The organism is Anabaena sp. FACHB-83 (genome assembly GCF_014697485.1).
Taxonomy (GTDB): domain Bacteria; phylum Cyanobacteriota; class Cyanobacteriia; order Cyanobacteriales; family Nostocaceae; genus Nostoc_B.
Map to the genome: position 1 here is coordinate 1 of NZ_JACJRY010000049.1, position 43837 is coordinate 43837.

At 41.6% G+C, this 43837-nt stretch carries 53 protein-coding genes; 46 read left to right on the forward strand and 7 right to left on the reverse strand.

What is annotated here, in order from left to right; genetic code table 11:
- Positions 1-211 precede the first annotated feature (211 nt).
- From H6G79_RS30550 to H6G79_RS37795, 19 genes are all read left to right on the forward strand, one after another.
- Complete coding sequence (locus H6G79_RS30550) at positions 212-1279, forward strand: hypothetical protein (RefSeq protein ID WP_190594344.1); 1068 nt, start codon at positions 212-214, stop codon at positions 1277-1279.
- Positions 1280-1459: 180 nt separating this feature from the next.
- On the forward strand, positions 1460-1753 hold the full coding sequence (locus H6G79_RS30555; RefSeq protein WP_190594343.1) for a hypothetical protein: 294 nt from the start codon (positions 1460-1462) through the stop codon (positions 1751-1753).
- 494 nt (positions 1754-2247) lie between these two features.
- The gene (locus H6G79_RS30560; protein ID WP_190594342.1) at positions 2248-2691 is read left to right on the forward strand and encodes a DUF1257 domain-containing protein; all 444 of its coding nucleotides are present in this window, start codon (positions 2248-2250) and stop codon (positions 2689-2691) included.
- A 3-nt stretch (positions 2692-2694) separates the two neighbouring features.
- Positions 2695-2901, forward strand: a complete 207-nt coding sequence (locus H6G79_RS30565) for a DUF2997 domain-containing protein (RefSeq protein WP_190594341.1) — start codon at positions 2695-2697, stop codon at positions 2899-2901.
- Between the two features lie 142 nt (positions 2902-3043).
- Complete coding sequence (locus H6G79_RS37040; protein WP_242048631.1) at positions 3044-3193, forward strand: hypothetical protein; 150 nt, start codon at positions 3044-3046, stop codon at positions 3191-3193.
- 5 nt (positions 3194-3198) lie between these two features.
- Entirely contained in the window at positions 3199-4821 is a 1623-nt protein-coding gene (locus H6G79_RS30575; protein WP_190594339.1) for an AAA family ATPase, read from the forward strand.
- 111 nt (positions 4822-4932) lie between these two features.
- Entirely contained in the window at positions 4933-5283 is a 351-nt protein-coding gene (locus H6G79_RS30580; protein ID WP_190594338.1) for a hypothetical protein, read from the forward strand.
- Between the two features lie 58 nt (positions 5284-5341).
- On the forward strand, positions 5342-5524 hold the full coding sequence (locus H6G79_RS30585; protein ID WP_190594337.1) for a hypothetical protein: 183 nt from the start codon (positions 5342-5344) through the stop codon (positions 5522-5524).
- A gap of 66 nt (positions 5525-5590) precedes the next feature.
- The gene (locus tag H6G79_RS30590; RefSeq protein WP_190594336.1) at positions 5591-6124 is read left to right on the forward strand and encodes a WGR domain-containing protein; all 534 of its coding nucleotides are present in this window, start codon (positions 5591-5593) and stop codon (positions 6122-6124) included.
- A 30-nt stretch (positions 6125-6154) separates the two neighbouring features.
- The gene (locus H6G79_RS30595; protein ID WP_190594335.1) at positions 6155-6436 is read left to right on the forward strand and encodes a hypothetical protein; all 282 of its coding nucleotides are present in this window, start codon (positions 6155-6157) and stop codon (positions 6434-6436) included.
- A 96-nt stretch (positions 6437-6532) separates the two neighbouring features.
- On the forward strand, positions 6533-6799 hold the full coding sequence (locus H6G79_RS30600) for a hypothetical protein (RefSeq protein WP_190594334.1): 267 nt from the start codon (positions 6533-6535) through the stop codon (positions 6797-6799).
- Between the two features lie 62 nt (positions 6800-6861).
- Entirely contained in the window at positions 6862-7854 is a 993-nt protein-coding gene (locus tag H6G79_RS30605) for a DUF5895 domain-containing protein (RefSeq protein WP_190594333.1), read from the forward strand.
- Positions 7855-7930: 76 nt separating this feature from the next.
- Positions 7931-8236: a hypothetical protein gene (locus tag H6G79_RS30610; protein WP_190594332.1), complete on the forward strand. Its 306-nt coding sequence runs from the start codon at positions 7931-7933 to the stop codon at positions 8234-8236.
- Positions 8237-8331: 95 nt separating this feature from the next.
- Positions 8332-9015, forward strand: coding sequence for a DUF1822 family protein (locus tag H6G79_RS30615; protein WP_190594331.1), 684 nt, complete (start codon positions 8332-8334; stop codon positions 9013-9015).
- 5 nt (positions 9016-9020) lie between these two features.
- Positions 9021-9242 carry a hypothetical protein gene (locus tag H6G79_RS30620; RefSeq protein WP_190594330.1) on the forward strand — a complete coding sequence of 74 codons (222 nt, stop codon included), beginning with the start codon at positions 9021-9023 and terminating at the stop codon, positions 9240-9242.
- A 49-nt stretch (positions 9243-9291) separates the two neighbouring features.
- Positions 9292-9984, forward strand: coding sequence for a 3'-5' exonuclease (locus H6G79_RS30625; RefSeq protein WP_190594329.1), 693 nt, complete (start codon positions 9292-9294; stop codon positions 9982-9984).
- A 38-nt stretch (positions 9985-10022) separates the two neighbouring features.
- On the forward strand, positions 10023-10220 hold the full coding sequence (locus tag H6G79_RS30630) for a hypothetical protein (RefSeq protein ID WP_190594328.1): 198 nt from the start codon (positions 10023-10025) through the stop codon (positions 10218-10220).
- Between the two features lie 72 nt (positions 10221-10292).
- Entirely contained in the window at positions 10293-10601 is a 309-nt protein-coding gene (locus H6G79_RS30635; RefSeq protein ID WP_190594327.1) for a hypothetical protein, read from the forward strand.
- A gap of 48 nt (positions 10602-10649) precedes the next feature.
- Positions 10650-10811 (forward strand): hypothetical protein, encoded by a 162-nt coding sequence (locus H6G79_RS37795; RefSeq protein WP_190594326.1) that lies wholly within the window; start codon positions 10650-10652, stop codon positions 10809-10811.
- On the opposite strand, the gene H6G79_RS37800 is transcribed toward H6G79_RS37795, so the two are convergent.
- Together H6G79_RS37800 and H6G79_RS30650 are read right to left on the reverse strand one after the other, a co-directional pair.
- Entirely contained in the window at positions 10782-11369 is a 588-nt protein-coding gene (locus H6G79_RS37800; protein WP_190594325.1) for a phosphatase PAP2 family protein, read from the reverse strand. The genes H6G79_RS37795 and H6G79_RS37800 overlap by 30 nt on opposite strands.
- Before the next feature lie 48 nt (positions 11370-11417).
- Positions 11418-12467 carry a hypothetical protein gene (locus tag H6G79_RS30650; protein WP_190594324.1) on the reverse strand — a complete coding sequence of 350 codons (1050 nt, stop codon included), beginning with the start codon at positions 12465-12467 and terminating at the stop codon, positions 11418-11420.
- Positions 12468-13227: 760 nt separating this feature from the next.
- Between H6G79_RS30650 and H6G79_RS30655 the strand changes: the two genes are divergently transcribed.
- The 13 genes from H6G79_RS30655 to H6G79_RS30715 all read left to right on the forward strand — a co-directional run bounded on the left by H6G79_RS30655 (position 13228) and on the right by H6G79_RS30715 (position 30732).
- Positions 13228-14148, forward strand: coding sequence for a ParB/RepB/Spo0J family partition protein (locus tag H6G79_RS30655; protein ID WP_190594323.1), 921 nt, complete (start codon positions 13228-13230; stop codon positions 14146-14148).
- Positions 14149-14599: 451 nt separating this feature from the next.
- Positions 14600-15898 carry a S8 family serine peptidase gene (locus tag H6G79_RS30660; RefSeq protein ID WP_190594322.1) on the forward strand — a complete coding sequence of 433 codons (1299 nt, stop codon included), beginning with the start codon at positions 14600-14602 and terminating at the stop codon, positions 15896-15898.
- 9 nt (positions 15899-15907) lie between these two features.
- Positions 15908-17023: a peptidoglycan-binding protein gene (locus tag H6G79_RS30665; RefSeq protein ID WP_190594321.1), complete on the forward strand. Its 1116-nt coding sequence runs from the start codon at positions 15908-15910 to the stop codon at positions 17021-17023.
- Positions 17024-17077: 54 nt separating this feature from the next.
- A complete protein-coding gene (locus H6G79_RS30670; RefSeq protein ID WP_190594320.1) occupies positions 17078-18925 on the forward strand; it encodes a hypothetical protein in 1848 nt (615 codons plus the stop codon).
- 42 nt (positions 18926-18967) lie between these two features.
- On the forward strand, positions 18968-20074 hold the full coding sequence (locus H6G79_RS30675; protein WP_190594319.1) for a hypothetical protein: 1107 nt from the start codon (positions 18968-18970) through the stop codon (positions 20072-20074).
- Between the two features lie 9 nt (positions 20075-20083).
- Complete coding sequence (locus H6G79_RS30680; protein ID WP_190594318.1) at positions 20084-22399, forward strand: hypothetical protein; 2316 nt, start codon at positions 20084-20086, stop codon at positions 22397-22399.
- Positions 22400-22462: 63 nt separating this feature from the next.
- On the forward strand, positions 22463-23719 hold the full coding sequence (locus H6G79_RS30685; RefSeq protein WP_190594317.1) for a hypothetical protein: 1257 nt from the start codon (positions 22463-22465) through the stop codon (positions 23717-23719).
- The gene (locus tag H6G79_RS30690; RefSeq protein ID WP_190594316.1) at positions 23709-24095 is read left to right on the forward strand and encodes a hypothetical protein; all 387 of its coding nucleotides are present in this window, start codon (positions 23709-23711) and stop codon (positions 24093-24095) included. The genes H6G79_RS30685 and H6G79_RS30690 overlap by 11 nt, the downstream gene beginning before the upstream one ends.
- Positions 24082-24870, forward strand: a complete 789-nt coding sequence (locus H6G79_RS30695) for a hypothetical protein (RefSeq protein ID WP_190594315.1) — start codon at positions 24082-24084, stop codon at positions 24868-24870. Before H6G79_RS30690 ends, H6G79_RS30695 begins: the two co-directional genes overlap by 14 nt.
- 19 nt (positions 24871-24889) lie before the next feature.
- Positions 24890-25129 (forward strand): four helix bundle protein, encoded by a 240-nt coding sequence (locus H6G79_RS30700; RefSeq protein ID WP_242048636.1) that lies wholly within the window; start codon positions 24890-24892, stop codon positions 25127-25129.
- Between the two features lie 189 nt (positions 25130-25318).
- Positions 25319-26293 (forward strand): hypothetical protein, encoded by a 975-nt coding sequence (locus H6G79_RS30705; protein WP_190594314.1) that lies wholly within the window; start codon positions 25319-25321, stop codon positions 26291-26293.
- Between the two features lie 58 nt (positions 26294-26351).
- On the forward strand, positions 26352-28616 hold the full coding sequence (locus tag H6G79_RS30710) for a hypothetical protein (protein WP_190594313.1): 2265 nt from the start codon (positions 26352-26354) through the stop codon (positions 28614-28616).
- Positions 28617-29220: 604 nt separating this feature from the next.
- Positions 29221-30732: an S-layer homology domain-containing protein gene (locus H6G79_RS30715; protein ID WP_190594312.1), complete on the forward strand. Its 1512-nt coding sequence runs from the start codon at positions 29221-29223 to the stop codon at positions 30730-30732.
- Positions 30733-30805: 73 nt separating this feature from the next.
- Here the strand turns inward: H6G79_RS30715 and H6G79_RS30720 are convergent, their stop codons facing one another.
- From H6G79_RS30720 to H6G79_RS30730, 3 genes are all read right to left on the reverse strand, one after another.
- Positions 30806-32044, reverse strand: coding sequence for a hypothetical protein (locus H6G79_RS30720; RefSeq protein WP_190594311.1), 1239 nt, complete (start codon positions 32042-32044; stop codon positions 30806-30808).
- Positions 32045-32145: 101 nt separating this feature from the next.
- Positions 32146-33876, reverse strand: a complete 1731-nt coding sequence (locus H6G79_RS37050; protein ID WP_242048638.1) for a hypothetical protein — start codon at positions 33874-33876, stop codon at positions 32146-32148.
- A gap of 211 nt (positions 33877-34087) precedes the next feature.
- Positions 34088-34351, reverse strand: coding sequence for a hypothetical protein (locus tag H6G79_RS30730; RefSeq protein ID WP_190594310.1), 264 nt, complete (start codon positions 34349-34351; stop codon positions 34088-34090).
- Positions 34352-34604: 253 nt separating this feature from the next.
- Between H6G79_RS30730 and H6G79_RS30735 the strand changes: the two genes are divergently transcribed.
- From H6G79_RS30735 to H6G79_RS30765, 7 genes are all read left to right on the forward strand, one after another.
- Positions 34605-35183: a hypothetical protein gene (locus tag H6G79_RS30735; protein WP_190594309.1), complete on the forward strand. Its 579-nt coding sequence runs from the start codon at positions 34605-34607 to the stop codon at positions 35181-35183.
- 78 nt (positions 35184-35261) lie between these two features.
- Entirely contained in the window at positions 35262-35573 is a 312-nt protein-coding gene (locus tag H6G79_RS30740; RefSeq protein WP_190594308.1) for a hypothetical protein, read from the forward strand.
- Positions 35574-35618: 45 nt separating this feature from the next.
- On the forward strand, positions 35619-36146 hold the full coding sequence (locus tag H6G79_RS30745) for a hypothetical protein (protein ID WP_191049387.1): 528 nt from the start codon (positions 35619-35621) through the stop codon (positions 36144-36146).
- Between the two features lie 79 nt (positions 36147-36225).
- A complete protein-coding gene (locus tag H6G79_RS30750) occupies positions 36226-36615 on the forward strand; it encodes a hypothetical protein (RefSeq protein WP_191049388.1) in 390 nt (129 codons plus the stop codon).
- 160 nt (positions 36616-36775) lie between these two features.
- A complete protein-coding gene (locus H6G79_RS30755; protein WP_190595267.1) occupies positions 36776-37627 on the forward strand; it encodes an Rpn family recombination-promoting nuclease/putative transposase in 852 nt (283 codons plus the stop codon).
- A gap of 90 nt (positions 37628-37717) precedes the next feature.
- Positions 37718-38200 (forward strand): putative Ig domain-containing protein, encoded by a 483-nt coding sequence (locus tag H6G79_RS30760; RefSeq protein WP_396019822.1) that lies wholly within the window; start codon positions 37718-37720, stop codon positions 38198-38200.
- The gene (locus H6G79_RS30765; RefSeq protein ID WP_242048640.1) at positions 38173-38679 is read left to right on the forward strand and encodes a DUF6714 family protein; all 507 of its coding nucleotides are present in this window, start codon (positions 38173-38175) and stop codon (positions 38677-38679) included. The genes H6G79_RS30760 and H6G79_RS30765 overlap by 28 nt, the downstream gene beginning before the upstream one ends.
- A gap of 739 nt (positions 38680-39418) precedes the next feature.
- Here H6G79_RS30765 and H6G79_RS36540 read toward each other — a convergent pair.
- A complete protein-coding gene (locus H6G79_RS36540; RefSeq protein ID WP_206758808.1) occupies positions 39419-39592 on the reverse strand; it encodes a hypothetical protein in 174 nt (57 codons plus the stop codon).
- A gap of 33 nt (positions 39593-39625) precedes the next feature.
- Between H6G79_RS36540 and H6G79_RS30770 the strand changes: the two genes are divergently transcribed.
- From H6G79_RS30770 to H6G79_RS30800, 7 genes are all read left to right on the forward strand, one after another.
- Positions 39626-39790, forward strand: a complete 165-nt coding sequence (locus tag H6G79_RS30770) for a hypothetical protein (protein WP_190595266.1) — start codon at positions 39626-39628, stop codon at positions 39788-39790.
- Positions 39791-39795: 5 nt separating this feature from the next.
- On the forward strand, positions 39796-40395 hold the full coding sequence (locus H6G79_RS30775) for a hypothetical protein (protein WP_242048642.1): 600 nt from the start codon (positions 39796-39798) through the stop codon (positions 40393-40395).
- 205 nt (positions 40396-40600) lie between these two features.
- A complete protein-coding gene (locus H6G79_RS30780; protein ID WP_190595265.1) occupies positions 40601-40939 on the forward strand; it encodes a hypothetical protein in 339 nt (112 codons plus the stop codon).
- Between the two features lie 64 nt (positions 40940-41003).
- A complete protein-coding gene (locus H6G79_RS30785) occupies positions 41004-41246 on the forward strand; it encodes a hypothetical protein (protein WP_190595264.1) in 243 nt (80 codons plus the stop codon).
- A 104-nt stretch (positions 41247-41350) separates the two neighbouring features.
- Positions 41351-42151: an RMD1 family protein gene (locus tag H6G79_RS30790; protein WP_190595263.1), complete on the forward strand. Its 801-nt coding sequence runs from the start codon at positions 41351-41353 to the stop codon at positions 42149-42151.
- 66 nt (positions 42152-42217) lie between these two features.
- Positions 42218-42895: a helix-turn-helix domain-containing protein gene (locus H6G79_RS30795; RefSeq protein ID WP_190595262.1), complete on the forward strand. Its 678-nt coding sequence runs from the start codon at positions 42218-42220 to the stop codon at positions 42893-42895.
- Positions 42896-42974: 79 nt separating this feature from the next.
- Entirely contained in the window at positions 42975-43532 is a 558-nt protein-coding gene (locus H6G79_RS30800; RefSeq protein ID WP_190595261.1) for a dihydrofolate reductase family protein, read from the forward strand.
- An 11-nt stretch (positions 43533-43543) separates the two neighbouring features.
- On the opposite strand, the gene H6G79_RS30805 is transcribed toward H6G79_RS30800, so the two are convergent.
- On the reverse strand, positions 43544-43837 hold a 294-nt coding region (locus H6G79_RS30805; protein WP_191049389.1), incomplete at its 5' end, for a zinc ribbon domain-containing protein.

Sequence of the window (43837 nt, forward strand, 5' to 3'; positions counted from 1 at the left end):
TCAAAATTCAAAATTAAAGAGATTAATGGGGGTTTGTACTTAAAATTAATAAAATTCAAAATCTTCCTGATTCTTCATTTTGAATTTTGAATTTTGCATTTTGAATTCAAAAAGATGATTTTTGTTTGGAAAAAATTATTCTACTCGCTTTATTCTTGCAGGGAAACGCTTCGCTAACGATTGAGAGAAAACTTAGTAATGGTACTGAAGAATGGTACAAGCAATCGCACCATCAGAAACATTTCTTGCTGATGCAACTGTTGAAAGAATCAATTTCTCAAAACTAAATAAAACCCGTATTCGCTTTAGCATCAGAATCAAAAACAGCACCATAAGTGCCGCACCAAAATGGGCAGATGTTTTGAAATCTGAAGATACTGGCACAGAATCAGACCTCATCAAAGTGACTAATTCTGAAGTAGGTTTGCGTGGCATCAAAGTATTCAAAGCTCTCAATGAAGCTGCAAGCCAACTCAGACAAGAAATCGCTTCTGTTCAGGAATGGATGACCAGCGATAACGGTGATTGGATTTGCCCGATTGATTTGGCTCCCCTGGTATGGAGTCAATTACTTAATATTAGAGATGCGATCGCGCCAGCACTTCGAGCCAAGTTAAAAGATGAGTACGAGCAAGGCTTGGAAGATTATCAGCAACGGATAGAAAACTTCATTTCGTTGAACACTTGGGAACTGCCACAAGATAGGCAAGCGGAAGTAAAAGCTAATTTGTTGAGAGCATTTCCAAGTTTGAGCGAGTTAGAGGATTGTTTGCAGGTGATTATTGGTCGTCCCGTGATCATTCCGGCTTTATCAGAACAGTTGAATGAACAACAAGCCGAGTGCTTGAACCAAATCACCCAGTTCATTCAACAGTACGACCAAAATCTAGAACAACGGCTCAAGGAAGCGGCAATTGCTGGTGGTGAACAACTCGCCGCGCAGTTACTTGAAGAGTTGGCAGATTGGGAACCAGGGCGAAAGCCAGTGCGCTTCAAACAGAAGATGCTGAAACATCTCCAGAAGGTACAGGTTTTGCTGGCGAATGCTAGTCCTGAAGCTGGCGGTAGTTTGCAATCGATGATGGAGCATCTCAATTCGATTGTGGATGATCCGGCAATTGTTGATAAGAATCTGGGTGGTGAAGGGCGATCGCAACTACAGCAAAAGATGGACGATATTCGTTCTAAATTGCTGGATGAGCAGCGCAATCTGCAACAGCTTGCGAGTTCTGACGTTGGGCTGACGGTGGCAACTGTTAGTGCGTTTAAGTTCCGTTAAATAAAAAGCGATGTTCTGAATTACCGGGACATCGCATTAAAATAAGGCATAGAAATGTAATTTCTCCTCCTGCCTCAAAAACTTGCTACCATACGCTCGTCTGATTGGTGGATAATAGTTCTGTAGGGCAATCTTTAACCACTGCATAATAAGTTAAAAGGCAAAAGTCGAAAGGTAAATATGGCGTTATTCACAGCAGAAGGTTTAAGTTATCCCCAGGCTTTAAAATTGATTGAAATCCTCAAAAAAGAAGGGATAGAATCGAACATTACAAGCGGTGGAGTTGCAGTTAAAATTTCACCTGAACAAGTCAATAAAGCTCAAAAAATTTGCGAAAAAATGGGAGCCAATTTTAACGCTGGCTATTCCACGACTGAAGAGAACACCTTGATAAAAGGTGGAGAAATTAAGAATATCGAGCGAGTAAAAAATGATAGTTCTGCGATTATCCAAGAATGGAGAGATGACGAATAATTTGTCAGCAAGAAGGAAACCATAGGCGGCAGTAACAAACTTGTCAATGCTAAGGTTTTTGAAACCTACAAATACATGCCAGTTTGTAGCCCCTTCGTATAACGTTAAACATCTGTAATGGGTTAAGGAAGTGCGTTGTACCCAACAAGTTCAATTGGCTGGACGAGAAAGAAAAATAATGGCTAAAACGGATACATGAGCGCAATGCTCATACGAAAAATTAGTCACTCCAGCCAGCAACAACTTGGGCTTTAACTGGACTGGAGAAGAATTCGAGTGTTTCAGCAGCGAACACGACCAAAACCTTTGACTGTCGAAAAAAAAATCTTGGGCGATGGTTACTGTTTCTCATTAAGCTCCAACAAGAGTACATCAATTTATACTTACCGAAACTTGCTACGCAAATGGGTGGTGAAGTGGTAGAAACGAAAACTCATGATTCTATCACTACTGTTCGCGTCGTTTTACCAACTCAAACTATACGGAGATAACAAATGTCTCATTTCTCAACTATCAAAACTCGTTTAGTCAACCGTGAGTGTCTGGTGCAAGCCTTAGAGGACTTGAAGCTCAAGCCACAAGTCTACGAAACACCACAGCCCTTGACTAGCTATTACGGTGATTCGCAAGGGCAGAGTGCAGAAATCATTGTTCCTGGCTACACCTTCCATGCCCGTGCAGACATGGGTTTTAGATGGACTGGGACTGAGTATGAAATGATCCAGGACGAGTACGAAATTATCAGGCAATTCGGAAGCAAATTCTACGCCACTCAGTTAATGCCAGCTTACGGTAAACGGATGGTACTGGCGAAAGCTGAAGAATTGCGTGAAAGATTTGGCGAATGCACAGTTGCTGAAACTACAAACGGGCAAGTGCAAACCCTACGCCTGACTTTTGCCGGACATCAGGAAATTCAACAGTTCGCACGGAGGTAATTCATGGAACGCTCAGTATTAATTCATTTCGACCTCTTGACTGGTGAAGTAAAGGTAGAAGCAGAAGGCTTTGAAGGTTTGAGTTGTCTGGAAGCGACACAGCCATTTGAAGAGGCTTTGGGGGTTGTGGGCGATCGCACCTTTAAGGATGAAGCCCAAACCCAACAACTGCGAACAACTTCAAATCACCAAACCAGATTAAGACAATAAGGAGAGAAGGGGAAAGCCACAATTACTATGCTTTCCCCCAGCGTTTATGGATTTGCCTAAAGAATACCCTTTCATCCACATCTACGCACAACAAAAAGCCCGACAGCCCGTAATTATCAAGGCGAACACGGAGGGCTTATGTGTGCTGCTTAATGCGATAGTGACGGCGATCGCCTACCCGGACAACAACGGTATAGCAGAGGTTTTCGACGGCGAAGCCGAAGGTTATCAGGTAATTGTCAAGGTGGTGAATAGCCATGACGAATTATCACCAGTACCATATAAAGATTAACAGCCATGAATCTGAATAACTTATTCAGCACACTAGATTCACAAATTCCCATCGTTGCGCTTGAGGTTTTGTCGCCTGAAGAAGCAACAATTGTGCAATGGCTCACATCTCAAGCACATGAGAAACTCGAATGCCCGACTTACTTCTGGAATTTGGGAGTGTCCACCCTGGAACAATGCCAGATTGCTAACGATGGTGGATTGGTCTTTAAACCAGTGCCGGAGTATAAACGTCCACCACAAGCAGATCCATTAATATATATCTTCCAGTTTATTGAAAGCTTCTCTGGTAGTGGCGTATTCATCCTGGGTGACGTGCATCCCTTTCTCGGCAAGAATTCTCCGCAATTGAGTTGGGAAATCCTGACACGGGTGAAGAACCTGTACCACCGACTCAAACCCACCGACAAACGCATCATCTTTCTGGGTCAAAACATCCAACTGCATGAGTCTTTGGTGCGGTTGATTCCGTTTGCAGAAGTGCCATTACCAACAGTTGAGCAAATCCAAGAACATCTTGATGCGTATTTGCAGTATTTAGGTGAGTCGGCGCAAGAGCAACAAGTCAAGTTCACCGTTGCCTTAACAACATCCGAGAAAGAATCCTTAGCTCGTGCTGCACTAGGCTTGACTCTCGAAGAAATCAGCGATTTCTTGAGACTGACGGTAAAAGAGCGTTTGAATCGCAATGGTATTACTATTGATGCCACTGTGACACCATTAGCTGTGCAGTATAAGACTCGGCTGCTCTCTCAAATGGGTATTGAGCTAGGAAAACCAGCGACAATTCCCTTTGGCGGCTTGGATTTATTGCGTGAGTGGTTGAATCGACGGCGGCGTTTGTTCACACAAGAGGCGCGGCTGCTGCATCTGCCTCAGCCTAAAGGTGTGTTGTTGGCAGGGCCTCCGGGTACAGGTAAATCTAACTGTGCGAAAAATATTGCTAACATCCTTAATCTACCACTACTACAGCTTGATATTGCGTCAATGCTGGGTTCTTTAGTTGGTGAGTCTGAGGGCAATGTTCGCCGCGCACTTAAAACGGCTCAAGCTATTGCTCCGTGCGTATTGTGGTTGGACGAGTTAGAAAAAGCTCTTTCTGGCAGTGGCGATACTTCTGGAGTTTCACAACGCATTCTCGGCAATATCCTCACTTTCATGTCGGAATCAACCAGTGGTGTATTCGTTGTGGCAACCTGCAATGACCCGTCAGCACTACCAAGTGAACTCAAACGAAAGGGCAGATTTGACGAAATTTTCTTTGTAGACCTACCAAACGTTCCTGAACGAGCGCAAATCTTAAGCATTCACTTGCAACGCTTTGGGATTGCGATTGAGGATGAATATCTAGAGGCTGTAGCTGCTAACACTGAAAAGTTTTCAGGCGCAGAACTTGAAACGCTTGCTGCTGAAGCTGCGCTGTTGGCGTTTGATGAAGGCAGACCTCAGCAGGTGACTTTGGGTGATCTGGAGGCTTGTCGGAAAACTATCACACCACTAGCGGTGCAGGATGCGGCTGCGGTCGAGCGAATGAGGGACTGGGCTAAGACTGCGCGGGCGGCTTCTAGTGCGATTGCGGATAAACCCACTCAATCGTTGAAGACTGCGAGATTTCGGAATTTGAACTAACAAAGAAGTCCCAAGTCGGAGGTCGGAAGTCGGAAGTTAAGCAATTAATACTTTCGATTTCCGGCTTCTTTTCGATGGTTTTTGAAATACTATTCATCAAGGAAATAGAAAATGTCTACTGAACTTGTAACCTACTACGGACAAACCGACCGTATTGACCAGTTTGTTGATAAGTATGGTTCATATCTAGAGCAATTGAATAGAGAAACCAAACTCTTACTTCGCATTACCTTGTCAACTTATGTTCTGATGCAACAAGAATACAGTTCTTCAGAATACCCGATGTCATCTGCATTAGAAGATGCGTTGTGCGAGTTAGTTCTTCCCGATAGTATTCCTCAAGACTTGTACGATATTTGTTCGCAACTTGAGGGACTAACTGTTGATGAAGCCGAGACAATTTTAGAGGCTCTACAACATCAAATTCGGTGGGGTAATGCGCGGTTGCTAGTAAATCAATAGTTTACCAAATGCTCCGCAGATAGCCATTGAAAACATTAAAAATCTCAAGGATTAACTCATGAGAAATCAAGGATTACATGATGCGACTGTTCAAGCTCTCACAGATAGGGGTTGTCCCACTGATTTGGCAAATTCAGCCGCAAAAATTGTTGCTAATGATGACGCAACAAAACCTGATTTGGGTAGAACACAACAAGACCAAGAGGTAATTAAGTCAGCTTTACCTTATTTGCAAAAGTAATAACTCATTTAGGTGAATATTCCCAGATAAAGTATTCACCTATTCATTAATCAGGTACTAAAAATCATGGAAACATATCTGGTCTACGTAGACGCTGATAACAACAGTAATAAATTCTGGTCAGCGAAAATTGAAGGAAACAAATTAATAGTTAAGTGGGGGAGAGTTGGCTATAATCCCCAAACTAAAACGCATAATTTCAATACTATTCAACAAGCTATCAACAAATACAATAATCTAGTTTACGAGAAAAAATCCAAAGGGTATCAAGAAAGCCAGCCGCAGATTGATTCTTGCAGCGTAGCAGATGTAAGGAGAGCGATACAAATCTTAAACACTCTCCGTCGTTATGTAGCCACCAAAAACTTTAATCCTGGTTACATTGAAGCACTCAATAATTATTTAAAACTCGTTCCCACACCTCTGGGAATGCAAATCAATCCTCACACTATTTACCGAACAGTTGAGGATGTTGATCATCAGATTCAACTGCTAAACTCTCTGCTACCTACCGAAAAGCCACAGCAAGCGAAAGAGGATTCTGGGGAGAAAGTTGTTAGTCTAAAGTCAATCAGCAAGAATTTCTGGCGGGTAAGTTAGCATAATTTGCAGTATAGAAGGAGTAAAACTATGGCAAAAATAATTGTTAGTTCTTGGGAATCAGAGGGGTATGGACATAATTCTCATAATGATGAACAAATAAATCCTCAATACCTAAAAATTCGAGAAATATGTGAACAATTAGGAATTGATATTCCAGAAATGGACACACAAATTACCTCTCTTAGCACAAGAACAGAGATTATTGCAGATGAAGTAGTATTAGATTATGTAGAACCAATTTATCGTAGTGATGCAGATGGATTTTCCCCATATCAATTAGATCCAACAGACTACATCAATCCTGAATAAATAATCATATTCCCCAGTTATGTATTTGGCTGGGGAGTATTGTTAAAAGTTTTCAAAAATAGCTACGCTAAATTTCTAAAATTCTAAAATATTGGTATGGAAATCAAAACAATTTCGGTAACATATCAAAGAAAATTCAATTTAGGCGATTATGAATCGGTAGAAATAGGCTGTTCACTCTGGGGACAAATAGACCCTGAAGAAGATGCCGAAGGCGCAATTCAGTTTTTATTTGAGCAAGCGAAGACTGCGGTTAAAGAAGCCGCAATGCCCTTGATTTCAAAATCAGTTCATCAGATGAATAAAGCAAAGATTTACAAAAAAACTGATGCTCTGAATGAGGATGATTTAGATAGTTTTTGATTCTGATTTGCTTCGCTAATAAGAAAGTGAATACATAACCGTAAACAAAAAAAGTAGCGACTATGGTAGCTTCAACACTCGAATTCGATTTTGACTCAGCACAGCACAAAGCCTACGACAAAACACCAGCAGCTAAGTCTATCCCATCACCTGCTGGTATTTGGATAGCTTACGACAACCAACAATTAGCCGGATGGTATGAAGGTAAAGAATTAGAGCATGGTAAACAATTCACAGTTCTCACCAATAAGTTAGATGAGAATGACGAAAAAATCGGCATTCCCGGAGTTATTTATCGCCAACCGCGAATGCTAGTCATCGGCAGATCACCATTGCTATTTGGCAACGACCGAAAAGTGATTGGTGTTTGGCGTAAGGATGAAGGTCTGGACAAGAACAACTACAAATTCGCCCGACGCTATATGGTAATTTTTGTAGATGCTCAAAATCAGCCTTTGCACATCGCGCCCATACAGATTACTGCCTGGGGTGTATTTCAAGTCTCATTTGACCAGCAGTTGTTAGCGTTTCGTGAGTTTTGCGAACAAACTTATGCGGAGGTGCAGCAAAAACCACACGAAGCCAAAACCTTACTCTGGCATAGTATGTGGGTGTTCTGTCCCACGTTGAAAACCGAAAAACGTGAACGAGGTGGACAAGCATCAAACGCCTGCGTCTGTAGCGGGTTTGAGAAACCAACAGCATTGGAGTGGGAAAAGCACTGTATCGGCAGACAGGCTCAAGCTCAAGAGGTTGCTGTTTTACACAATTCCATCACTGAATGGTGGAAGAAAGGGATTGCTGATAATTCCCCAAGCAATACTGCACCTGCGTCAAGCCGAAAATTAGACCGCAATTCCTTGATGATAGAGTCGCAGAAGCTAATCGAAGTTTTAGGATGGAATCAGGAACAAGGTAAAAAGTTCCTCTTAGAACATTACGGCAAGAAGGGACGGCAGTTGTTAACGGACGCAGAGTTTGTTGATTTTGTAGACAAACTACAGTCGATGATGCCTGATGACGAAGTTGGTTGTTGGGAAGATGTGCCTTATTAATCGATAACAAGTTAGCAGCCAACACTGGCTGCTGATTTTTTTTGATAGTAAACGTTTTATTTTGACTAAAGGTATTATGAACGTTGAAGAATTTGAAGAAGAATTTATCGGTTTCTACGTTGATTTTGGATATCGCGCAGACGGTATATTGCCAGAAAGTATAACCCCCAAAACTCACCTTGAATCAGAAACAGGGCTAGACAATCTGGCTGCAATTGCAAGAGAACATGCGACTTCCTGGCGCTATTTTGTTGTTCTAACATGGCGAACTTTAACTGTAGGTTCCTACCCATGTACAGAAGAACAATACCAAAATCAATTTGTCCCCGAAATGGTGATTGTAGCAGCTAAAAATTATCAACCACCCAGCAATATACGGTAAATTCTGGTGGTTAAATATTTTGAATAAACACTGTAATTCAAAAGTATTTTATTACGGCTCTGCCAAAGACTACTGAAGATTTCAAAAGATAATCGATGGACTTACTATTACAAATATCCGAAAACGAACAAGATTTAGCCTGGAAAGAAAGTCAGTGTTTCGCCACCCCAAGCACCCGCTTTCAAGCTTGCATAAATCGCCTTTCTGTGTTAGCTATTCTGCCTTGGCTAGAGGAAACTTGGAATACTACAGCCACCACACAAAACCACTGGGAACTAGTCAATGGCACAGCTATCAATATTGGTGAAGTTCGTATAGTATTGATTCCCAGCGAAGCAATTGATTTAAGCGAAATTCGAGTACCGCGAGAGTGGGTGGATATCCCCAGTTGGGTTGCTGATTACTATTTAGCTGTTCAGGTGAATAGTGATGATGGAGTGGTGAGAGTTTGGGGATATACAACTCATTTACAACTCAAGCAACGAGGTGATTACGATGAACGCGATCGCTCCTACTCCCTAGACGCAGAACAGCTAACACGAGATATTAACCTGATATCGTTGACACGCCAGTTTTGTCCAGATGCGCCAACCAAAACTGAAGTCAAAGCACTGCCAACGCTCTCCGCAGCGCAAGCGAATATTTTAGTTGAGCAGCTGTCAAAGCATCAATTCTTCCCCAGGCGTGTGCTTTCATTTGAGTCGTGGGGTGCGCTGTTGGAGAATGAGGAATGGCGTAATCAGTTAGTGCGATCGCGTAATCTTCAGGCTGTTGATTGAGGAATATGTCTATCTCAGATTTAGCTAACAAAATAGAACAGCGAGTTTATCAATTAGAAGAAAATCTAGAGTTAACATACTCGGAGATTTTCACTACTGTTTGTCAAGAAAATAATCTGAATTCTTCGACTCTTCAGGAGGCTTTGGGATGTGATTGTCCTCACGGATTGATAGGCTTTATCAAAGGGTTAAAAGAATCTGAAATTTCTGGTTATTTGAAAAAATAATTTGTCAAAGGCAGCACTTAAAGCTGCCTTATTTTTCATAGGAGGAAAAATGAAACTACTAATAATAGACACCGAAACCGCCGACGACGAAAACACCCCCTGCGAAATCGCCGCCACGCTCTATGAAGTCGGGGAAACCTCTGGAGCAGTTGCCAGCATTTCTACACTGTTGCCAGTGGAATTTAACAACGCCCAGACAATCAACAGAATTTCACCGACAATAACCCAAGCCGCACATCCTATATACAAAAGCGCACTGGCTTTTCTGCGAGAGATGGCGGCACTTGCTGACTATGCGGTTGCTTTTAATGCCGAGTTTGATTCTGATGTAGTCAATAAATTCTTCCCTAATTTGATTTCTGTTCCCTGGTTGTGTGCCATGAGGGACTTCAACTGGGGATATCACAGCATCAACTCGCACGGTGGTTACAAATTAACCGACCTTGCCCTGTGGATGGGCATCGGTATTAGCACCGTTCACCGTGCAGGTGATGATGTTCGGTTGCTGGTCGAGTGCTTGAATCGACATCAGAATCTACCAAAACTGGTGGAGGACGCGATTGCTTTGGCTCAATCCCCAATGGTGGAAATTAAAGCACTGGTTAGTTATGAAGATCGCCATCTAGCAAGTAAGGCCAAGTTTGTATGGGATGGTGAGCGCAAAATTTGGCATAAGTCAATTCGCCAGTGCTTGCTGGAGGATTTTGTGGGGACGCTTGATTTTGATGTGAGCATTGTCTAACGGCTTCGCGTAACAAACGAGAAGCATTTGAGAAACAGATGAACATCCTCAAATATCGTGATGGCTATATTGACAATCCCAGACTAGTTTACTGTGGTAGACCAAAAAAGGACGAATACTTATGCCAGCAATTACTAATTGGATTGGGCAATCCTTTTGCTTGGAAACCCACCAACAAAGCTAAATTCAAAGTCAAAAACTTAGCCGAATCTTTGTCAAAATATCGCCAAAAATAATTCAAAATTCAAAATGCAAAATTCAAAAAAAAGAATTTCTTAGTTTTTTAATTTTTAATTTTTAATTTTGAATTGGAGCGAAGCGATCGTCAGTGGCTTTGGAAGTTAATCTGTTGTTATAGAGACAGAAATTTAGACCAACTTCAGCCTTGGGAATTCCGTTATTGGCAACTGACGAAATGCTTGGCGATTGCGATCGCTTCGCATCAGGTAGATGGACTAGTTTGCTGGTGCGTAGAAATTCAAGATTATGTTCCAGTCAAAGGGACAGAACAATGCCACACACAAATACTTTATTCTGCTTGTCTGCATTTGATTGAGTCGGGTTTAGTTGATGCTAATTGGGATGCAGACGTTAATTTGAGCGGACTTTGGCAATAATCATCAGTTTAGACAGCTTCGGCTGTCTTATTTTTTTCAGGAGCAAATATGAACCATCGCCAATACCAAGCAGAATACTTCGTTGATCACAAATACCTAATCATTCGCTGCCGCCGCATTCGCCCACTCGCAAAATTCCTACACCAAACTGCGATCGCCTCCCTCGTGAGTGCCTGTTTTTTAGGGGAAAGCGATCGCGGGCTTTGCTAAAAACTTGCTGATCCAGAAACATAGAATTGCCAAAACCATCCCAGAAAGCACATCTGGTACATGGTGCTGTTTTGTAAATAACGTTGAGAAAAGAATTGACAGGACAAAAACCCCCAGTGGCAGCAGCATATTCGGAAACATTTGTATCCAAAATAACAGCGCCAGAACAGATAGGGATGTGTGTAAGCTGGGAAAGCAATTATATGGTTGGTCTACAGTGTAAATGAATGCTACAAGTTGCGAGAAAAAATCAGTAGAGATGATTGCAGGTCGAGGAACGGTCGTAGGATAGAAGATATAAAATCCATAGGCAATCAGCAAACATAAAGTAAAAGCGACGGTGATCGACTTATAGAACTGAGAAAATAAGATAAAATAAACCAATGTAATGACTATAAAAGGAATAAATAAAAGATAAGGAATTGCAAAGATAGGTAATAAAGGAATCCACCGATCAATTTCCAATTTCAGAATATGGATTTTTCCTGTTCGCTGATTGAGGAACTTATAAGGTAAAAAACTTAACCCAAGAAGCGTGATATATATTAGTTTATTCATTAGTAACCTGTTATTCTTTACTTTGATTTATAAATATTAAAATAAATTTTAAGCCGAAAGTCCCAGTAATCTCAATAATGGGGAAAGAAATGTAAACGTTGCTAGGATAATCCCTAATGTTACGTACAGACTTAAATGTCTAATAAGAATGCGATTAAGGATTCTGAGAACACCATTTTTACTTTCAAATTCGCTAACATCCTCTCCCATTTCTACTAATTGTCGAGAACCTTGTTGAAACGCATCTTCATAGTATGAAAATGCCAGAAAAATAGCAAGCAGGTCTGAAAAAGCTAGAGTATAGCCGAACCAAGTCCACAAGACACCATAAAGCGATTGGGTTTTATAGGCAATTCGATATTCAAAGGCCACCAGAACCGCTAATATTAAACACAAAACAGAATAGCTGCTAAAAATTTCAATAAAATTAATGCAAAATAGTTCAAACTGGCGATAAATTTCTTTGGTGTCAGGATTGAGGTTAGCATTTTGAAATGCTATGAGCAAATTTCCTTTAGCTTTATGAACTGCAACTAACTTTTTCACCGACGCATACAAACCAACTGTGAGCGCAGGCGCACCAAAGCAGATAATATTCACAAACGAATAGGGAAAGTACCATAGGTAAGGAAGCTGATACCTTTCAAAATACCCAACTTCCCCTCGATGCAAACGAGGTTCTGTCAGCTTATACCAATCTGGAGGCATCTGTGGTGGCGAAACCTTGGGAGGATTCGCTAGAAACTCTGGGCCATAATAAAAGTGATGCCATATCATGCAACAGATAATTGCTATGACAACGACGAGTGCAACCAATCGTATCCACTTCAGTGCTACTGACTTTCGCTGTCGTAGCTGGATAAATTCATGAGTTTCATTGGGGAATACTTGGAGCAAAGTTGTTGCAGTACCTAAAGCAATAATCAGGCTTCTTACTAACTCAAAAATTGCTCCATTTTCTCCAAATGCCCCTTTCCATACAGTGCTAGATGCTAAAGAGTAAGCTACTATTACCGCAGTGCTGCTAATCATCCACGATATCGATATGGTTATCAGAATGCGTCTGATTAAAACTGGATTTCTCTCTAAGCTATTCATTATATGATCACTCAAAAATAAGATGTTAAATAGATATTTTGTCAATACTTCAGTTGTAATAATTAAAATTACTAATTAAGTCAATTTAGGAAAGATGCGATCGCATTTATTTATGTGCCATTAGTAGCTCTTTCTCCATATTACAAATTTTAAATACTTGTCTTCACAAAATAAATCCCAATACTAAGCATTCCATATTGGTTTAATGAATTTGAAAAGGTGAATGATTGTTCCTATCCTGGTTTTAAAATCTGCATAAACGAGCAAATCAGCAAATAACTAAATTTATTAGTTACATTCTCAAATTAAAAAAGAAATGTGAGGAACTTGTGAGTAAATAAAGAATCATAATTTTTAGAAGATATTTCTTCAAGGGTTTCAATGGAGAACAATCAACATAAACCCTTGCCAAATTAAGCTTTAGAAAATACAGAGCCTTTAAAGAATTTGGGTAATCATCGGAAAATTTAATGCAGCTAGTTTCCGTCTAGTCAGCTTCCATTATAAAAGCTACCAAGGAATATTTTTGCATCTCTGCGAGAAGAAACGATTGAGTACACTAAAGCCCAAGCGATCTCACGAATTGAAAATTCGCTTTTTATTGGTAAAAAATATCAATATTGGTATCAAGTAATATTACTGTGCTACCTCACAAAATCCTCATATTTATCCATTAATTTAGCATTAGAAGCAGATTTAGCTAGTTTTTGTAATGAAAATATCTATTTTTTGTTTCCTTTAAGCTTAATGGGCAAAATTTATGCTTACACTATCAGAATCGTCCGATTGGACAGCATCATCAGATAGATTTGATATTAACTATATTGGCTTCCCTTCACAATGCCCGATTACAGTTGCAATTGATTTGATTGAATTATCTCTTAAACAACCACGGCGTTACTTTGATCCGAAGAAATTGGCTCAACTTGTAGAATCGGTAAAACAACACGGCATTTTAGAACCCGTCTTAGTTCGTCCACTTCCCCACGGTAAATATGAATTAATTGCTGGGGAAAGAAGAATTAGAGCCGCACGTACTGTAGGATTAGTGGAAGTTCCTATTATTTCCTTAGAGCTAGATGATCAGCAAGCCCTACAAATTGCTCTGATGGAGAATTTGCAACGGGAAGAACTCAATCCAGTTGAAGAAACAGAAGCCATACTAGAACTACTATCGTTATCTTTAAAAGTGAGTGCTAATGAAGTCATTTCTCTACTACACCGAGCTTTTAATGCTAAACAAAGGAATCAAAAACTGAATCAAAACGTTTTGATTCAACTTGAGCAGATTGAATTACTGTTGTCACAAATCGGAAAATTCAATACAGATAGTTTCCGTTCCAGTCGGCTTCCTTTATTGAGACTACCAGAAGAAATTCTGGTATCTCTGCGACAAGGTGAAATTGAGTACACTAAAGCTCAAGCGATCTCACGAGTTAAATCCGAACAACAGCGTGCTGACTTGCTCAAAATAGCGATCGCAGAAAATCTTTCCTTGAGCGAAATCAAGGCTAGAGTCAAAGCACTTAAATCTGAATCACAATCACACAATGTTGTCACTGAAAGGTTGAATGGAATTAATAAGCTTCTACGTCAAAAACGCAGCGCCATCAATTCTCAAAACCAACAGAAAATCAACCAGCTTTTAGATGAAGTGGAGAAATTAATTTCCGAAAATTAAGAACGCAGAGATAATGCCAGCAAATCTGCTTAACCTTACTTAATACAAGGAAATCTCAAAACCCTTGAAAAATCGACTTTTTGTGTTTTAAAGCTAGTTAACTATATATACTAATGTTTATATAGTTAACTAGCAGTAAAAAATGCTTGACTCAGATATCAAGCAAGTTAGAGACTAGAGTATGTAAGTGTTTGTACGGTTTTTTAGGTTAATCCAGATGCAGTAGCAGAAAAAAAGATTGAAATATTCTTAGCTGTTTATCACATTTTAAATGTATAGAAAAATTCTTCTTAAATTTTATAATTAGGAGGTTTATATTACTTTGATAAAATGATGAAAACAGTTCATGATTTTGTCATATCTTAATAATTGTTAATGTTTGGGTTTTGGCGAAAGTATTGACCGAAAAATAAAATTATTAGGTTAAAAACTAATCATAAAAATCAGTATAATGAAACAACATATTAGGCTAAAATTAAGGCAGAGTGTTGGGTTTAAAGAAGTAGCTTATTGGGAAAAATTTCTTGATGATAAAACTCATTCTATAACAAATATTCATCCTGATATTGATACACTATTTGCTAAATATAGCTTACCTATTTGGGTAACTAGAGAATATAAACCGGCAGGACAATTTTGGGATCAGGCAGAGTTTAATCATGGATTGAATCGAGTCTATAGATTGATTTTACAAAAAGATACTGATATTTCTCCACAATTAATCCAAGAAATCTCTGCACTACCAATAGTAGAAGAAGTGAAGCTTGGAGAAATAGTCTCAATCCCAATTCCTTCTCCAACAGCAGCAACAATGAGTGCTGAAACTGACTGGCGATCGCGCCAAGCAATTTATCTGGAAGCAGCACATCAATATACTCAAGGAGATCCAAACATTGTTGTGGCAGTTCTAGATACAGGGATAAATCTTGATCATCCAGAGTACCAAGATTCTTTATTACCAGGCTATGACTTTGTAGATATTATTGACGGCGCAGGTAAATTTGTCGGGGATTTCTTGGGTGCGGATGATGTTCCTGATGATGAAGTAGGTCACGGAACTCATGTGGCTGGAATCATTGGAGCCAAAGGCTTGGGAATGCCTGTAGGGGTTGTACCAAAATGCAAAATCTTACCTGTCCGAGTCCTCGGCGCTATGGAGAAGAACGGCAGACGGGTGGGAGCAGGCTTAGTAGACAACATTAATGCAGGGATTAAATGGGCAGTGGATCAAGGTGTCCAAGTGATTAACATGAGCTTGGGGATTCCTCATACTGGTGGTGGTTTACCTCATGAAGAAGTTGTCAATTATGCCAAAGAAAAGGGAGTGACGATTGTTGCTGCTTCCGGTAACGACGGGCAAGAACAGTTATATTATCCGGGTGCGCTACCTCATGTTATTGCGGTGGGAGCCATTGACGAAACAGGTGCGATCGCTAAATTTTCTACTTATGGCAAACAAGTGAGTTTAGTTGCACCAGGAACCAATATTTATAGTACCTATTTACATAACGAATATTCCTTCTCTACAGGTACTTCCCATGCCTCACCTTTCGTTGCGGGAGCAGTAGCATTATTGAAGTCTTACGCCTTGAAAAAGCGAGGAATAACTATATCAGACAATCAAGTAAAACACATTCTCAAGCACACATCTGACAAAATTAATACGAATTTTAAGCATCAAAAAGCCGGATTTGGCAAGCTTAATCTCATTGATGCTCTACAACTCCTCGATTACAAACTTAGTTCATAGAGGTTGATTATGACAATACTAGTCAAAGGTTCTCAAGGTTATTTAATAAAACTTTTGCAGAGTTATTTAAAAGTTCTTCGATATTATCCCGGAGAAATTGATGGTAATTATGGTAATCAGACTCAAAACGCAGTAGACTTATTTCAAACGGAGGTAAAAATAGGCCCCAAAGAAGGAGTTGATGACGATACATGGAATGCGTTGGTTAAATGCCTTGAACCAATTACAAATCAAAGTCTAGAATTTAAAGAATTTGTTAAACAAGTTGACACTGCTCAAGTAGCAATTAAAAATATTCAAGCCCAAGTTGCAGATGCCAAAAAGTTTGTGGAAGCTGCTAAAAATGAAGCTATTGCTACTCAAGAAGCAAAGAATGCTGCGGAAGCTGCTAAAAATGAAGCTGAGTTAGCTTCTGCAAGATTGCTTATTTCTGCTTCTGTGGTTAGGTTGAAAGAAACTGCAAGACAAACTCGTTTGATTTGCGATGAAGCAGTCGCAGCAAGCGAAAATATTCAAAAAATGCAAGGACAGATTGATGAAATTATTAAGACAGCTAAAGAAAATGTTACCCAAATTAGATTAAGTAGCCCTAAATCAGAAGCAGACAATGCTTATCAAGTTGTCGCTAATGCTGAAAAGAGAGTAGAAGCAGTCCAAGAAATAGTAAAAAATGCTGAAAGCTTAAAGTTAAAAATAGAAGAACAAGCAGACACAGCTTTAAAAGCCGCACAAGAGGCGGAAACTCAAGAAAAAAAAGCTGCTATCGTCAACCAAAATATTGCAGAGATACAGAATGCAGTGACAGTTCAAGAAAAAGCAGTTCAAGATGCGGAAACAACGACAAAGGAAGCTTTAAAAGCCATTCAATCTGATCAACAAACAATTTCCGATTTAAAAGCAAAAGTAGAAGAAGATGTCAAAAACTTAGGAAATAACAAAGCACCATCTCCTCTATTAGTTGAACCATCTAATTTTTCACCTCTTTGGGATTTATTTAATCATAAAGATAATCTCCCCCCAACTCCACCTCCAACAGAAACTTCTAATCAACAGCCGGATAGTTTAACAAATACTAATTCATCTACTTTGATGCGTTTGTTTGAGTTGGATAAACCCGCAAGGTAAAAAATACTTTTCACACTTGTAAAATAAACATTCATTATTGAAGCGAAGGAAAATATGCCACAAGAATCTAGTGTTGTAGCTACTGTTAATGGTGCAGGAACAAGTTCCAACATTATTCCACAAGGTTGGGCTGTAGATAATGCACTAAAGTTCAGGAGACCAATTAGCGTTGATAATTATGCAGAAACAGCTTTAAAAGCAACCGCAGAGTGGATCACGATTAAGAAGTGGGAAGAATATAAAAAAGATTTTCAGGAAAAAGCCAAAGATCCTTCAAATGAAATTGCGAAAATTGGTATTGGTACTAATGCCAGAGACACACTACCAAAAAGACTGCCAATTGAGAAAATCGATGAATTGACCAAAAAGCTTGACACAAGCGGACTCGAAGATATTCCACGATTGTTGCTATCTAATTCCGACATTTATGCCTTTACTTTACTACAAGCAGTAGATGGAGTTAGATCAGACGATACTACTGGATTAACCAATGCGGTTCTGCTACGAATCACAGATGAACCCAGAAGATACTTTCTGGCAATGTTACTTGCAGAGGTTACGAATGATTTAAAAATCAGGATCACCACCGAAGAGAAAGACCCTAACAAAAATTGGCCTCGACTTGTAGAATTGACCCTCCAGCGTGGGATTGATATCAGAGTTGAGCAGGTAAGACCAGCAGTCATGGGTCTTTTGAGTATTTTATACCGTGAGGGAAATATTCCTTATTATCTTGATCGGTACATTAGTACACGTAGTAGTGCCATTCCAGCTACTTCATTTACCCCCATAATCAAGCAGTCAATAATTGATTACCTCATCAAACTGGGGGTAGTATTTAATGCTGCAAATACAGAAGAGAATTTTCAAAAAGGAGCTTACGACGAGTATTTTCTTCTGGCTTATAATGAAGCGGTAAAAAAAAGTGCGATCGCAGATGATCCTATAGATACAGCACGCATTAAAGGCGGTGAAGTCACCTGGAACTTTACGGTCGATTCTTTTGACTCTTTTGAGAATCAGGGTGTCATTCCTGCCAATATTAAAGCAGCAGGTGTATTAGACTACATTTATAATATTGGTGAGCGGATGCGCGTCTTTGATGTAGCCAATGCGCTGGTGTTACGTTGGGCAAGTGGAATGCTTGACATCCCTGGAGGTAAGACTGCTGCTGCTCTCTATCGCTTTCATAAACTACGTAATGAACGCAATACACCCGCAGAACGTGCCATGCTTTACAAGCGGGTACTGAATAAAGGAAATGGAAAACTACTATCTAACATGGTAGTCAATGAAGCATTTCCCACGCTTTGGCATCAATTAATGGCAGAGGTAGCAGAATATATTCGTAAGTCAGAACGCAGCAAAGATGTTTGGGTATCGAAGTCGCCACTTTTTCAAGCTACCAAAAACTTGCAATATAACCTCACCGAGCATATGACTGGTATGTCTCATGTGCAGGTGACAGAAGACTATGCCCACTTACAAGAAGCTTTAGACATTTTGCGTTCTGAGGAAATCATTAATAGTTTTGGTGGACGACGTAAGAGCCTTTGGAGTGTAATTGAGCAGGTTGCAAAAGAAGACCTTAATACTATGGTCGCAACAGCTACACTGCGAACGATTGCTGTAGAGGGCAACAAAATTTTTCAATGGGTTGCTGGTTTTGAGACAGAAGGTGCTGTCAGGGAAGCTGATTTTGAGACTCTACTCAGTGCAGCAGAATCTTGGATTATTGCCCAAGCATCAATGGAAACAGGAACTAATGGCAAATTCCTACCGCAAGGATCTGCTAGTTACCACAAAACTAGTACTAAACATAGATCCCTTCCCAGGAGTCGAGATACAGTAAAACCGAAGGAAAAAGGTGGCAATAGTGATTTTGATGATTGGGATGTGTAATTTGATTCATTGTGTTCACAAAAATTGAGGAGTATTTTAATCATGTCCGATCATCAAGAACTGAAAGACCAAGCTCGTAGTAAAACCAGATCCTTACTCGCCTATTCTCAATCCTTCCGCAATCTAGAACGGGAGGAACAGATGGCGCTGTATAAAGATTTGGTGAATGCTCACTACAACGATTTAGCTGAACAAAGCGGGTTATCTACCGAAATGGCAGCCGGTGATTTAATTGACGCAGACAGACACCGCAATGAACGGATTGGGGGTGCAGGTAAAGATGCTGCCGATATCATGGGTAAACTGGTTAACAAAGTTAATTTCCCTGGATTTGTGCGGGATTTACTTGTGGGTGTTTTTGATGCTAATCAAGATGCCAATGAACGGCAAATGAGAGCATATCAACAGCTATTACGAGAAGCGACTAAATCTTTGTCTGAATTTGTTAATTCAATTGATGATAACGAGGCTTTATTTCGTTTGACTCAGATGAATAATGATTACAAATTGAGTATGGCTAAAACATCTGGTCGTGGACGACGAGGACGACGAGGAGATAACAACCAGTCAGCAGCTCAAACCCAACCTGCAACAGAGACTCCAAAACCCATTCTTGTAGATAAGGATGGTAAAGAAGTCAACATGAACGACAATGTTATTCAAGCCAAGATTCTAGATACCAAACTAGCTCTTGCTAAAGAACGTCGCACACTACTGCGGGAAACAATTTTAATGGGGGTATCTCGCTTAGTTGTAGAAAAAGGTGTAATTCGGGCGAATGTCAAATTCAGAATTGATGCCTATGAAGACACAACTAACGATGATAAAGCCAACGAAACATTAACTAATTCCGTTGGTTTCAATGCAGGTTTCAACTTTGGTTCGTTTGGTTTTGGTACGAGCTTCAATCGCACAAAAAGTCAGGTTAGCATTGCTACTTCTAATACTGAAATGGGTTCAGAATTATCGGCAGAAATGGAAGGCTTTGTAGAAATTCAATTTAAATCTGACTACTTTAAGCTGGATAACTTCAGGGAAACTTTTGATTTGGGTCAGGGACAGGTTGCTCAAGTTCCAGCAGGTGCAGCACCACAGCAACAACTACCACCTCAAGTTGCACCCCCCGCACCACCAGTAACCCCTCAATAAACAAAAGCTATGGCACTGGCAATTTTGCGATTTTTAGAAAGTGATGGGGCAAAGAGCCGATTTCAGGTCGATTTGGGGACAAATCGGTTTTACACCTATGAGATTGGCGGTGATGAGGTGCAGCAGGTTCATGGTTTAACAAAACTGCAAGACCCCATTTATACATCGCCTTTAATCGGCCCCCTACCAGAAGAAAGCCTGGGAAGAACCATCCTAGAAGTCCCCAACAATAAATTCGATCACCAGCATCGCGCTATCCAGATTACCAGCTTTCGGAATCAGCAACGGCAAGGCCCTGCTATCTCTGACATTGTTCAGGTGACGAGCATTAGCCCTGCACCTGTTACTTCGTTCAGCTTTGCAACGACTTTGGAAACAGCTATGGATAAACAATCTGTCGAAACAGTTCCCTTTCAGTATCGAGAAGTGCCACCTGTGAGTGAGGCTATGTTCTTGGGTGGAGTACTGAATGCTGTCAAGAGCGTGGCAGCACCATTATTAAATGCAGCAGCCCCAGTATTGGGTGCTGTTACCGATGCTGTCTCAGGCGCACCTGGTGCTGCCGGAGGGGGAGGAATAGCCAGTTTGCTGAGTGGGTTATTACCACAGTTGACAGGCATCATCGGCGGATTGCTGCCCCAACTTATGGGCGGAGGAGCCACTACCGCAGGAGGAACGGCAGGGGTCGATCCTGGGATGGGACAGCCAGGACAATCCCCAGACGGCGCTCAGATAGCAAATGTTCTCGCTGGGCTGCTTCACCAGGTGGGCAGTGCTGCCGCACCAGGACAAACAGGGGCTGCTCCTGCTGTGGCTCCCGTTGTTAATGCGGTCAATGCTCCCGTGGCACAACCCAGAACTCCAGTTGCGGCAAGAAGACCAGCAGCGACACCAGGGGTTCAGCCAGTGATGAGGCGTGCGCCTGTGGCAGCTCGACCAACAATGGCAAGGGCAAAGTCATTGGCAATGTCGGCTCAAAATTATTATTCTGCTCTAGGGTATGATGCAGATGCTTATGGCTTCTCCATGTCAGAAGAAGAGGAGCCAGAGGCTTATGGTTTCTCTATGTCATCAGAGTACGCCAATTCCCTGTCAGCCGAGTATGCGGAATCGATGTTTATTCCAGCAATAGCAGGAATATTATCTGCCGTTGGGCCACAATTACTGAAACTTGCTCCAAGTTTGCTTTCGATGTTCGGCCCCCAACTGGGCAACTTGTTTGGTTCATTACTCAATCCACAGAAGGCGACATCTGGGCAGATGAGTACGATGTTGGGTTTGGATGAGCATGAAGATGGGGAAGATCAGGCGGTATTGATGGCGTTGAGTCTGGCTTTGGCAGCTTCTGCTACCCCAGATTTGGTCTATCAGCGAGTCGGTGCAGTGACGCTGGGGTTTGCTGATGTTACTCTGGTGATGATGCGCGGGAAGTCGCGTTTCCTCTATCGCCATGACCAGGATATTTCTTTTCCGCTCAAGTTGGAAACACCCCAGCCTGTGAGAAAAGCCCGGTTGCAACTGCTGGTGAAACATCCCAAGACGTTAAAGATAGTAATTGAGCAAAACTATCGGATTGAAAGTGCTAGTTCTGGTGTGGTGAGTGTAGTTCCCAGAATCAGTAAAGAACAACTGAAAAAACTCGCTCCCAATCATGAGTATTTGGTTTGTGTCACTTTAGTTTGGCAGGGGAGATCGAAGAAAACCAAACAGGTCAAACGGTTGGGTACGAGTACCATGCAACTAATTACATTAGTGGGCGAATACTTGTTTGACCGGGTTGAAGGCACAGGTCAAACCGTACCGCTCAATGATGTAGAACGCTTCCGTCCTTACTGGCACAAGGTTTGGCAGGGTGATTTCACCGATGATGTGCGGCGGATGAATTTTGAATGCAAATACTATTACGTTCTGGAGACACATCGCACAGAAAATGCCCGTATGGAAACGGTGACTCAAGTCTTGGAAGAAGATTTAGCGGGTCGAAAGAGCAGGCTGAAATCGGGTTTAATTGTCAGTCCCTATGGGTTAAATGAACTGCTGGGGCAAGTGTTTAACCATCCCCAGTTAAGTGAAGCAGAGTTGGCAGCTTTAGTGTCTTCAGAGTTTAAGGGACGGTTTAGCCATGCTGCCCGCACCGAGGTGAAATTTAGCGGCAAACCTCGACAAACTGTGGCGTTGTGGGTTTACCCAGAGTTCAAGTTGCAACAGGTGTTTTTGAAGCAGGTAGATCAGAGTAATGGGAATGGTCATGTGCTGGCGTTGAAGGAACATCTGGTTTATTTTCCGATGCCTGCTGTGGCTCATTTTATTGGAGTGAATACTTAGATATTTAGGAACATTAAACGGAATTTGAAATATCTGTAAAATCAACAGAAGAGGATAATGTATATGACAAGTTCAACACCAGGGAAAAAACGTTCTCTTGATCGGACAACAGCAACTCCCGATTTTTACACAAAAGATGGAGCATTACCTCCGAAAAGAAGCAGAAAACAATCAGCCCCCATAGAAGAACAAACTCAACCAAACATTAGTATTAGTATTTGTACTTGGAATATAAATCATATAACTCCCGCTAGTGAATCTCTACGAGAAAAGTGCGCTAGCATTGATTATATTTTGACTAAATTCCTTCCCGATTTGCTTGTTTTACAAGAGGTAAATCAACCTTTTGGCTTTTCTGATTTTCCAAAAAAAATAGGAGATAAAGTTTATAAAGTAACCTGGGGACCACACTTAGAAACTACTGACACTGAGTACACAGGCAAAAAACTGGGGTTACAAAATGAATATTATGCTGCTTTTTATTCAAACGAAATTGAAATCTTAGAAACATTTGTGATTCAAAACTCGCTTAAAATAGGACGCGGCAAATCTCAACCCGATCGTCCTGAATATGGCATTTTTGAGAGAAAGCCAGAGGAAACGAGCTTAAAGGAAAAAGAAAAAATAACATGGGTATACCATAGACCTGTGGTAATGAGAAAGTTAAAAAAGACTGGAAAAACTTTTCTTCTAGGAATTGTACATACTTCACCAAGTTACAAAGTTGAAGAAAGTGCCCGTGATTATATATGGGGAGCAACACAAATTGCTGGTAATGACTTATGGATTTTGGCTGGTGATTGGTATGTCCAAGAGACGGGAGAGAAAGAGACACCGAATATACCTTTACCTTCGCCGCCTAACAAAAAGTGGAAAGATTTTTTAGCTGATAATCGCTGTATATTAGTGAAACCAAAGAGGACTACATATCAAGGAGTTCTTCCAAAAGTAACGAATTTTCCCCATAATGGAAATGGAATGATTGCAGACTACTTTGTTACTTCTAACCATTTAAAAAATATGGATTGTATATTGCTAGGCCATGAAAAAGATCAGAATAGCGAATATAGTAAAAGAGAAAAAAACACTGTTCCCGGAAGCGGTTGGCCTAGCGATCATGCACCTGTCTTAGCCACTTTTGAGATCCAACCAATTAGCGCATCTCAAAGCCTTTTTCCCCATCATGAGTACGGTTTCACGGTGGCAATGTCGGATGAACCCGTTCTCCTCAACGGTATGAAAGTCATCTTCGACCAGCCTGTTGGAGTTTACCCCGTAAATCTTGAATCGAAAGAGGAGGCGCGTCGCAATGGAACCTGAAAATAAGCTGACCTCACCCACTCCTGCTGCAACAAATCCAGTTAAGTCAACCTATCCAAACCCGCCAAAACTGGATTTATTCGATGCAGCAACAACACCCCCAAAACCACCCGATCGCACTTTATTAATGCCTTTTTCCCAACTCGTAGAGGAACTCACAAATTACGAAAAACAACAAGTCGATCGCAACACAGGATTTGCTATGACGATCGCGCAACTAACGGTCGATATGCCGATCGAACTCAAAGTAACTGTAAACCATGACGGCAAGGTAAACCTCAAAGGTTCACCCCCCACCCAATTGGTGAAAACCACCATCATGCCCGTATTCCATCAAATGAGGCTAACGGTAGTGAGAGAGGATGGCGACGAATAGCAACAACCGCTCCTGGAATCTGGAAACCTTCCTCGATTCATTAATCTATGAGCTTGATAAAGCTCAAGATACCCTGTCTGTCAAGGGTATGAATCGAAAATTAACCTATACCGTGAAAGATGTCTCTCTTGACTTACAAATCTTTCCCGAATTTGACGGTGAAACAGTCCGATTCATTACCGCTCAACCAGGGGAAACAGGAGCTTCTAAAGTCACCTTTCAACTCGGTTCAATCCGCGATCACCAAATCCAAGAAGTTGCTAGAAAACCCCTCACCCGCAATGATATTTCCTTAGAAGAAGTTCCCCTACCAGAACCCGAAAAAAAGGAACTCAAAAAACTAGGGATTCGCTCTGCTGAAGACTTGCGGCGCACGATTGAAGAGCAAAATGTCGATATTGAAAAGGTTACAGATAACAAAGTCGATTACCAAGGACTCGCCAATCTGATTAACCAATCCAGCCGCAAAAAATTAGCACCCACCGTTTCTAAAGCCAGCCTGTCCCAAGCTCAAGGCAAAACTATTATCACACTGGAAGGCGAGAATTTAGCGATCGCCCAATCCCTCGATCAATTCCCCGTCGCTGCTATTAATAACGAACAGGTAGAGGTGATTTCAGCTAATCCCAAGGAATTGAAAATACAGGTGAATAATACTCATTTACAAGACAAAGAAAGCCAGTTAAAAATCGCCCTTGATCCCTATGCCATTGTGACAATGAATTTACAAATGGGGGAACAGGGAACAGGGAACAGAAAAAAGGAAACCGTATGAATAAATAAAGGGTTTTTAGATGTCAGACATCAATGATTTTAAAGACTTGAGAATTTGGCAAAAAGGCATAGATATAGCCGAAAAGTGCTATTTTTTGACTCAAATTTTCCCTAAAAATGAATTGTACGGAATGGTACAACAAATTAGGAGGTCTGCGGCATCTATTCCAGCTAATATAGCAGAAGGATATGGGAGAAGATCAACAGCCGAGTATATCAGATTTCTTAATATTGCCCAAGGGTCAATTAACGAATTATAAACACATATTATTTTATCTGAAAGGGTAAGACTATGTGAAAAACAAGATATAGACTTGATAATTTCTTTGCTCCAAGAAGAGAGCAGAATGATTATTGCTCTTATTAAAAAGCTAGAACAATAACTTCTGTTCCCCATTCCCTATTCCCCATTCCCTATTCCCCATTCCCTATTCCCCATTCCAACTACCATGTTTACTCCCAACTCTCGCAGTAATAATCGCCTGTTAGCTCTAGAGCAAGAACTGATGGGATGGAAGACTTCGCCCCAACAGCAGCAGAATGATTTAGAATCTGAAGAACTAGAAGATGAAGAAGTTAAGGAATTTCCCGCCCCATACAGCCAGCAAATCAGGTTTTATGGCGAACAGCCGCAAGATGATTATGAACCAGAAGAAGTAGAGAGCGATCGCCTAATTTCATCTCCCAGGCTGAATGTATCGAGAAACCAGTCACAACCCTTTTCTTATGTAGCATTAGCTCATACCCTAAATAATCACGCCAATCAGCGTTGGCAAAAAAATCTTACCCATTTTCAAAGTCAGCAGCATGAGTTAGAGCCATTAACAGACAACAATATATTAGAACCGCCAAGATTTAGCACCTCTGCATCTGTCTCAATTTCCTATTCCCCTCAGCCCCCTGCAAAAAATATACCAAGTCAGGAGAAATTATCTTTACATATTCCAGACATTCATCTTCCAGAAGCCGACTCAGCAGAAGCTTTCGCTAGTTCAGAGCAGGCGTTCTCCAGTGATGAACCGTCGTATACATCACTACTGCAAATCATACAGTCCGCTAGACAAACTAGCCCAGATGAGTTAGAAGCGGAAAACCTCTCCAGTGTTCAGACAATTGAAGTCGCAGCCGAGGCGATGCCTTCGGCAACGTCTTCGACAAACGCACCAGAGAAAACAGACAGTACAGAACTTACCAATACTGACAATTCCCTATCTGTATTGGTTTTTACAGCCCCCAATGAAGCGATCGCACAACCAAACATAGACGCAAAAAAACAGACTAAAACCGATGATTCCGAGTCTGTATTGGTTGATGTATTTGAAGAAACAGAAATTGTGAAACCTACTAATCAAGATGAGCAGGTTTCTGTTGCAGATACAAACTACTTTTTTTCAGATGCGTATACTTCAGAAATCTATGAGTAAAATTTAGTTTTTTATTATACCACGTTTACTAATAAATTTATGAGATTTGGAGTCTTTTATGTCTAATTTCCTGCATTCTAACAACGGTTCACTGTTTGCACTTGAGTATAGTTTATTCAATAAAATAACTGACCAGCAGACATCTGAGCAATTCACCGATGAGCAAGAGGAAGAGATTCCGCAGACAACCACACAAGCCTTTGATGTCGGAGAAGCGATCGCTTTAGAATATCAGGAAAATACCGAGCCTGATTTCGAGTCGATGAGTAGCCAGTATGGCGAAGAAGATGATGATGATCCTGAAGCTTACACTAGTCGGGGTTTTGATCTGCAATCAGAAAACATCCCCACCTATGATGTAGAAGCCTTTACCATTGAAGATGAAGAAACACCCCAGTTAAACGAGAACCCACTGGCTGAATCTCATTCTCTATTTACCTTAGAGCAAAGTGTATTCACCTCTTCTAGAAACGGACAAGCACATCAATTTGCCGAAGAAGCAGAAAATACAGAATTAGATGAACCAGCTTTATCAGAATCCCATTCTCTATTTGCTTTAGAGCAGAAAGTTTTAAAGCCAACTCACAAAAACCTTGCAGCGCAACAATTTGCAGTGGCAGAATCCTTTAGTCAGGATGTAGAAGCACAGGCTTTTGACTGGGATGAGGCGATCGCCTTAGAATACGAACTATCCGCTTATCCTACCGCATCTACTTTTGACTGGTTGCCTACTGATGAAAGTAGCCATAGTTTCGAGGATGAATCATTACCTTTTGAAGTCGAAGCTTTTGAGGTAGAAGAAGAACCAGCATCAGCACCAGTAGATGAAGATTATAGTGCTAGTCGGGCTTATGGATTCGATGTCGATGATGAGCAGTTAGAACCCAAACCAGAAGAGTTAAACAATAGTCAGTCTTATGGATTTGATACTGACGATGATGAACCAGTAAAGCCTACACCTCAGAAGAGTCACGATGCTGTGGCAATTCCTGTTAATGCTACTGTGGTGACACCACTGAGTCCACCGCTTAAGTCGGCTCAACCCGTTGAAGCCTTGAGCGATAATGATTTTGATGAGCTAGAGCATGGTACTGTGAGCGATCGCACTGCCGATGCCGAAGCGTTTGCAGCCGATTTAGCAGCTATCATGCGGGGTGAAAAAGTTTACGAACCTCCAGCAAAAACACCCGCGCCACTACCGCCCTCACCTCAACTTCAACCAGTGCTTCCATCCCAAGCCCAATCTGTAGCACCCAAGAAATCAAGCCCTCACGATATTTTTGACCAAATGGGCAGAAATATGGCTCATGCGACAGCATTTGATTTGGGTACATTTTCGTTAGAACAGCGTTTTGATGAATTTGATCGCCTATTAGATGAACAGGAAAGTACATCATTAGCCTATACAGAAGAAGACTCTGAATCAGACCATGAAAATATATCTACAAAAGCCCAATCTTTCGATTTCGATGATGAAGAATTAGCAGCAGATGTAGCTGCGCTCAGTGTAGATCAACCTTGGCAAGCGGTACAATTTGGTCAAAAAGGTTCAAAGGGATCTGTTAAACAACCAAAATCATCGTCTCAAGCACCTAAAACTAAGGGTACGGCTGTTACTCCAACTTCTCCAGAAGTGTCACAAACGAAATTGATATCTGGAGATAATGGAACGTATCCAAAACAACAGTACGATTTAGACAAATTTCAACTGGAATTATATCCCTACGTAAAAGCACCAGATAATCGCTTTGAAGATGGCGTAGCTCTTCACTATGGAGCAGAATTCAAAGTGAATTTTTGCAGAGGAGGTAATCAACAGAACACAGTAGGACTTATTCAACTTATCTTCCCACAAACAAAGATATTTGACCATACGGTCGTCCAGCAATGGAATGTGGACAAAAGAGAACCAGACGATCATCCCATCACGATAGGCAAGTGTTTATATGGGAACGACCACGACAAAATTTCTTCCTCATATTATGAGGGTGAATTGAAACGATTTTTATCACCAACTGAGTGTTGGCTGATTGATACACCTAAAGAATTGAATAATAGCTTCGATAAGGGATCTTTCAAAGGAGTGACTAACACCAAATTCGCTCAATATGTTGTTGAGTTGAGTAGTAAAGACGGTATTATCTTTAACCAAGGCATTGTTTGGGGATACTCAGTCGTTCAAAATGCCCAAGATCCAACTAAGTTTGATGTGCTTATGCAGCCTCCTCGCAAGTCTTTCTTGAACAAAGCAAGCGAGCATCTGAAGGCAATCTCGACTTTTATAGAAAAGACAACAGACGAAATCAAAAGCTACATCCGGTAACTTTTCACGAGATATCGAAGTCAAAACTAGGGTATGAATTGTGTGATTGCAACGGAGATGGGATGAAAATGTGATCGCCAAGGTGGGGTGAAAGTGTAACATCGCGTGTACGCACATATCATCACAACTAGTGTGTAAATTGTGAAACACTGGATGAAAATGCGACCATACTCTTGATCAAGTCATTTTTTTAAAAAGGAATATAAAAAAGAATAAGTAGAGCGGCGTAAATATTTGTAGCTGAGAAAAGGCAGCAGGTAGGAGGCAGAAGGCAGGATGGGAAAGGGTTTTAGGTTAGTTAGCTTTTCTTAACATAGTTCGGTTTTTTCTCAATGAGTTACTTATAAGAAAAAGGAGCATACATTCCATGCCAGAACGAAAATCAACAGAAGTAGCAAAAAACACACAAGGTAATTTAGAAGTTCTACAATTTCTATTTCTAGGGCTACCAATAACTCCAGATACACAGCCCGAAGAAGATTCTAACGCTCTGCAAAACTATAAAGTTTTCAAATCTTTATTTGGACTTGAGGAAGACTTGCAAAACTCCTCTGTAGAGACAACTAACGATGAAATTACTTGTTCTACAGCCCACAATGAGAATATGCCCGATTATCAAAAGCCAACAACTTCATCAATATCTCTAAAACCTAATGGAAAAGTAGAACAGCCAACTCAAGCAGATAGCAAGTCAACTACTATTTCCTCCAATACACCAGCAATCGGGGATAATTCGCAAAATCCATTGAATATTCAAGACAAACAGATAAAAACCTCTTCTAAACTAGTTGAACATTCTGATGTCTTAAATGATGATGTTGCTTTGACTCAAAATCCGATTGAAAAAGCTCCAATTTCGGTTAATGTATCAACAGTTGTTGAAACTGCACAGCAGCAAGCAGAACTTGCTATTTCTCAAACTCAAGCCGCACAACAGAAAGCCGAAATTATCTTAAATCAAACTCAATCTGTACAACTACAAGCCGAACTTGTCCTCTCTCAAATTCAAGTCACACAGCAGAAGGTAGAAAGTAGCTTAATTGAAACTCAAACTATACAAGAGCAAGCTAAAACTACTCTCAATCTAGCACAATTCATACAACAAAAGATAGAAATCACTGATCCTGTTACAGAAAAACTACTTCAACAGGCTAAAGAATTACAACTGAATCCATCAGACAAATTACCTTTGCCATATTATCCACCAATAGAAATAAAGCAATCTTACTATTTTTTTAAAAATCATAAGTCAATCTTTATAGGCACTATTATAGCTGTAGTTTTGTTGTCGTTTTGGTTCACTCAAATCATAAAATCGCCTAAGCATTCTTTAAATATATCTACTCTTTATATTGATCCAGTAAATGGAAATGATATTAATCAAGGTAATGAATACGCACCGTTTAAAACGTTGTCGCGTGCGCTCAAGCAAGTGAAATCAGGAGATACATTAATGGTGAGTCCGGGAGTTATCCAAGAAAATTCACAGTTATCAATACCTCAAAATGTTACGGTTAAAATCCTGCCTATGACTGCACCTGTTCCCATCAGTGATATTGAAAACCATTGGGCTGCTAAATGGATTCGTCCATTAGTTACTAAAGGAATTATTTTAGGTTTTCCAGACGGAACTTTTAAGCCTGATGCCTATCTAACTCGTGCGGAATATGCCACACTACTGAGTAAGGCTTTTCAACTACCAGAAAGTAATCTTCCTATAAAGTTTAAAGATTTAAAACCTACTCATTGGGCAGAGAAGAATATTCAAAAAGCTAACGCAAGCCAATATCTCAAAGGTTTTCCAGACAAAAATTTTCATCCTGAAGATACTATTCAAAAGGTAGAGGTAATTGCTTCTTTAGTTAGTGGATTAAAGTTAAGCACCACGCAAGATAAAACAAAGCTCAATATATATGAAGATGCAAATAGTATCCCGGAGTGGTCTAAAGAAGCAGTGGTAAGTGCAAGTTTCAATCAATTAATTATCAACTATCCCAATCCCCAAAAATTAAATCCTACTAAAAATGCTACTCGTGCAGAGGTAACTGTTATGCTTTACCAAGCAATGGTGTTGAAGAAAGAAATGCCCGAAATAGAATCATCCTCTTTAAATTAACCATCATGAAAGCAGCACAGCGTAAAAGTAAACGCATCTGTTAAAGTATACTCCTTCTTTTTGAGAGCGATCGCTACCCCTCCCACTTCACCAGCATCCCATCCGCCGCAACCAAGCCCCACTGCGGACACTTCGCCACCAGTTTTTTGATCACAATCCTCAAAGCAGGGTCATCAGCCCAACACTCCATCAAGAAATCATCCCCTGGATTTTCGCGCCATTGTTCCGCTATCTTGAGCTTTTCCATCCGCCAGGGTCGTATTCTTGATCTCTCAACGACTGCCTCATAAGACCATTTTTCAGGATCTGAATCAGCCGCTACAGCACAAACGCCTTCAGAATGGGCTTTTGGTTCCTGTGCTGGCAAATTCGACTCGGCAGGGGCGGCGGTAATTGTGTCTTCATGGGTGACTCCCAACTCATCACCCAGTTCCTGGTTCTTTTCTACCAACGAAGCAGATAGGCTCTGTTGAGCTTGGTTTTGGGACTGATTGAGGTTTTCAAAATTTGAATCGGCAGGGGCGGTGGAAAAATTGTCCTCATGAATGATTTCCTGGTCAACACCCAATTCCTGATTCTTTTCTACCAACGAAGCAGATTGACTCGGCACAGCATCCACAAGCGTAAGCGTCGTGCAGTCCGTTACCGCAGGTAACTCTTCTTTCTCTTCCACGCCAAGGACAGTTTGAGGCGACGCGCCTTTTGGGGGCGCGTCAGCCGTCTCATCAACACACAAATTTTTGTTTTGCGTGGAAGAAACACACCTCACAAACTCTACTGAAGAGTTTGTGAGGTGTTTCTGAACAGTTCGTGAGGGTTCGTAGAACCCTTGCTCTGACTGCGTTTTATCTGAAATAGACGCTGTGTAATTACAACGCATTTCTTCAGAACTAGCATTCACCTCTGCATTCTCAGCATTTGATTCTTGTTTTGTGGAATTTGGTTTTTCAGTATTGACCTTCTCCCAAAACTCTTTCATGCGACTGCCATGCAAATTCTGCACCATCCAGCCAACTGTCTCGCGTCCGTCTTGTATTGATTTGTCCGGCTTAAAAATGAACAGACCACTTTCAGAGAGAATTTTCTTTGCACAGATGAAACTGCTGTAGCCCAGGTTTGTTGATAGGGGCATCCACCGCGAACCGAATGGGTCAGATGTCCAACATTCCTGCCATAATTGATTGACTGATGGTTTTTGTTGCGAAGCCCACAACATATCTTCAATGGGGATGATTACATGAAGCCGTTTGTATGGAGACTGTGGTTTCTCCTTAGTAGGCTTTTTGGTGGGTTTTGTAATGGTTGCTGTCATTTTACAATCTCCTAAGTATTGGCGCACAACAATTTCACCCAAGCGATAACGCTGGGTTATGAATAGTTGGAAACGTTGTCTAAAAAGTCACAATCTACGTGTTACAAAAGCCGCAATTCGTTCTTGAAATATCGGTCAGTCTTTTTCGGTTTGTCTTTCCAATGCTGCCAAGCCACCCAGACCTCATCCCCCATGTCTTCGATAACTTCACCCTTGGCGTTGTACAAAGCGCAGTAGATATCCGCGTGGGCAACAATCGACCCAAGCCCAATAATCAGTTCGCTATCAGAAGAACCAGACTTGTTAAGGGCTTCGTCAGGAACCAATGGTTCCGTAATGAGTGAGGATTCAGTTTTCTCAAGGACAGCAATTAACTCTGTCTCTTGTGGGGTCAACTCTGCCCAGTAGTCAGCTTTGATAACCTCGTATTCCTGCGCCACTTCCAGATAGTCCCACCAGCTACACCCAGGCTTGGATAATACAGCCCGAATATCACTAACTGCTTGGGGTATGAGTTGCAGTTGCTCGGCTCGATATGCGATCGCGCTTTGGGTTGGTTCACTCCCCAGAATTAACGCCGCAGCTTGCAGGGCTTGGGTATTGTTCATGGCACTGGCCAGATTACCCAACGCAATACCCATGAGCCGTAAGCATTCTTGGGCATTTTCCTTGGGTGGTTCTTCGGCAAGCGATCGCAGATCAATTGTTTCATCCAAAGCTTTCTTGACTTGTTTATTGAGAGCCTTGGTTGCCTGTTTGGTGAGAGTATTGCTCCATTCCTGAGCCGGACGTTCTTGTACGACATTTTCTAGTTCCTGAATACGTCGCTGTAACCGTTGGTTCTCAAGCTCCAACTGCCTCAAGCCTTCCAACTCGAAAAGTCGATGTTGTAATTGGATGTTTTCTTCCTTCTGCTGCTGAAACAGGTTTTGTAAAGCGGTCAATTGCTCTTGAACTTGTTGTTCTGCCAATTCAGCAGCTTCCGCCTGTAACCCAATCCTCAAATCCTGTTCTAACCGTTCCAATTCTTGCTGGTGTTGCTGCTTGAGTTGGGCGATCGCTTCGACGTATTCTTTGGGGTAGGTTCTTTCTTGGCTAAATGACTCAATTGCGCCATCATTACTCAAATCCACATTGTTCACCAGTTCTCTATCACCATCCGCAAAAGTCACAATCTGTTGCCAGTTGTTCGGTGCGTCTGCTTCGATGGTTCCTTCTTCACCGTAGCGGGGGTGAGTTGGTGAGGTGACTTTGACTGTGTTGGTTTTAGGAACCAATGGTTCCTGATTTTGGTGAAATATTGGTTCTTCAATTTTCGGAACCAATGGTTCCTGAGCTTTTTGGCGTGGCAGACGAGGAACCACCTTGTTAGCCGCAGATGCAAAGTCTGATTCGCTGGGTGAAGGGTTTTGCTGGAGTGCGATCGCAACAGCCTGTTTTAGTTTTTCTGGTTCCTTGACTAGCCGTAGTAATGAACGGGCTTGACGCTCATTTTTAATGTGTTCGCCCAATTCATCAGCCGTGTCCCTAACTTTTTTGGCTCCCAGCAGTTGATTGATTCTGCGGTAGCCACCCCAAGCAGATAACTCAGCTTGGCAGTATTCCTCAAAACTTTTATAGCCAGCTTCACGATAAAGCTGATTGTCACGCATCTGTAATATTTCCTCGACAGCTTGCCATTCAAAGCGGTCGATGGCGGTGAAGGTTTCTTTGATGCTGGTGTTGAGAATGCCAAAATTAGGCGTAGATGCTGTTTTAACAGTGTACTGGTCAATAACAGCATTCTCCTGGGTGCATAAAGCAGGGGTATTTGATATTGTTTGTGTAGTCATGAACTTAAAAACCGTTCGTGAAACTACCCTCCCTAGTGTCTGCCTGGAAAACATCACTAGGGAGGTTTTTATTTTGTCATGACATTTAGACTAACATAGTATGTACAAAGTGAACCACAAAAAACTAAACCCGCCTAATCATTGGCGGGCTTTTCTTTGATACTGTCTAGAATTCGATCTCGCATTTGCCTGAGAGACTCATTCTCTTCTCTCAGGCGGCTAATTCCCCCAACAGTTGCTGCTTGAGTAACGCAATTTCACCTCCTAGCTCCTGCCGAAGTTCTGCTTTAATTTCCTCGCGTAGCCCTTGTTTTAACTCCTCTAGTTCATTATTTCTAGACAAAACCCCCAGATAGCTATCAATCAAGTCTAAAAGTACCTCAGAGGCGTTTTTCCCTTCTTGCTTGACTTTGTTCATGAAAGCTTCTTTCTTTTCAGTGCTAATTCGCACCATTATTCGGTTGTCTGCATTCATATATGATTCCTGTCCATACGTTTTGCCATTCTCAAGCTACCAATCTACTTAAGTCATGACAAGTGTACTAACAATATAGCCTTGTTACTGCAACTTCCTCACTATTTTTGTCAGTACAAATGTGTTGACAATGTACATCAAATTGTTTATACTAAGTTTAGATTAAAAAACAAAAGGCAATCGCCCTGTCTGGAAAACTAGCGACTGCCCTTTGCGAAAACCTAACCCCATTAAGAGGTAGGAGATCCTCATTATGAATCATTTCACTTATCCAACGCAAGTATCCAAAGCCTTCAACTGCAACACAATAGACGAGCAAACCACAGCACAGTCCGAATTTTACAACCACCTCGAAACGCAAGCCAAACAAGCAACCCAAACTACCGACCCGCTTACATCTCGTGACCGCCGCATCATTGCCGAGATTATCGAAGTAGATCCCGAATCAATCCGCACAATTTGGCTCGAAGCCGGAATCACCGTATGGGTGCAACTAGTAGACGGTGGACGTTTGCCATTCGACCGAGACTGGTTTTCCAAAAGAGTTGCAGAAGTTAAAGCAACACTACCCGAAACCCCAAGAGAACGCAACGATCGCCTGAGCGACGAATTAGAAACAGCTTGTCACAGATACGGTTTAACTCACGGAGAGATTGACTGGCTCTCGTTTAGCACGACCCTTTATTTCAACAACCGAAGAGTGGGGTTTGTAGGATACAACCGCGCAGATCAATGGTACAGCAGACAAAGGCCATTGGGGGGCAGTCGCACAACTGACAGTATTGATGCAGCGATCGCACTATTGGGAATCAGACAACCAGTAGCCGCATAGTACCGCAAGTAGAAAAGGCGATCGCATCCTTCAACAGCGATCGCTCTCTCACCACGATGAATGCAAAATACAGCAAATATGTCTTTCCTTCAAGATCCTGACTGGGGCGAGTGCTGCAAACCAATACTTCTATCACCAACACACCCAAACGCAGAGTTAATTAAAATCTCTGGTTACACGCTGGTTTACTGTAGCGGTGCTTGTCCCAAAATCTACCGTGTTTACAAAGGCGAATCAATGCTGGGTTTGGTGTTTCAACACCTCACGCACTGGTCAAGTGGAGTAGATCAGATTCGTTACGCCAAGCCACTGAATGCAGTAGTGGCGCTCGATGATTTTCTTCTAGCTGCAAGTATGACCAAAACAACTGACGAAAATATTGCAGCGTAAATCAGATTTTCTATCTCAACAAATAACCATTCACTAACTAAAACAATGGAACCCACGATCTCAATCCCTCCGGGTTGGCATTACCCACGCTTTGGCTTTGGACAACGAACAGAACACGGTCAAATCATCGGACTCAAGTATTACGCCGAGGACACGTATCTAGCAGACGAATACGGTGCAGGTTGGCGTTATATTCTGTTGCTTGACAAGCACGGTGAAGATGAAGAACATCGTACTGAAGATGAAATAAATCTACTTTCACCACAAGAATTAAAAACAACGTTAGAGGCAGAAATCCAGAATCATCAGCGTCAAATTCAATCACTAAAACATCAATTAGATGCTATTCCTGCAATTGTTTTAGCTGCTAACTCTACACTTGGAGGAACCACTCAACCAAGTTATCCACCTTTGCACGATTTGGTTGATGCCGGAAAGTTCATCCTCAAAGAAATTGCCAAACATCCCGATTATTTAACACTAGAATATCAACCCGACCTGACTATTGGTGATGCTGACACTGCGCTTTCTTATTTGGAAGTAGAACTTGAGCTTCCAGGAAATAGCAAATGAACTCTGTGGTGGCGATTCAATTACAAATCGCCACTAAAAATATTAGTCCTATTTTGATAAATTTTTTGGAGGTTTACTAATGTGTACTAAATGGGCAGAAAAAGAGCTAGGAACTCTCGAAGAAATGGCAGAGATGTACACCCCGGAACAAATAGTTTTTCGGCTAAAAAGACGCGGTTATTATCGCACAGTATCAGCCGTTAAGAATAAATTGTATTCTTTGGGGTATTCTACTCGCCCAATTCTTGATAATTACAGTTGTAGTGAGATTGCAAAAAATCTTTGCTTACACCCGACTACTGTTACTTATTGGGTCAGACAAGGTTGGTTAAAAGCTAAAAAGCGTTGTACCAGTTGTTATCAAGTCAAAAGTCGGGATTTGAAGCAGTTTTTTAAGAACCCGCCTGCGTCAATTAGAAAACACATTGCAGCGATAGATCCGCAGGTTGTAAAGTATTTGGCGGGGTAGTTATCTCACAGAGAAAGGCACAATAATTAGAACAAGGCGATTCCAAAAGTGAGTCGCCACATTTTTAATTTTATCTAATATAATAACTTAATTTACTATTAATTAATCAAGGTATAATACTGGCATAATTGCTATTAATGTTTCAGATGACAAACAAATTATGATTGACCATGACAGACTATTCAAAGAATTATTATCTACCTTTTTTGTGGAATTTCTCGATTTATTTTTACCACAAATTTCCAGCCAGATAGACCGTGATTCAATTCAGTTTTTACCCCAGGAAGTGTTGACTGATGTCACTTCTGGAGAAAAAAAGGAAATTGATTTACTGGCGCAAGTGCGTTACCAAGGACAAGAAACTTGTTTTTTAATCCATGTCGAAAATCAGTCTTACACCAAGAAAGAATTTGCCAAGCGGATGTTTAAGTATTTTGCTCGACTGCACGAAAAATATGATTTACCAATTTATCCAGTGGTGATTTTTTCTTTTGATGAACCATTACGTCCTGAACCTCAACACTATCGCGTTACATTTGGCGATTTCAATGTGTTGGAATTTCAGTTTGCTGCTATTCAACTCAATCGTTTAAGCTGGCGGGATTTTCTAACTCAACCAAATCCAGTAGCCGCAGCATTGATGTCGAAAATGAATATTCCCAAACAAGAGCGTCCGCAGGTAAAAGCAGAATGTTTGCGATTGCTGGCAACCTTAAAACTAGACCCAGCCCGAATGCAATTAATTTCTGGGTTTGTGGATACTTATTTGCGATTGGACGAGACTGAAAAACAGGTCTTTCAAGCAGCAATCAGTACAATGGGGTTAGATGAGCAGGAGGAAGTTATGGAAATTGTTACTAGTTGGCAAGAAGAAGGCGCTCAAAAGGCAAAAGAAGATATTGCATTGAATTTACTACGTGAGGGTATGACAACTGAAACAATTGTGCGCGTAACAGGGTTAACGTTGGAGCAAGTGCAGCAATTACAAGCACGAATGCAACAAGAGAATTGATTAGATTGTACTGATTATTCTAACGTCCAACTTCCGTTCTAAACCCACGGTGCGTTTGCTGTTCAAGAGTTTACACTGACTGTAACTGGAATTAACGCTCCACCAGCGATTGTCTCAAATCCCGTTACCAAAGCCGCACTGAATCAGCAATACACTTATAATGTCGTTGCCAATGATCCAGAAAATGATGCACTCACTTTCAGCTTAGGTCGCGCTCCCGCCGGGATGTCTATTGACAGCAACGGCACTGTTCGGTGGACACCCCAAGCTAGTCAGGGTGCTTCTCAAACTGTTGAGGTTATCGTTACTGATAGCCAAGGCAATGCCACAATCCAAACTTTCAATATTGAGGTTGGCGCGACTGCAATCAATCACGCTCCTAGCATCACCTCCACTCCTGCGTATGTCGCTAATGTTGGCAGTGCTTACCAGTATCAGGTGCAAGCAACTGACCCAGATACAGGCGATCGCTTGACCTATCAACTCTTGTCTGTACCTCCTGGTATTACTATTGATGCGGCAACGGTTCACAATTTGGTTATGCAATGGATAAAAGCACAGTTATCGATCTGATTCAAACTGCATTTGCACATATAGAACTTGGCGATGGCATCACTTTACACCAAGCGATCGCTCTCGACAATTACTGTACTGACGAGGAAGTTGTTGCCGCCCGATCGCAAGATACCGAAAATCACTGGATGGAAATTCCCTATGCAACCCTCATCAATTTTGAATCAGCCTTATCATTTATGGACGAAAGAGGAACTCGCTACTATCTACCCGCATTTATCATCGCCGCTCTTGAAGGGCATATTAGTCTATCTGTGCCGTTTTTTAAGATTTCAAGAATGTTGGGAAGTTTACGAAAAAGTACCCCTATTGAGGTGATTAAAGTTTATGGTTTTGATCGTCACCAAGCTTTGGCAATTGCTGCTTTTCTACGGTTTGTCGTTGGCGAACATGGTGAAAATGCAGAAAGTCAAGCAGAACTGGAAATTGTCTGGCAATGGGAAGATTATATCAAAAATCAACAAATAACAGGGGCTTAAATCCCCATCAGAAAAACCTTACTGTCAACTTGTTATGGTTTTCTCTGTGAGTAAGTAGGTCAGTGTTAAAAATTGTCGTTATGACAAGGCAGGAGGGTAAAGGTTTTCAAGCCACTTTACTTTTCGTTAAATAGTTCTGTTTATTTGCACCGTTCTACTTAGACGACAGTATCGGGCGATCTCTCTGCGCTCTGCGTGTGTCAATGTCATCCCACTCAGGCATTAGGCAAGCTTAAGATTTTTGACTATGCTCTTAACTGCTAAGTCTTCAACTACTATCGTTTGGTTTTCACGAACCAGCCCAATACTTTTCGGATAAGGAATTCACTCGTGTTCGCGTAGCGTCTCCATGATTGAGAAAGTATCTTGGCAACAGAGGTGCAGGGGTGCAAGGGAGAACGAAGGTACCCTCTCCCCTGCCTGTCTGCTCCTCCGCACCAGTGCTGCTTCAACGAAGAGATATCTTAACCGGAAGGTATTGACATCAAACTGCTTTCGCCACAGGAATTAAAAACAGTTTTGGAGACAGAATTTAACAGCTATCTGCGCCAAATCCAAATGCTGAAACACTAATTAAACGCAGTTGGTGTCACTGTTGTAGCAGAGAACTCTACGGTTGAAGAAATCATCCAACCACCTTATCCATCTCTGCATTATTTAGTTGATGCTGGAAAATTCATCCTCAAAGAAATCGCCACACACCCCGATTATCTAACATTTGGATATCAGCCTGACCTGACTATTGGTGACGCTGAAACTGCGCTTTCTTATTTGAAGTTGGAACTTGAACCAAATCAAAGTCCTGCATTAGATATTGCTGACTAGGGCTAAAAATAATCGCCTGGGTGTTTTTCATCCAGGCAATTCTAGAAAGCATGAGATTGTCATAACCCCATATTACAACAATCACCACAACACCGTAGTATTTATCAACACATATACAGACATGGAAACCATCAAAATCAACAACAGCGTCTTTCTCATTCCACCGAGCCAAGCCAACTGCGCCAAAGAATACGGGCAATTTCTTCTCGATTGTCCACCCAAGCTAACAATTCTAGAAGCACAGCAGGGTGGTTATCTCAAAGGTAACAAGGCTGATTTTGCGTAGACGCTTTGCGGCTTGTCTTTGACATCGCTATTTCTCGCCCTGACCGTTTACTCACAATCAATGAAAACTTTACCAATGAAGCGTTTACAGAACTGTGGGTAATTCCCGTTGCTGGTGGGTTAAAAGACCAGTTCAAGGGTCAGGCTTCGATGCTGCTTTCGTTCTTGATGCACAGGCGGAGTAAAGACAGTTTTGCCGGACTGTACAACCATTTCGCTCACCGTGCGTTTCAGCAATGGTGTGAGGAAGGAATGCCAGGAGATCCGAAAGAGTATTGCTATGCGGCGATCGCATCTGTCCTCAAAAACTACATCTTCTGTGCCGAGTTCCAGAAAGTAGAAGGTGCGCTTGGTACGTATTGGTTTATTCAGTGGAGTTACCGCAATCCGCAGTCTGATTTTGAGAAAGATGCACTCGAAGCTGCTGAGATGATCCGGTCTGGTGCGGAGTCTGGGGCGACATTGGGCTGGGTTACAAACGAGACTTACGAAAGATGGGCGTTAAATGCAGAGATTAGGCCAGCATTGCCAGCAGTTTCGGAAGCAGAGGCACGGGCATCATTGCAGCCGCAGAATCAGGCGGTTGTACCCAGTAGAAGACGGTAATTAAAAACTCGTTAATTCATGGGGTTTTCAATTGCTGATGTGAAAACCCCGCTCTCATAACGAGATGAGGTAACGCTAGTGATCGTAGTTTCGATATTTTTACAGTACAGCAAATAAACAGTTAAAAAGTGTTTCCCAAAATACAAGGCATACTCATTATTTTCAAGTATTCAATGATACTCATTGCAAAAAGAATACAAAATACATGAAACAACTAACAGGATTTACCCCTATCGCTGCACTACCAGAATCAACTACGGCTTCTGCTAAACAACAATTACTCAACACAATTAATTGGCTACAGGCTGAAGGTGCGGCAAGTGAGACTAATCTCAATCTTTTAATAGCAATTGCTCAATCAATTCTCTGGTCGGAAGAATCGTACACCAGATTTTTGCAATGCGGGTTTGATGCTGCGATTGAATTGTTTGATAAAGGTTCGCAGAATTGGGATTTTGAAGAAGCAATGTTATCACGCCACAATCCCAGAAATTGGGACGAGTACAAACAATTAAAGCAAGTACGGGCGGTAGAAGCAAACTAATAAAAAACTACAAAACCTGCCTGAAATATTTGATTTATCAGCATTAAATATCAGGAGTTTAGTTATGGGTATTAAATGGGATGACAATGAATTAGCAACCCTCGACGAAATGGCCGAGATGTATACCCCAAAGCAAATAGCTTTTCGGCTCAAAAGACGGGGTTATCATCGCACAGTATCAGCAGTTACGAGAAAATTGAATTCTTTAGGGTATTCTACTCGCCCAGTTCTCGACAATTACAGTTGCCGTGAAATAGCAAAAAACCTTTGTGTGCCTCCAAGCACAGTTGTTAATTGGGTGAGGTAAGGTTGGTTGAAAGCGAAAAGTTGAGCTAACTTATACCGTGTAGTTGGGTTTGTCTAAATTATCCACTTGTGGTAACTTTGTCCAAACTTTTAGAAGCGGCAACAATGCAGAAACTCATTTTTAGTGATAGAGATAGCTTTCAAGCACAAGCCCTATTTCTTGGTAAAAAGATTGATCTAAAGAAATTAGAAAACTATGATTGCTTGGCGACTATGCCTGTCATGGTGAAAGCTGGTGAGTGCGGTTGTGCTGTACTGCTGGGCTATGGTGTAGTTGTTCTGTTTAACCTTGCGAGAGAAGAAAAGGCAGACTTTTTAAGGGGGCTATCATCTTTAGTGCATGACTCATTTAGCAACCCTGAGACGGAAGAAGTGGAAGTTCATCTCAACATTGTCGAGAATGAGCGAGTCAAGGAAGGAAAAATTTTTCTGCGTGAATTGAGTGTAGAACGCTTGCAAATCGTGGCTGACATTCTCGCCAAAAGCGTTGTGCTGTCTCATTATGAAATTAGTATAGCGGCGGTATTTGATCAAATTGAACCTTTCGCTGCTAGTCTCCAGCGCGAAGACCGAAGTCGGCGGCAGAGTCGGGAATTACTGCGTCAATTAGGCACAACTTTGTTAGTTCAACATAAGATAGTCGGTCGAGTCGAGATTATCGATAAGCCAGAGTTGCTTTGGGAATCGCCACAATTAGAAAACTTATATCTGCGCTTGGAGGATGAATACGAAATCCGTGAACGTCATCATGCCTTGGAGCGCAAACTAGAGCTAATTACCCAAACTGCACAAACGGTACTGGAGTTCATGCAGCATAGTAGTAGCCAGCGAGTAGAGTGGTATGTCGTGATTTTGATTGTGGTGGAAATTCTGCTGTCACTGTACGACATTATATTCAAAGGGTGAAAGCTTTCTTTGCTTACTGCCCACTCAACGCTGTCCAATAGTTCTGCTATTCTGATCGAAGACAGTATGGAATTTGTATTTGAAACAAGGTCGGCAAACTCGTCTTTTGTCGAAAAGATTTGGCACACCAAGAGCGCGAGTGCTGGTAGTTTTACTTCCTCAGCCGTCAGTCACTGGGAGATCGTCATCACCACCTTCAACGGCAAGACGAAGATTGTCGCACGCGGCCCGGAGACTAAAGCCTCCCTTGCCGATTTCCCAGCAGAAGCTGAGTTCTTTGGCATCACCTTCAAACTTGGCACGTTTATGCCCCATCTTCGGGTGAAAACTCTTGTAGATAGACACGATGCCACTCTTCCTGAAGCATCAAGCAATTGTTTCTGGCTACATGGCTTAGTGTGGGAACTTCCAACTTTTGAAAATGCTGACGTGTTCATCAACAGACTGATTCATCAGGGGATACTTGTGCGAGATCCGGTGGTTGAGGTGGCAATACAGGGACACAAGCCCGACATATCGCTACGTTCCTTACAGTATCGTTTCTTACAGGCAACCGGATTAACCCAAAAGACGATTCAGCAGATTGAACGCGCCCACCGTGCCGTCTGCTTGCTTGAGCAAGGTACATCTATTTTAGACACTGCCTTCGAGCTAGGGTACTTCGATCAGGCACATCTGACTAATTCCCTCAAGCACTTTATTGGCAAAACTCCCGCGCAAATCAGTCCCATCGCGGTTCCATAGTTTGCGTTTTTTTCCAAGACTACTTTCTCTTGCTTGCACCATAATTGCGCTAAACAGCAAATGGTAAAAGGATAACACCATGCGAAAACTAGTCGTCACTGAATTCATGTCACTCGATGGCGTTATAGAAGAACCTGCTTGGACTGCGCCCTATTGGAATGACGACATCGCTCAGTTTAAAGATCAAGAACAACTCACCAGTGATACTTTGCTCCTGGGGCGCATCACTTATCAAGGGTTCGCTGCCGCCTGGCCAAACAGCACTGATGACGGGGCTTCATACATGAATAACGTCCGCAAATACGTGGTGTCCAAGACATTGAACGCAGTAGAGTGGAACAACTCAATACTCATCCAAGACAATATCGTCGAAGAAATCGCCCGGCTCAAGCAGCAAGACGGACAGGGCATTCTGGTCTATGGCAGTGCCGCACTTGTGCAAACTCTCATTCGGCACGAGCTTGTGGATTTCTATCGGCTGCTTGTTTACCCAGTAGTTGTAGGCAAAGGCAAGCACTTGTTCCAAGGGGATACTACTGTGACTTTGAAGCTATTGCAATCACAAACGTTCGGTTCAGGTGTTGTGGCACTCGTCTATGAACCAGAGCTTGACATACTCCCCAGCCTAAAGGCGTGAGGATTCTAGGCTCAAACAGCGATAGCAGGTATGACCCGACTTACATCACTTAACCCAACAGTCGATGCCCCGACTGCACAAATATTACGACTGGCGTTTTCATCCCTTCCATTTACTGATTGGCAAGATGGGCAGCGCCATTCTCTAATAGATAAATCCAACTCTTCTAAAACATGACCACAGCAAGAGCAGGTCTTAGTGCTGGGATACCATTGGTCGATGAAAACAACCCTCTTTTTCTTCTTTTTGGCAACCCATTCTAGTATTTGTAGAAACTCTCCAAACGCCAAATCAGAGATTTTTCT

Excerpts from the sequence above, each read along its gene's own strand:
- H6G79_RS30550 (WP_190594344.1), top strand. The coding sequence starts at position 212 with ATGGTACAAGCAATCGCACCATCAGAAACATTTCTTGCTGATGCAACT.
- H6G79_RS30555 (WP_190594343.1), top strand. The coding sequence starts at position 1,460 with ATGGCGTTATTCACAGCAGAAGGTTTAAGTTATCCCCAGGCTTTAAAA.
- H6G79_RS30560 (WP_190594342.1), top strand. The coding sequence starts at position 2,248 with ATGTCTCATTTCTCAACTATCAAAACTCGTTTAGTCAACCGTGAGTGT.
- H6G79_RS30565 (WP_190594341.1), top strand. The coding sequence starts at position 2,695 with ATGGAACGCTCAGTATTAATTCATTTCGACCTCTTGACTGGTGAAGTA.
- H6G79_RS30575 (WP_190594339.1), top strand. The coding sequence starts at position 3,199 with ATGAATCTGAATAACTTATTCAGCACACTAGATTCACAAATTCCCATC.
- H6G79_RS30580 (WP_190594338.1), top strand. The coding sequence starts at position 4,933 with ATGTCTACTGAACTTGTAACCTACTACGGACAAACCGACCGTATTGAC.
- H6G79_RS30585 (WP_190594337.1), top strand. The coding sequence starts at position 5,342 with ATGAGAAATCAAGGATTACATGATGCGACTGTTCAAGCTCTCACAGAT.
- H6G79_RS30590 (WP_190594336.1), top strand. The coding sequence starts at position 5,591 with ATGGAAACATATCTGGTCTACGTAGACGCTGATAACAACAGTAATAAA.
- H6G79_RS30595 (WP_190594335.1), top strand. The coding sequence starts at position 6,155 with ATGGCAAAAATAATTGTTAGTTCTTGGGAATCAGAGGGGTATGGACAT.
- H6G79_RS30600 (WP_190594334.1), top strand. The coding sequence starts at position 6,533 with ATGGAAATCAAAACAATTTCGGTAACATATCAAAGAAAATTCAATTTA.
- H6G79_RS30605 (WP_190594333.1), top strand. The coding sequence starts at position 6,862 with ATGGTAGCTTCAACACTCGAATTCGATTTTGACTCAGCACAGCACAAA.
- H6G79_RS30610 (WP_190594332.1), top strand. The coding sequence starts at position 7,931 with ATGAACGTTGAAGAATTTGAAGAAGAATTTATCGGTTTCTACGTTGAT.
- H6G79_RS30615 (WP_190594331.1), top strand. The coding sequence starts at position 8,332 with ATGGACTTACTATTACAAATATCCGAAAACGAACAAGATTTAGCCTGG.
- H6G79_RS30620 (WP_190594330.1), top strand. The coding sequence starts at position 9,021 with ATGTCTATCTCAGATTTAGCTAACAAAATAGAACAGCGAGTTTATCAA.
- H6G79_RS30625 (WP_190594329.1), top strand. The coding sequence starts at position 9,292 with ATGAAACTACTAATAATAGACACCGAAACCGCCGACGACGAAAACACC.
- H6G79_RS30630 (WP_190594328.1), top strand. The coding sequence starts at position 10,023 with ATGAACATCCTCAAATATCGTGATGGCTATATTGACAATCCCAGACTA.
- H6G79_RS37795 (WP_190594326.1), top strand. The coding sequence starts at position 10,650 with ATGAACCATCGCCAATACCAAGCAGAATACTTCGTTGATCACAAATAC.
- H6G79_RS37800 (WP_190594325.1), bottom strand. The coding sequence starts at position 11,369 with ATGAATAAACTAATATATATCACGCTTCTTGGGTTAAGTTTTTTACCT.
- H6G79_RS30650 (WP_190594324.1), bottom strand. The coding sequence starts at position 12,467 with ATGAATAGCTTAGAGAGAAATCCAGTTTTAATCAGACGCATTCTGATA.
- H6G79_RS30655 (WP_190594323.1), top strand. The coding sequence starts at position 13,228 with ATGCTTACACTATCAGAATCGTCCGATTGGACAGCATCATCAGATAGA.
- H6G79_RS30660 (WP_190594322.1), top strand. The coding sequence starts at position 14,600 with ATGAAACAACATATTAGGCTAAAATTAAGGCAGAGTGTTGGGTTTAAA.
- H6G79_RS30665 (WP_190594321.1), top strand. The coding sequence starts at position 15,908 with ATGACAATACTAGTCAAAGGTTCTCAAGGTTATTTAATAAAACTTTTG.
- H6G79_RS30670 (WP_190594320.1), top strand. The coding sequence starts at position 17,078 with ATGCCACAAGAATCTAGTGTTGTAGCTACTGTTAATGGTGCAGGAACA.
- H6G79_RS30675 (WP_190594319.1), top strand. The coding sequence starts at position 18,968 with ATGTCCGATCATCAAGAACTGAAAGACCAAGCTCGTAGTAAAACCAGA.
- H6G79_RS30680 (WP_190594318.1), top strand. The coding sequence starts at position 20,084 with ATGGCACTGGCAATTTTGCGATTTTTAGAAAGTGATGGGGCAAAGAGC.
- H6G79_RS30685 (WP_190594317.1), top strand. The coding sequence starts at position 22,463 with ATGACAAGTTCAACACCAGGGAAAAAACGTTCTCTTGATCGGACAACA.
- H6G79_RS30690 (WP_190594316.1), top strand. The coding sequence starts at position 23,709 with ATGGAACCTGAAAATAAGCTGACCTCACCCACTCCTGCTGCAACAAAT.
- H6G79_RS30695 (WP_190594315.1), top strand. The coding sequence starts at position 24,082 with ATGGCGACGAATAGCAACAACCGCTCCTGGAATCTGGAAACCTTCCTC.
- H6G79_RS30700 (WP_242048636.1), top strand. The coding sequence starts at position 24,890 with ATGTCAGACATCAATGATTTTAAAGACTTGAGAATTTGGCAAAAAGGC.
- H6G79_RS30705 (WP_190594314.1), top strand. The coding sequence starts at position 25,319 with ATGTTTACTCCCAACTCTCGCAGTAATAATCGCCTGTTAGCTCTAGAG.
- H6G79_RS30710 (WP_190594313.1), top strand. The coding sequence starts at position 26,352 with ATGTCTAATTTCCTGCATTCTAACAACGGTTCACTGTTTGCACTTGAG.
- H6G79_RS30715 (WP_190594312.1), top strand. The coding sequence starts at position 29,221 with ATGCCCGATTATCAAAAGCCAACAACTTCATCAATATCTCTAAAACCT.
- H6G79_RS30720 (WP_190594311.1), bottom strand. The coding sequence starts at position 32,044 with ATGACAGCAACCATTACAAAACCCACCAAAAAGCCTACTAAGGAGAAA.
- H6G79_RS37050 (WP_242048638.1), bottom strand. The coding sequence starts at position 33,876 with ATGACTACACAAACAATATCAAATACCCCTGCTTTATGCACCCAGGAG.
- H6G79_RS30730 (WP_190594310.1), bottom strand. The coding sequence starts at position 34,351 with ATGAATGCAGACAACCGAATAATGGTGCGAATTAGCACTGAAAAGAAA.
- H6G79_RS30735 (WP_190594309.1), top strand. The coding sequence starts at position 34,605 with ATGAATCATTTCACTTATCCAACGCAAGTATCCAAAGCCTTCAACTGC.
- H6G79_RS30740 (WP_190594308.1), top strand. The coding sequence starts at position 35,262 with ATGTCTTTCCTTCAAGATCCTGACTGGGGCGAGTGCTGCAAACCAATA.
- H6G79_RS30745 (WP_191049387.1), top strand. The coding sequence starts at position 35,619 with ATGGAACCCACGATCTCAATCCCTCCGGGTTGGCATTACCCACGCTTT.
- H6G79_RS30750 (WP_191049388.1), top strand. The coding sequence starts at position 36,226 with ATGTGTACTAAATGGGCAGAAAAAGAGCTAGGAACTCTCGAAGAAATG.
- H6G79_RS30755 (WP_190595267.1), top strand. The coding sequence starts at position 36,776 with ATGATTGACCATGACAGACTATTCAAAGAATTATTATCTACCTTTTTT.
- H6G79_RS30765 (WP_242048640.1), top strand. The coding sequence starts at position 38,173 with ATGGATAAAAGCACAGTTATCGATCTGATTCAAACTGCATTTGCACAT.
- H6G79_RS30770 (WP_190595266.1), top strand. The coding sequence starts at position 39,626 with ATGGAAACCATCAAAATCAACAACAGCGTCTTTCTCATTCCACCGAGC.
- H6G79_RS30780 (WP_190595265.1), top strand. The coding sequence starts at position 40,601 with ATGAAACAACTAACAGGATTTACCCCTATCGCTGCACTACCAGAATCA.
- H6G79_RS30785 (WP_190595264.1), top strand. The coding sequence starts at position 41,004 with ATGGGTATTAAATGGGATGACAATGAATTAGCAACCCTCGACGAAATG.
- H6G79_RS30790 (WP_190595263.1), top strand. The coding sequence starts at position 41,351 with ATGCAGAAACTCATTTTTAGTGATAGAGATAGCTTTCAAGCACAAGCC.
- H6G79_RS30795 (WP_190595262.1), top strand. The coding sequence starts at position 42,218 with ATGGAATTTGTATTTGAAACAAGGTCGGCAAACTCGTCTTTTGTCGAA.
- H6G79_RS30800 (WP_190595261.1), top strand. The coding sequence starts at position 42,975 with ATGCGAAAACTAGTCGTCACTGAATTCATGTCACTCGATGGCGTTATA.